The sequence below is a fragment of the Aliamphritea ceti genome (genome assembly GCF_024347215.1).
Taxonomy (GTDB): domain Bacteria; phylum Pseudomonadota; class Gammaproteobacteria; order Pseudomonadales; family Balneatricaceae; genus Amphritea; species Amphritea ceti.
Window position 1 is genome coordinate 2,937,944 of sequence record NZ_AP025282.1, and the last position, 57,671, is coordinate 2,995,614.

48 protein-coding genes and 1 riboswitch (2 of these 49 running past the window's edge) are annotated in these 57,671 nt (G+C 47.5%); of the genes, 12 read left to right on the forward strand and 36 right to left on the reverse strand.

Annotated features, from left to right (window positions below; translation table 11 throughout):
• Positions 1–223, reverse strand: partial view of a MiaE family protein gene (locus OCU49_RS13535; protein ID WP_261841095.1) — the start only. 386 nt of this gene lie to the left of the window's left edge; the window shows 223 of its 609 coding nt (coding positions 1–223); it begins with the start codon at positions 221–223; its stop codon lies beyond the left edge, outside the window.
• 101 nt (positions 224–324) lie between these two features.
• Complete coding sequence (locus OCU49_RS13540) at positions 325–816, reverse strand: YbaN family protein (RefSeq protein ID WP_261841096.1); 492 nt, start codon at positions 814–816, stop codon at positions 325–327.
• Between the two features lie 169 nt (positions 817–985).
• Here OCU49_RS13540 and OCU49_RS13545 point away from each other — a divergent pair, with 169 nt between their 5' ends.
• Positions 986–1,399, forward strand: a complete 414-nt coding sequence (locus OCU49_RS13545; RefSeq protein WP_261841097.1) for a DUF2185 domain-containing protein — start codon at positions 986–988, stop codon at positions 1,397–1,399.
• A gap of 93 nt (positions 1,400–1,492) precedes the next feature.
• Here the strand turns inward: OCU49_RS13545 and OCU49_RS13550 are convergent, their stop codons facing one another.
• The 14 genes from OCU49_RS13550 to OCU49_RS13615 form a co-directional block, all read right to left on the reverse strand.
• Positions 1,493–3,373, reverse strand: coding sequence for a methyl-accepting chemotaxis protein (locus OCU49_RS13550; RefSeq protein ID WP_261841098.1), 1,881 nt, complete (start codon positions 3,371–3,373; stop codon positions 1,493–1,495).
• Positions 3,374–3,665: 292 nt separating this feature from the next.
• Positions 3,666–4,625 carry a tRNA dihydrouridine synthase gene (locus tag OCU49_RS13555; protein ID WP_261841099.1) on the reverse strand — a complete coding sequence of 320 codons (960 nt, stop codon included), beginning with the start codon at positions 4,623–4,625 and terminating at the stop codon, positions 3,666–3,668.
• A gap of 151 nt (positions 4,626–4,776) precedes the next feature.
• Complete coding sequence (gene purF, locus OCU49_RS13560) at positions 4,777–6,291, reverse strand: amidophosphoribosyltransferase (protein ID WP_261841100.1); 1,515 nt, start codon at positions 6,289–6,291, stop codon at positions 4,777–4,779.
• A 33-nt stretch (positions 6,292–6,324) separates the two neighbouring features.
• Complete coding sequence (locus tag OCU49_RS13565; RefSeq protein WP_261841101.1) at positions 6,325–6,843, reverse strand: CvpA family protein; 519 nt, start codon at positions 6,841–6,843, stop codon at positions 6,325–6,327.
• A 106-nt stretch (positions 6,844–6,949) separates the two neighbouring features.
• On the reverse strand, positions 6,950–7,501 hold the full coding sequence (locus tag OCU49_RS13570; RefSeq protein WP_261841102.1) for an SPOR domain-containing protein: 552 nt from the start codon (positions 7,499–7,501) through the stop codon (positions 6,950–6,952).
• Between the two features lies 1 nt (position 7,502).
• Positions 7,503–8,795, reverse strand: coding sequence for a bifunctional tetrahydrofolate synthase/dihydrofolate synthase (folC, locus tag OCU49_RS13575; protein ID WP_261841103.1), 1,293 nt, complete (start codon positions 8,793–8,795; stop codon positions 7,503–7,505).
• Positions 8,796–8,909: 114 nt separating this feature from the next.
• Positions 8,910–9,773, reverse strand: a complete 864-nt coding sequence (accD, locus tag OCU49_RS13580; RefSeq protein ID WP_261841104.1) for an acetyl-CoA carboxylase, carboxyltransferase subunit beta — start codon at positions 9,771–9,773, stop codon at positions 8,910–8,912.
• Between the two features lie 33 nt (positions 9,774–9,806).
• Positions 9,807–10,610 carry a tryptophan synthase subunit alpha gene (trpA, locus tag OCU49_RS13585; protein ID WP_261841105.1) on the reverse strand — a complete coding sequence of 268 codons (804 nt, stop codon included), beginning with the start codon at positions 10,608–10,610 and terminating at the stop codon, positions 9,807–9,809.
• 38 nt (positions 10,611–10,648) lie between these two features.
• The gene (trpB, locus tag OCU49_RS13590) at positions 10,649–11,833 is read right to left on the reverse strand and encodes a tryptophan synthase subunit beta (protein ID WP_261845233.1); all 1,185 of its coding nucleotides are present in this window, start codon (positions 11,831–11,833) and stop codon (positions 10,649–10,651) included.
• A gap of 19 nt (positions 11,834–11,852) precedes the next feature.
• Positions 11,853–12,533: a phosphoribosylanthranilate isomerase gene (locus OCU49_RS13595; protein WP_261841106.1), complete on the reverse strand. Its 681-nt coding sequence runs from the start codon at positions 12,531–12,533 to the stop codon at positions 11,853–11,855.
• A gap of 225 nt (positions 12,534–12,758) precedes the next feature.
• Positions 12,759–13,601, reverse strand: a complete 843-nt coding sequence (truA, locus tag OCU49_RS13600; protein WP_261841107.1) for a tRNA pseudouridine(38-40) synthase TruA — start codon at positions 13,599–13,601, stop codon at positions 12,759–12,761.
• A gap of 79 nt (positions 13,602–13,680) precedes the next feature.
• The gene (locus OCU49_RS13605) at positions 13,681–16,449 is read right to left on the reverse strand and encodes a FimV/HubP family polar landmark protein (protein WP_261841108.1); all 2,769 of its coding nucleotides are present in this window, start codon (positions 16,447–16,449) and stop codon (positions 13,681–13,683) included.
• Between the two features lie 232 nt (positions 16,450–16,681).
• Positions 16,682–17,254: an HD domain-containing protein gene (locus tag OCU49_RS13610; RefSeq protein WP_261841109.1), complete on the reverse strand. Its 573-nt coding sequence runs from the start codon at positions 17,252–17,254 to the stop codon at positions 16,682–16,684.
• A gap of 60 nt (positions 17,255–17,314) precedes the next feature.
• Entirely contained in the window at positions 17,315–18,106 is a 792-nt protein-coding gene (locus OCU49_RS13615) for a helix-turn-helix domain-containing protein (protein WP_261841110.1), read from the reverse strand.
• A gap of 185 nt (positions 18,107–18,291) precedes the next feature.
• On the opposite strand from OCU49_RS13615, the gene OCU49_RS13620 reads away from it, so the two are divergent.
• From OCU49_RS13620 to OCU49_RS13635, 4 genes are all read left to right on the forward strand, one after another.
• A complete protein-coding gene (locus OCU49_RS13620; RefSeq protein ID WP_261841111.1) occupies positions 18,292–19,365 on the forward strand; it encodes a TauD/TfdA family dioxygenase in 1,074 nt (357 codons plus the stop codon).
• A 201-nt stretch (positions 19,366–19,566) separates the two neighbouring features.
• On the forward strand, positions 19,567–20,442 hold the full coding sequence (locus OCU49_RS13625; protein ID WP_261845234.1) for a putative selenate ABC transporter substrate-binding protein: 876 nt from the start codon (positions 19,567–19,569) through the stop codon (positions 20,440–20,442).
• Positions 20,442–21,098: a phosphonate ABC transporter ATP-binding protein gene (locus OCU49_RS13630; protein ID WP_261841112.1), complete on the forward strand. Its 657-nt coding sequence runs from the start codon at positions 20,442–20,444 to the stop codon at positions 21,096–21,098. Before OCU49_RS13625 ends, OCU49_RS13630 begins: the two co-directional genes overlap by 1 nt.
• Positions 21,099–21,119: 21 nt before the next feature.
• Positions 21,120–22,652, forward strand: coding sequence for a PhnE/PtxC family ABC transporter permease (locus OCU49_RS13635; protein WP_261841113.1), 1,533 nt, complete (start codon positions 21,120–21,122; stop codon positions 22,650–22,652).
• Between the two features lies 1 nt (position 22,653).
• Here OCU49_RS13635 and OCU49_RS13640 read toward each other — a convergent pair whose 3' ends face one another.
• The 14 genes from OCU49_RS13640 to OCU49_RS13705 all read right to left on the reverse strand — a co-directional run bounded on the left by OCU49_RS13640 (position 22,654) and on the right by OCU49_RS13705 (position 37,372).
• Positions 22,654–23,454 (reverse strand): substrate-binding periplasmic protein, encoded by an 801-nt coding sequence (locus OCU49_RS13640; protein WP_261841114.1) that lies wholly within the window; start codon positions 23,452–23,454, stop codon positions 22,654–22,656.
• A gap of 203 nt (positions 23,455–23,657) precedes the next feature.
• Positions 23,658–25,676 (reverse strand): methyl-accepting chemotaxis protein, encoded by a 2,019-nt coding sequence (locus OCU49_RS13645; protein ID WP_261841115.1) that lies wholly within the window; start codon positions 25,674–25,676, stop codon positions 23,658–23,660.
• 318 nt (positions 25,677–25,994) lie between these two features.
• On the reverse strand, positions 25,995–27,194 hold the full coding sequence (locus tag OCU49_RS13650; RefSeq protein WP_261841116.1) for a hypothetical protein: 1,200 nt from the start codon (positions 27,192–27,194) through the stop codon (positions 25,995–25,997).
• Between the two features lie 2 nt (positions 27,195–27,196).
• A complete protein-coding gene (locus OCU49_RS13655; protein ID WP_261841117.1) occupies positions 27,197–28,003 on the reverse strand; it encodes an outer membrane lipoprotein-sorting protein in 807 nt (268 codons plus the stop codon).
• Positions 27,990–30,362, reverse strand: coding sequence for an efflux RND transporter permease subunit (locus OCU49_RS13660; RefSeq protein WP_261841118.1), 2,373 nt, complete (start codon positions 30,360–30,362; stop codon positions 27,990–27,992). The genes OCU49_RS13655 and OCU49_RS13660 overlap by 14 nt, the downstream gene beginning before the upstream one ends.
• A gap of 96 nt (positions 30,363–30,458) precedes the next feature.
• The gene (locus OCU49_RS13665) at positions 30,459–31,202 is read right to left on the reverse strand and encodes a TetR/AcrR family transcriptional regulator (RefSeq protein WP_261841119.1); all 744 of its coding nucleotides are present in this window, start codon (positions 31,200–31,202) and stop codon (positions 30,459–30,461) included.
• Between the two features lie 178 nt (positions 31,203–31,380).
• Complete coding sequence (locus OCU49_RS13670) at positions 31,381–31,851, reverse strand: LabA-like NYN domain-containing protein (protein ID WP_261841120.1); 471 nt, start codon at positions 31,849–31,851, stop codon at positions 31,381–31,383.
• 31 nt (positions 31,852–31,882) lie between these two features.
• Positions 31,883–33,436: a DEAD/DEAH box helicase gene (locus OCU49_RS13675; RefSeq protein WP_261841121.1), complete on the reverse strand. Its 1,554-nt coding sequence runs from the start codon at positions 33,434–33,436 to the stop codon at positions 31,883–31,885.
• Between the two features lie 151 nt (positions 33,437–33,587).
• The gene (locus OCU49_RS13680) at positions 33,588–33,935 is read right to left on the reverse strand and encodes a DOPA 4,5-dioxygenase family protein (RefSeq protein ID WP_261841122.1); all 348 of its coding nucleotides are present in this window, start codon (positions 33,933–33,935) and stop codon (positions 33,588–33,590) included.
• A gap of 102 nt (positions 33,936–34,037) precedes the next feature.
• Positions 34,038–34,343, reverse strand: a complete 306-nt coding sequence (gene sodX / locus OCU49_RS13685) for a nickel-type superoxide dismutase maturation protease (protein WP_261841123.1) — start codon at positions 34,341–34,343, stop codon at positions 34,038–34,040.
• Between the two features lie 61 nt (positions 34,344–34,404).
• Complete coding sequence (gene sodN, locus OCU49_RS13690) at positions 34,405–34,905, reverse strand: superoxide dismutase, Ni (protein WP_261841124.1); 501 nt, start codon at positions 34,903–34,905, stop codon at positions 34,405–34,407.
• Positions 34,906–35,018: 113 nt separating this feature from the next.
• Complete coding sequence (locus OCU49_RS13695; RefSeq protein ID WP_261841125.1) at positions 35,019–35,447, reverse strand: DUF2753 family protein; 429 nt, start codon at positions 35,445–35,447, stop codon at positions 35,019–35,021.
• Between the two features lie 11 nt (positions 35,448–35,458).
• Complete coding sequence (locus OCU49_RS13700) at positions 35,459–36,835, reverse strand: class II fumarate hydratase (RefSeq protein WP_261841126.1); 1,377 nt, start codon at positions 36,833–36,835, stop codon at positions 35,459–35,461.
• 183 nt (positions 36,836–37,018) lie between these two features.
• The gene (locus tag OCU49_RS13705; RefSeq protein WP_261841127.1) at positions 37,019–37,372 is read right to left on the reverse strand and encodes a hypothetical protein; all 354 of its coding nucleotides are present in this window, start codon (positions 37,370–37,372) and stop codon (positions 37,019–37,021) included.
• A 335-nt stretch (positions 37,373–37,707) separates the two neighbouring features.
• A riboswitch (FMN riboswitch) is annotated at positions 37,708–37,949 on the forward strand.
• Between the two features lie 146 nt (positions 37,950–38,095).
• Between OCU49_RS13705 and ribB the strand changes: the two genes are divergently transcribed.
• Positions 38,096–38,761, forward strand: a complete 666-nt coding sequence (gene ribB / locus OCU49_RS13710; RefSeq protein ID WP_261841128.1) for a 3,4-dihydroxy-2-butanone-4-phosphate synthase — start codon at positions 38,096–38,098, stop codon at positions 38,759–38,761.
• A 95-nt stretch (positions 38,762–38,856) separates the two neighbouring features.
• On the opposite strand, the gene OCU49_RS13715 is transcribed toward ribB, so the two are convergent.
• The 5 genes from OCU49_RS13715 to speB all read right to left on the reverse strand — a co-directional run bounded on the left by OCU49_RS13715 (position 38,857) and on the right by speB (position 49,362).
• A complete protein-coding gene (locus OCU49_RS13715; RefSeq protein ID WP_261841129.1) occupies positions 38,857–42,312 on the reverse strand; it encodes an EAL domain-containing protein in 3,456 nt (1,151 codons plus the stop codon).
• A gap of 347 nt (positions 42,313–42,659) precedes the next feature.
• Positions 42,660–43,697: an extracellular solute-binding protein gene (locus tag OCU49_RS13720; protein WP_261841130.1), complete on the reverse strand. Its 1,038-nt coding sequence runs from the start codon at positions 43,695–43,697 to the stop codon at positions 42,660–42,662.
• Positions 43,698–43,719: 22 nt separating this feature from the next.
• A complete protein-coding gene (locus tag OCU49_RS13725) occupies positions 43,720–46,473 on the reverse strand; it encodes a bifunctional diguanylate cyclase/phosphodiesterase (RefSeq protein WP_261841131.1) in 2,754 nt (917 codons plus the stop codon).
• 650 nt (positions 46,474–47,123) lie between these two features.
• Positions 47,124–48,242, reverse strand: a complete 1,119-nt coding sequence (locus OCU49_RS13730; protein WP_261841132.1) for a polyamine ABC transporter substrate-binding protein — start codon at positions 48,240–48,242, stop codon at positions 47,124–47,126.
• Between the two features lie 184 nt (positions 48,243–48,426).
• On the reverse strand, positions 48,427–49,362 hold the full coding sequence (speB, locus tag OCU49_RS13735) for an agmatinase (RefSeq protein ID WP_261841133.1): 936 nt from the start codon (positions 49,360–49,362) through the stop codon (positions 48,427–48,429).
• Positions 49,363–49,502: 140 nt separating this feature from the next.
• On the opposite strand from speB, the gene OCU49_RS13740 reads away from it, so the two are divergent.
• The gene (locus OCU49_RS13740) at positions 49,503–50,420 is read left to right on the forward strand and encodes a LysR family transcriptional regulator (RefSeq protein ID WP_261841134.1); all 918 of its coding nucleotides are present in this window, start codon (positions 49,503–49,505) and stop codon (positions 50,418–50,420) included.
• 38 nt (positions 50,421–50,458) lie between these two features.
• Here OCU49_RS13740 and OCU49_RS13745 read toward each other — a convergent pair whose 3' ends face one another.
• Positions 50,459–51,511 carry a GlxA family transcriptional regulator gene (locus OCU49_RS13745; RefSeq protein WP_261841135.1) on the reverse strand — a complete coding sequence of 351 codons (1,053 nt, stop codon included), beginning with the start codon at positions 51,509–51,511 and terminating at the stop codon, positions 50,459–50,461.
• 286 nt (positions 51,512–51,797) lie between these two features.
• Between OCU49_RS13745 and OCU49_RS13750 the strand changes: the two genes are divergently transcribed.
• The 5 genes from OCU49_RS13750 to astD all read left to right on the forward strand — a co-directional run.
• On the forward strand, positions 51,798–53,027 hold the full coding sequence (locus OCU49_RS13750; protein ID WP_261841136.1) for an aspartate aminotransferase family protein: 1,230 nt from the start codon (positions 51,798–51,800) through the stop codon (positions 53,025–53,027).
• Between the two features lie 41 nt (positions 53,028–53,068).
• On the forward strand, positions 53,069–54,322 hold the full coding sequence (locus tag OCU49_RS13755; RefSeq protein WP_261841137.1) for a hydrolase: 1,254 nt from the start codon (positions 53,069–53,071) through the stop codon (positions 54,320–54,322).
• A complete protein-coding gene (gene astA, locus OCU49_RS13760) occupies positions 54,322–55,362 on the forward strand; it encodes an arginine N-succinyltransferase (protein WP_261841138.1) in 1,041 nt (346 codons plus the stop codon). The genes OCU49_RS13755 and astA (OCU49_RS13760) overlap by 1 nt, the downstream gene beginning before the upstream one ends.
• 70 nt (positions 55,363–55,432) lie before the next feature.
• Positions 55,433–56,461, forward strand: coding sequence for an arginine N-succinyltransferase (gene astA, locus OCU49_RS13765; RefSeq protein WP_261841139.1), 1,029 nt, complete (start codon positions 55,433–55,435; stop codon positions 56,459–56,461).
• A gap of 1 nt (position 56,462) precedes the next feature.
• Positions 56,463–57,671, forward strand: partial view of a succinylglutamate-semialdehyde dehydrogenase gene (gene astD, locus OCU49_RS13770; RefSeq protein WP_261841140.1) — the 5' portion only. It continues 261 nt past the right edge of the window; only the first 1,209 of its 1,470 coding nucleotides appear in the window; it begins with the start codon at positions 56,463–56,465; its stop codon lies beyond the right edge, outside the window.

The following is a 57,671-nucleotide window of genomic DNA, read 5'->3' on the forward strand; positions in this document are numbered from 1 at the left end:
GCTCAAAATGAATTAGCTCTTCACGCGCCAGGCGAGACATCTTATTCAACAGGTCACTATTATCAACATAACGGAACATCAGCGTCATTGCGGTTGAAGCAGCTTTCTTCTCACAGTGAGCGTGATCAATAAGCAGCAGGTCCTGCTGCTGTAGCGCAGCCTGAATCCAGCTATCTGGTGTTTCACAGGCAAGGAATTCTTTAATTTCGTCCAGAGCAGACATGTAATCATCCAACTGAAATTTTGCGAGCCGGAATTATACCCTTCACCCTGCCGGTTACAAACCTGCCAGCGTGATTCAGAACAAGTAATTTACTGATATTATCAGTCAGAAGGCCCATCGGCAGTTCGCCAGATAAACACCAGCAAACCACACATCATGCAAAGTAGCATGACTTTAAGAATTAAGAATTTCACGACAAAAATAGAAACGCTGAAACTCAACACAATTAGTACCGTTGCAAGGCGTTTAGTAGAAGGCACAATACAGTGATATTGCTGCCAGTCACGAATCGGCGGCCCCAACTTCGGATGATTCAGCAACCAGCTATGAAACCGGGGAGATGATTTGGCAAAGCAAGTTGCCGTTAACAGCAAAAATGGCGTCGTAGGTAATAACGGCAGAAAAATCCCAACAACACCCAACACCAAGGATATCCAACCAGCCAATAACACCAAAGGACGCCAAAAAGCAGATACAGTTTTATACTCAGAGCCCGTATCTGATACAAGCTCTGACTCAAGCCCTGCTCTAAGCTCAGGACTGACAGTAACGACTTCTGTACTGGTGACTGATGGATCTTTTATCTGGCTCATAACAAAACAGCATAATTGCACTACAGCCACAAACCAAGTTGTAAATACTCATTACGGCCATTTAAATCCATAATTAGCCTTTGCTATACCCTTAACTTATACGCAAACACTAAACTCACAACTGTCGACAGGCTATAATGTGCCTTTTTTAATTAACAGGATCTGCGCCATGGCTACCAGCGACATTCAAAATCCAGAAACCAACCAAACCAAAAATGGTTATCTGGTGCTTGCCTCGCGAATGATCTTTGATGAAAAACTACCGATACGCTTTATGTACAAAACTGTACCAGAGCACCTTAATGATACAGGCTGGCGCCTCTATTCCGGATACGAAACACCGGAATTCCTCGAAGACGAAGTTGCGAATATGGCGACGGTTCCAATGGATAAAATCACCAACTTAGATCCATCACTAAAAACGTTACTGGAATACAATGCAGGCACTGTCTGGGAACGCACTCCGGATTCACCGGAATGGCAGCGGGTTTATGATTTCAAAATACCATCCATAAGCCCTGGCGTTGAAATCACTAACGACATAGAACGCTTCAGCGTAAAAGAAGAAGACCTGGACATCTGATTCAATTTTCAAAGCCGAATACCCACTCTCATATAATTCAAAACATCTTTAACAAAAAAAGCGCCCTTAGGCGCTTTTTTTATGCAGCAACAACTACACCTTAAACTGATTAAGCCCTGCATCCTGCTTCTGAGTCAGCTCAACCATGCCGTGACATAATTGCGACTGCTCATTTGCACTGTCAGAAACCGTCTGACTAATATCGCGGATATTAGTGGTGTTACGGTTAATCTCTTCTGCAGTAGCACTCTGCTCTTCAGCAGCAGTTGCGATATGAATAGTCATTTCGCTGATACTGCGAATGCTATCGCGAATGTTTAGCAACGCACCATTTGCTTCGCTCGCCAATTCACTGGTCTCGCTCGCCATGTTACGGCCCTGACTAATCGTTTGCTCGGCATTTGTCACACCGCTCTGCAACTGATCAATCATCTCCTGAATTTCTTCAGTAGACTGTTGCGTCCGCGATGCCAGCGCACGCACTTCATCGGCAACCACCGCAAAACCACGCCCTGCCTCACCAGCCCGAGCAGCCTCAATAGCAGCGTTAAGTGCCAACAGGTTAGTTTGTTGAGAGATACCAGTAATAACCGTCAGGATAGACGCTATATTATTACTGAAATCAGCCAACTCATTAATGGTGTTAACTGCGTTATCCATATCGACAACCAACTTCTCAATCGAAGTCGTTGTCTGAGACACGATACCAGCACCTTGCTCTGCCGCCTGGTCAGCTTGATTAGCCGCATCAGCAGTATGCTGAGCGTGCTGAGCAACATCCTGTGCAGTGGCAGACATCTGATGCATAGCAGCCGCTAACTGATCCAGCTCGCTCAACTGCTGAGTTAACCGGGACACAGACTCATTGGCAGACCCTGCTGTCAGCTCGGTATTGGTCAGAATATCGGTAGAGGTTGTTTTAACATCTTTAATCAATGCCTGAAGATGAGAAACAAACTCGTTGAAATCAACAGATACCTGGCCGAACTCGTCTTTACTGTCAACAGACAAACGGTGTCTCAAGTCGCCTTCACCGGAGTTAATATCAAGCAGTGATTCACGCAGGCTCTGTAAAGGCGTTAACAGACGCACAGTGGTCATATACAGAACCACAGAACAAATCAGAACACTCAGCACAGTCACAATCAACGCCCGTAGTCCAAGGCTTGTCGCCTCAGCCATGACGATATCTTTTTCCAGAATAACGCCGATCAGCCAGTCACTGCCGTACAGACCATCCAGCTTGGTATATGAAGTCAGCACAGTCTCACCCTGGAAACTAACTTCCTGAAGCTGATTCGTTAGCTGAGGCACCTGATCAGTAAACAGATCGTTCAGCGTCTTACCATCAAACTCTCCACCCGGATAACTAATAATATTACCCGTGCTGTCCAGCAGAAATGCATGACCTGCACCGTTGAAATTCAGGGTGTTTACAGCATCTGAAATCGTCTGCAAGCTCAGATCACCACCGAAAGCACCTTTAAAGACACCATTATCTGTGAACTTGGTAACAGCAGACACTAACAACAATCCTGATGCAGCATCATTATAAGGCGCAGTCAAAACTGCACGGCTATGCTGTTGCGCATACGGATACCAGGGACGCTTACGCGCATCCCAACCAGCCGGGTTCCAGCTAGGATCGTTAGTAATACGCTTACCATCCGTCGCAAGACCACCGAAAATAAGCTCGAATTCCCGCTTCAGAATTGGCGTATTGAATGCCTGCTGAATAGCATCGCCGGTAAATTCAGAATCTATCACCTGAGCAGTCATATCAATCAGAGCCAACTTGCCATTCAACCAGTTAGTAATCTGGGATGACAATGCCTGGGTGGCTTCCTGAGTATTGCTTGCAGCAGTGCTATACAGGGAATCCCGCACTGACGCATACTGAAACCAGGAAAAAACGGTAAAAATAATTGCTACAACAGCAGACGCTATCACTGCAATTTTATGTGAGACTTTCATAGAACCTCTTTAAGCTACTCATGTCAGCGAAAAAAACACCCTTGCCGGAACTAATTCTTTTTGTCGTAATCAGACAAGTGGGTATTTAGCGAATACTACTTTTGTCTGGTGAATCGAACAATCCACACACATCACAGATTGGGTACTAGAAAGGCATTAGCTGTATAGTTTGTAGCCTTAAGGCAACAATAAACTGCATTGAGTATTTGCACTCAAAAAATAGTCATCAATTATAAAAAGTCATGAAAACGACTAATGAAGGCCACTGAGAATTCAGTGACCCGCGCTTCTGCTAAAGAGCTGCTTCTCTATACATCTGCAAAAAATTTCGTACCTCACTAACCTCTTTTAAAGTACGCATTTCCTGCAGCAACTGCTCAGCTTGCGGGTAACGGCGTTGCATCATTTTAAGCCACTGCTTTAACCGACCATGCACATATTTAGGCGCCATCTGCACCACAACCCTTTCAAGATAATCCTGCAATACCGCCAACATAGACGGCCAACTCATTAGTTCGAACTGCTGACCCGAGTTATAGCCATTAATCATCAAACCTAAATCAGGCGCAGCAATTAACCCCCTACCAATCATGACGTCTTCGCAACCACTGACTTCACGACACTTAAGATAGTCCTGGTAATCCCAGACCTCACCGTTAGCAGTAACAGGTATTTCGATAGCTTCCCGAATACGTGCAATCCACTCCCAGTGAGCAGGCGGCTTATAACCTTCTACTTTCGTTCTGGCATGCACCGCCAAACCATTAGCGCCAGCATCAGCAATCGCGTGGGCATTCTCCAGCGCCAGAGACTTATCAGCAAATCCGAGGCGCATTTTTGCGGTGACCGGAACATCCTCAGGTACTTCTTCGCGGACTTTTTTTACTATGCTATGAATTTCATCAGGAAATTGCAGCAACACTGCACCGCCGCGGTTCTTATTAACCGTCTTAGCCGGGCAGCCAAAATTAAGATCAATACCCGGCGCACCAAGCTTTGCAGCCCGACAGGCATTCATTGCCATCATTTCGGGATTATTACCAAGCAACTGCACTATCACCGGCACGCCACTAGCGGTCTTACCCTCATTAAGTAACTCCGGCGACAAACGATGAAATACTTTTCGCGGTAATAGCCGGTCAGAAATACGCACAAATTCTGTGACGCACTGATCAACGCCACCAATGTCTGTCAGCATATGCCGCATTGTTGCATCAACAACACCTTCCATCGGTGCTAAAACTATTTTCATAAATAGATACTTCAAATTCGTAATTACAGCATCAAAATGTTTTTCAATGCTCACTACTGAAAACAAAAAGGAGCGCCCAGCTTCCCGGACACTCCCTTTTAAAAATCAAACAAGCCCTTTGCTAAATAGTAAGAGCCGTAAACACACCTGATTAACTGATCGCTAGCAAATCCGTTGAATCACTATCATCTTTCTGATCTTCACCGGCTTTAGCTGCATCATTACGCTTCGCCTCAATCCGGTCCAGATATGCCTGATCGATATCACCAGTGATATATTCACCGTTGAATACCGAGCTATCAAAGTTATTAATTTCTTCGTTGCCGGTGCGTACGCACTCTTTCAGATCATCCAGGTCCTGGTACAACATCCAGTCACAACCAATCAGCTGACCCACTTCGTCATCAGTACGGTCATGTGCAATCAGCTCATCTACGGACGGCATATCAATACCATACACATTAGGGTAACGAACCGCAGGTGCTGCAGAAGCGAAATACACCTTCTTTGCTCCCATATCACGTGCCATTTCAACAATCTGACGGGAAGTCGTGCCACGTACAATAGAATCATCAACCAACATGACGACTTTATCTTTAAATTCCAACTCAATCGGATTCAGCTTACGACGCACTGACTTCTCACGCATTTCCTGACCCGGCATGATAAAGGTACGGCCGATATAGCGGTTTTTGATAAAACCTTCACGGAAGTTAACGTTCAGATGATGCGCCATTTCCAGAGCGGATGTACGACTGGTATCCGGAATAGGAATAACAACGTCAATATCATGCTCAGGCCGCTCACGCATAACCTTTTCTGCGAGCTTCTCACCCATACGCATACGTGATTTATAAACGTTCACCTCATCCATAATGGAATCAGGACGCGCCAGATACACGTATTCGAACAGACAAGGTGCAAAATCAGCTTTAGGTGCACACTGCAGCGTGCTCACGTCGCCTTCCTGAGAAATAAAGATAGCTTCACCCGGCGCAATATCGCGCACCAGCGTATAACCGGAAATATCCAGCGCAACCGACTCAGAAGCAACCATGAACTCAGTACCGTTAGATGTTTCACGCTTACCGTAAACCAAAGGACGAATACCGTTAGGATCACGAAAAGCCACAATGCCATAACCAGTAATAACAGCAACGACTGCGTATCCGCCAGTACAACGTTCATGCACAGCTTTAACGGCTGTGAAAATATCTTCAGCTGTCGGCACTAACTTGCCAATTTGCTGCAATTCATGCGCGAAGATATTTAACAGAATCTCTGAGTCAGATGTTGTGTTGATGTGACGCAGATTTTCATTACGCATCTGCTCAGCTAACTGCTCAGCATTGGTCAGATTACCATTGTGCGCAAGAGCAATACCGTAAGGAGAGTTAACATAAAAAGGCTGAGCTTCAGCAGCACTTGAGCTACCAGCTGTCGGGTAACGGACATGACCGATACCCAGATTACCTACCAGGCGCTTCATGTGCCGGGTACGGAAAACCTCATTGACTAAACCATTATCCTTACGCAGAAAAAAACGATCACCTTCACAGGTCACCATGCCTGCAGCATCCTGACCACGGTGCTGAAGCACTGTCAGGGCATCAAAGATCGTCTGGTTTACATAGGACTTGGCAACCACGCCAACTATACCGCACATTTAAGACACCTCAGCTAAGCAATTACAGCAAAGTTAATTATTATTGATCCCGTCGACACCTATATTCCAGATCAACGAGCCAATATCGGTGGCTGTGTCACGGGTCCAGGTTTCAAGCAACAGGAAGTGGGGAATTAACTGGGACTCATTCCACCACTGATCACTGACGACTGGTGAACGCACCAGTAATGCCGCCAGTACTACAACGATTAATCCACCACGCACCACTCCAAAGCCTACGCCCAGAACGCGGTCCGTGCCACTTAAACCGGTCGCTTGTACTAGCAAACCGATCAAATTATTAAGAATAGCGCCAACCATTAAGGTTGCGACAAACACGAGAATAAAAGCCCCACCGATACGTACTGAAGGCGTACTGATAAAATCATCAAGTAAGGTGCTCATAGAAGGAGCAAAAAGACGCGCGATAACAAAAGCTGCAACCCAGGTGACCAGCGACAGTGCTTCCTTTACGAAACCACCACGCAAGCTATAAAGACCCGACAAAACAACGATACCGATGATTGCCCAATCGGCCCAGTTCAGTGTCATAACAATCAGTTACCCAAGCCCTGATTCAGGGACTGTCATTAGGCTAAAATAGCCTGTTATCTGCAATGCCGCGGATTCTACCAGAGCCTACGGCATTACCCAATGCCTAACGCGTGGTAAAACGCACGATTATGCCATCAAGGCCAAACTGCTTTTTAATCCCGCCCTGCAATGACTCAAGCTTAGTTTTTTGCACGTCCGGACCCACAAAGACTTTTATCAGACTGCCATTCTTGCGGGTATAAACTTTGTAGCCTGCTTTAATCAACTGACGACGCAGCGCCTTAGCGTTATCTTCATCTTTAAAGCTGGCTAATTGCAAAGTCCAGGCAACAGTTACACCTTCAGCATCAAGCGTTGGCGTATCGATACTCAGATCAATTTCAGGCGCTACTTTATCCACCGCCTTTGCCAGTGCTGCCGGCTTTGCTTTGATTGTCACTGCTGGCTGAGGCTCAGCCGGCGTATCGGTATCCGGCAAACGCTGATTAACAGGTTCATTAATCACCACTTCAGCAAGCGCAGGCTCAGCAGGAATACGGGATTCCAGATGACGCTCCTTGTAACCGGCACCGTCAAATAAGACAGGCAGCAAAACCACTGCTGCCAAAATCACGATAACTGCACCTACCAAGCGTTGTTTGAACACGTCTGTCACACTAGCCTTCCAGTTCAAGTGCCGCCAGCGCACCACTGACGGTAAAGAATGATCCAGCGATCACAACCCGATCACCGGCGCTCAACTTAGTCGCAAGGCTTTCCAGCGCCTGCGCCACAGTATCATAAGTAGTTTGCATGTCATTGGCGACACCTTGCTGCTGCAGCATGCCTGCTAAAGCTGCGCTGGTTTGCCCACGCGGCACATCCAGAGTAACCAATAACCACTCATCAGCAAGGGTTTTAAGATAACCCAGCACTTCAGAAATATCTTTATCAGCCAGCATCCCCAACACCATCCAGGTTTTACCTGAACACACTTCAGCATTCAGACGCTTAGCAACGTATTCTGCCGCCTGGGGGTTATGCGCCACATCAAGAGTATACTGACAGCCATTTAGCTCAACCCGCTGCAATCTCCCAGTCAGTTGCGCCGCTGATAAACTGTTAGCCAGCGCCTGCTGATCTGGTGCAATGCCCAGCAAACTTAATACTTGGATCACAACAGCAGCATTTGGTTTCGGTAAATTTATATCCGGTAAACCAATGTAACTCACCTGATCGCCTTTTGCGGTTTTACCCTGCCAATCCCACTGACCATCAGCATGCTCAGTTAGTTCAAAATCCACACCCCGGGCACATAACTGAGCATCAATTTCAGAAGCGTAATCAAGCAGCATTTTCGGCGCATCAGGATCGCCACAAACAGCTGGTCGCTGAGCACGATAAATACCAGCTTTTTCATATCCAATTTTTTCACGATCATCGCCCAACCAGTCGATATGATCGACTGCCACAGTCGTCACGACCGAAATGTCTGCATCGACAATGTTAATCGCATCAAGACGACCACCCAGCCCTACTTCAAGCAGCATGACATCCGGTTGAGCATCAGCGAACACAATCAGAGCAGCCAGCGCATTGTATTCAAAGTATGTCAGCGAGGTCTCACCGCAAGCAGCATAAATTCGCTCAAATGCCGAAACTAACGCATCATCCTGCGCCTGATGGCCATTAAGCTTAATCCGCTCGTTATAACGCAAAAAATGCGGTGACGTAAAACAGCCAACAGTTTTACCTGCATCACGCAGCACCTGATCAAGCATCGCGACTGTAGAACCTTTACCGTTTGTACCACCGATAATAATCACTTTCGAAGCGGTAAGATCCAGATTAAGTCGCTGATACACTTCATTCAAACGCTCGAGCCCAAGCTCAATTTCACTTGGGTGAGACTGTTCAATCCAGCTCAACCATTGTGCCAGATCTTTTTTATTCGCTGTTTGCTCAGACATATTCACTGCCATACATCGCGACCGGATACAGGTCGGAAATTCTAAAAAACAATCAAAAACAAGAAAGCCGATTTGCTATGCAAAATCGGCTTTCAGAATATTACTCTATACAGCTTATGCTGCCGGCTTACCCTGCATCATCCGTAAAATGGATGACAAACGGTCGCGCATTTCGCCCCGATTAATGATCATATCAACCTGGCCATGCTCCAGCAGAAACTCGCTGCGCTGGAAACCTTCCGGCAGTTTCTCACGCACGGTCTGTTCAATAACCCGTGGGCCGGCAAAACCAACCAGAGCGCGAGGCTCACCAATATTCAGGTCACCCAGCATTGCCAGACTGGCAGAAACACCACCGTAAACAGGGTCTGTTAATACTGATATATATGGAATGCCTGCGCCTTTGAGTTTTTCCAATGCAGCACTGGTTTTCGCCATCTGCATCAGTGAAATAAGAGCTTCCTGCATCCGCGCCCCACCACTGGCCGCGAAACAAACCAAAGGGATACCTTCCTCAAGAGCCACGTTAGCAGCACGTACAAAACGCTCACCAACAACCGCACCCATTGAACCACCCATAAAGCGAAATTCAAAAGCAACCGCGACAACAGGTAAACCGTTCACTTCACCGCGCATAGCAATTAGCGCATCTTTTTCACCGGTATCTTTCTGCGCAGCCACTAAACGGTCTTTATATTTCTTGGAATCTTTAAACTTCAGACGATCAACCGGAGTCACTTCAGCTCCGATTTCCTGACGACCATCTTCATCCAGAAACATTTCCAAACGAGGGCGCGCACCAACACGCATATGATGATCACACTTCGGACAAACACTCAGGTTTTTCTCTAACTCTGGGCGGTACAGTACCGATTCGCACTTAACGCACTTCTTCCACAAACCTTCAGGAATGTTAGTACGCTTTTTCTCTGAAGTACGCGCCAGAGACGGAACAATTTTTTCCAGCCAGTTACTCATTATAACTCCACTAACCGCATTTCTTCAGCGGGCTTATTTATCCATAGCCTGACGCATGCTACCGGTAATCGCAGCCACTGCTTCAGGAATCTTATCTTGCTGATCAGCCAGTTCGGCGATCTTATTAACCAGTACGCTGCCGACGATTACACCGTCTGCAACCTCAGAAACTGCCCGGGCAGAGGCATCGTCACGGATACCAAAACCTACACCAACCGGCATATCTGTATGCTTACGGATGACATCCAGCTTACTTGCCACATCAGCAACGTCGAGACTGGCAGAGCCGGTCACACCTTTCACTGATACGTAGTAAACGTAGCCACTGCCAGCAGCACAAATTTTCTCTACACGTGATTCAACAGTTGTTGGCGCTAACAGATAAATAACATCAATATCTTTTGCCTTCATCAGTGCACCGAACTCAACTGCTTCTTCAGGCGGCAGGTCAACAGTCAGCACACCATCAACACCGGCTGCAGACGCTTCTTCTGCAAACACTTCATAGCCCATCACCTCGATTGGATTAAGGTAACCCATCAAGACAACTGGCGTAGTCTGGTCAGTCTTACGAAACTCAACTACAACTGCTAATACATCACGCAAACTGGTGTTATGGCTCAGCGCACGCTCACACGCCAGCTGAATAACCGGGCCATCTGCCATAGGGTCAGAAAACGGTACGCCTAATTCGATGATATCTGCGCCGGACTCTACCATTGCATGCATTAACGGCAGCGTAACACCCGGTGCCGGATCGCCAGCAGTTACGTAAGGAATTAACGCCTTACGACCTTCAACCTTCAATTTTTCAAAGCAGGAACTTATACGACTCATAGTATTCAGTACTCTTTCGCTGTCTGCGTAAACCGCTGTTAAACCTTAATACCATCAATCGCAGCAACGGTATGCATGTCTTTATCACCACGACCAGATAAATTAACCAGCAAAATCTGATCTTTACCCATGGTTGGTGCCATTTTCATTGCCTCGGCAATCGCATGGCTGGACTCCAGCGCAGGCATTATACCTTCAACCAGCGTCAGACGACGGAACGCATCAAGTGCTTCATCATCATTAATCGCGGTATATTCTGCCCGGCCAATATCTTTAAGGTAAGAATGCTCAGGACCAACACCCGGATAATCCAGACCCGCAGATACTGAGTGCGTGCCCAAAATCTGGCCAGCATCATCTTCCATCAGGTAAGTACGGTTGCCGTGTAAAACACCCGGACGACCAGCGGTCAGAGGCGCAGCGTGCTCACCTGTTTCCAAACCATTGCCGCCAGCTTCAACACCAATCATACGAACATCAGCATCTTCAATAAACGGATGGAATAAACCAATTGCATTAGAACCACCACCAACACAAGCGATCAGCGCATCCGGCAGTTTACCCGCCTGAGCCAGACACTGTGAACGGGCTTCACGGCCAATAATTGACTGAAAATCACGTACAAGCTTTGGATAAGGATGCGGGCCAGCGGCAGTACCAATGATATAAAAAGTATTATCAACATTAGTAACCCAGTCACGCATTGCTTCGTTCATGGCGTCTTTTAGAGTCTTTGTGCCGGAGCTTACAGAAATAACTTCAGCACCCAGCAGCTTCATACGGTAAACATTCATTACCTGACGGCGAATATCTTCTTCGCCCATATATACCTGACACTTAAGCCCTAAACGCGCAGCAACGGTTGCACTGGCAACACCATGCATACCGGCACCCGTCTCAGCAATGATACGAGGCTTACCAGTATGTTTAGCCAGTAACGCCTGGCCGATAGTGTTATTTACCTTATGCGCACCGGTGTGGTTAAGGTCTTCACGCTTCAGATAAATCTGCGCACCACCTAACTCACGGGACAAACGCTCAGCATGATACAAAGGCGAAGGACGCCCTACGTAATGAGCAAGATCGCGGTCAAATTCTTCCTGAAACTTTGGATCAGCCCACAGCGTTTCATAAGTATGTTCAAGATGCTGCAAAGCAGCCATCAGGGTTTCAGATACATAACGACCACCGAAATCACCGAAATGACCTCCCTGATCAGGCATCTGTTTTGCGATTGCAAGTTCAGCTGTAGTTGGCACGTGCCACCTCACTCATAAAGGTATTAATTTTTTCAGGAGACTTACGTCCCTTGATTCGCTCTACTCCACCACTAACATCAACCGCAAATGGGCTAACCTCAGTAATAGCGCGATAAATATTTGATTCATCCAAACCGCCAGCCAAAATTAATGGCTTAGACAGGTCGGACGGAATTCTCTGCCAGTCGAAACTTTCGCCGGTACCACCAGGTACACCTTTGCGATAAGCATCCAGCAAAATTGCCCGGGCCGAAGAATATTCAGCAGCAGTTGCACTGACATCAAGATCAGCTGACATACGCAGGGCTTTGAAATAGGGACGACTAAACTGCTCGCAGTAATCAGCGGTTTCTTTGCCATGGAACTGCAGCAGATCGATTTGGGTAAGAGTAATAACCGACTGTATTTCTGCAACAGGTGCATCAACAAATAAAGCGACGGTTGTCACAAATGGAGGCAGCTCCCGAATTATTTCCGCAGCCACGTCAGGACTGACATAACGGGGGCTGGGTGCATAAAAAACAAAACCCAGCGCATCAGCACCTGCATCTATTGCCAGCAACGCATCTTCCAGACAGGTGATACCACAGATTTTCACCCGGGCAACAACACCAGACGTCACTTTATTCTGCTCTGAATTGCCAGTAGCCGCTTCAACCGCCAACTGCAGTTCTCCTGCTTGCCTGTTATACAGCCTGCCAGACAGGCTTAAATAGGGATTTTCTCATTATTTGTACAGGCACTGATCAATGCCTGATGAAAAAATCTTATATACATTTTCGAAGCCGAACATACTACCAGATAGATCTGCCAAGCACAGCCCCAAGAGACTCCTAAGACATGAAAACCGACTCTTGTTCTGATGCCTTAACAGCCTGAAAACCCTGCATCAGCAGGATAAAAAATACGGCCCCAGCTCTGAAGCTGGCAATTCATACTCTTCCGGATACTTCACATCCACAAAATACAAACCAAACGGCGGCGCAGTCACCCCACCCTTTCGGCGATCTTTTGCCTCAAGCACTTCTTTAGCCCAAACAGGCTCCGCCTCGCCTGCACCAATTGTCATCAGCACCCCGGCAAAGTTACGAATCATATGGTGTAAAAATGCGTTCGCCCTGACATCCAGAACAATCAAATCACCTTCACGGTAAACATTAAATTCACGCACATCCCGCACAGGACTCTTTGCCTGGCAGCCTACCGCCCGGTAAGACGTAAAGTCGTGCTTACCAATAAGATACTGAACCGCCTCACGCATTGCCTCAACATCCAGTGATTTATGCGTCCAGGTAACACCTTTATTGAGTATCGCCGGCTTAACTTTAGCGCTATAAATCAAATACCGGTAGCGTCGCTCAAGCGCTGAAAACCTGGCATGAAAACTATCGTCTACCAGCTTCGCCCATTTAATGGCTATATCATCAGGCAACTGGGTATTAGTCCCCATAACCCAGCCACGAAGATCACGCTCTGCATAGGTTTCAAAATGAATAATCTGATAGGTACCACTAACACCGGCGTCAGTACGCCCGGCACAGATAACACTCACCGGCGCATTAGCAATTTTACTGAGTGCGGCTTCAACTTCAGCCTGAATAGTCGGAACATTATGTTCTGTCTGAATTTGCCAGCCTCGATAATTGCCGCCGGCATATTCAACACATAACGCAAAACGATAAGGGGCGACCGTAGTCGCCCCTTCTGAATGGGTATTATCCCTTTGTGACATAACTTGTTACTTAATATCAATAATGTTTAAAACACTGCACTCAAAAGCCAGCTATTATTCGGTACTTAAACAATAGCTATCAGACCAGAGACTCCAGCAAAGAACTAGCTTCCTGCTTCTGATTTTCACTGCCTTCCTGCATGATTTCAGTCAGAATATCCTTCGCACCATCAACGTCTTCCATATCGATATAAGCACGCGCTAAATCCAGTTTTGTTTCAACTTCGTCGGCTCCATCCAGCAAGTTAATACCATCAAGGCCGTCATCAGCAGCGCCGGCACCAGTATCATCTCCACTTAACAAAGCTTCCAGTTCTGAATCAAGATCAGCATCAAGATCCTGCGAGAATGTTGCTTCAAGCTCATCAGCGGATGAACCGCCCGTAAAAGCCTTTTCATCAAGCACGACATCATCATTTTCAGCGACAGCCTCTTCAAGCAAGCTCTCAACTTCAGGATGCGCCGCCACATACTCAGGCACAGCATCAGCAGCTGGAGTGTCTGATGACTCACCCAGCAACTCATCCAGAGAAACCATGTCGTCATCTTCAGCATCAGGTAACTCATCGGTGGACTGCAGATCCGCCATCAGATCATCGATATCTACCGCATCATCTTCAACTGCAACTTCAGCAGCAGGAACATTAGCAACTGGTACTTCAGGCTGATTTTCATTTAACAGTGAATCAAGATCTACCAGGTCGTCATCGTCATCATCTTCTGATGCAGACAAGTCAAATTCCAGCTCGTCGGCACTCTCTCCCTCAACAGCCGCTACAGTTTCCGGCTCGTCTTCGGGTAACGCCTGCGGCGTGAAATCAAGACTATCGCCGTCTTCAGCTTCTGCCAGCACATCATCCAAATCAGCAGTCAGATCATCATCAAGCTCTTCCTCAACGACTGGCGCTGCAGAAAATTCGAGATCATTATCATCAATCTCGGCTAACACATCATCAATAGATGCATCATCATCTTCTTCAAGAATTGCGTCCAACGCATCGTCAATTTCAAGATCAGCCATTTCTTCCGGCTCTGCTTCAGCGGCAGGCGCTTCGGCGGCAGCAAACGGCTCATCAATATCCATATCCAGATCAAGGTCGAAATCATCCTCAAGAGGATCAGCTGCTACAGTTGCTGGCTCAACCGCTTCTTCAACATCTGCAATATCAAGCTCAGCCAGATCGACATCAAGCTCTTCGCCATCATCTAACCCCAGATCAAACTCCTGATCATCGATCGTCTCGTCCAGCGGATCAGCATCAACTTCTTCCAGCGGGTTTTCAGCAAAGCTATCATCCAGATCCATTTCAAGATCCAGTTCTGTCAGGTCCTCAAGGTCATCCAGATCAACCTCATCCGCTACTGCAATCTCTTCAGCTTCTGACGCCATTTCTTCAGCATCAACATCTGCGCTGGCAACCTCATCATCCGCAGCCAGGGCAGCTTCACCAATATCAGCCTCAGCATCAACTACCGCCTGCTCCAGCTCAGCCCCTTCTTCTTCGTCCTTATCTTTACGACGCTTCAGGAAGAACACCAACAGACCAATTAACGCCAATAACGCAGCACCACCGGCAGCAATATAAAGACCGAAGTCTTTCAGCACACCCATGATAGTTGGCAAGATGCCACTTTCAGCTTCTTGCTGCGCAGCCAGCTCAGCATCTAACTGCTGTTTTTTAGCTGCATCTAATTCAGCCTGCAATGCAGCTAACTGCTGATCTTTAAGCTCAAGTAAACGTTGCAGACTTTCCATCTGCTGAGCAAGCGCATCCACTCGCCCTGATAATTCTTCATTTTCGCGCTGAATCTGATCAACAGTTTCAAGCGCTGCAGATAGATCTGATTCCAGCTGAGTATTTTTAGATGCCAGCTCTGACTCTGCCGCTTTCAACATCTCGCCAGACTGCTCATCAGCCATTGCGTTTTCTGCACTTTCAGCAGCAGAGGCTACAATTTTAAGCTGACCCGATTCAGCAACAGGCTCAGCCGGAGTCGCTTTTTTTACGCTGACATCACCTTTTTTTGAGCTATCCAACTGCTGCTTTTTTGAGGCTTTACCCGTGTTCTGCTTCCAAACCGCTGTCTGACGCCAGAACTCTTCTTTAGCTTGTTTTGGAGTCAGCTTCTGCGCCTCTTCAAGCGTTGGCATTTTCAGCACAACACCTGCTTTCAGCTGATTTACATTGCCGTTGGTAAACGCATCCGGATTTTTACGCTGAATCGCCAGCATCATCTGCGCTTCAGAAATATTTTTTGATGGCCGGTTCTGCTCTGCGATATGCCACAAAGTATCATTTACATCGACATATACTTCAGACTTACCATCAGCACGGCTTTGAATATTAGAAACAGGCTTTGATGGCACTACCGGTGCTGGCTGAGGGGCCGCAGCCATTGCTTCAGACCTGATTTTAGGTAACTGAGCAGCAACAGTTGCAGGTGTAGGATCATATACAGGCGGATCTAGCAGTACGGTATATTCACGTACCAAACGCCCACTTGGCCAATTAACTTCAACCAGGAAGTTCAAAAACGGCTCTTTGACAGGCACGGCGGAAGAAAGATAAATAACACCGTTGCCGTCAGGACGGATTTGTACATTAAACTGAACATCTGTCAGAAAACGCAGTTTCTCAATTCCCGCCAACGCGAACTCATCTATACCAGCCATTCTTGGCTGTACTTGCTGGGGGTTTAACTGCCGAGCCTGAATAAGTTGTATTTCAGCTCTTAGCGGCTCGTTTAACGCCGACTTAATTTGGATTTCACCCAGACCCAGTGCTTGGGCTGTAGTGCTACTCATTGCTCCGGCGATTGCCAGGCTAAGAGCCAATTTACGCAGCATATTTTGCTTCCTTATGTTCCGCCCTAAATACCTGAGCGAAAACCTTATATATTCAGAAAGTTACAAAGCAGACCATCTAGGCAGAGTATTCATTAAAACCAGTGTTTAATCAACAACTCAGAATCAACTGACACCATTATGGTCAGTAAAAATACTACATTTGTACTATCAAACTATCTGCGACACAAAAAAAGCCGCAAAGATGCGGCTTATAATCAATTTCAAATCAACTTTACTGCAGACGTAATGCCTCCAGCAGTGGCCGGTAATGTGCAACTTTATGGATGGTGCGGTCAGCGACTTTTCCGTCGTCATCATAATAACGCAGACGTACAGCATCCTTATGATGCGGATTAGCCTCAAACTCTGACACCTCAGTCGCAGACATTTTACCACCCTGCAGATTCAGCGAGTTTATCGATGCCGGAGATAAACGGTCATAATAGGTTTCATCGACAGTACACAGATAACGCTTAGCTGCCACGTGTAAACGCACTGGTTCACTTACCTCTGGTGGATAAAACATCTGGAGAATTGCGCCACCGGCATCTTCGTGAAGATTGTCAGTCCCGTTTTCTAAGGCATCCAGCGGAAAGTCACCAATAAAATGCCCGATATCATGCAGCAACGCCGCAATAACAAGAGAGTCAGGCGCATCATCTTCAACGGCACAGGCAGCAGACTGCTCCATATGATCCGCCATTGAAACAGGCTCCCCCAAATACGACTCAGGACCGCGCACTGCAAACACTTCCAGTAAATACTCAACTATATTATCCCGGGTTACTTCATTCTTACTGATCATCTTCCTCACCATATATAAATCTGCTCATATCATGAGCGATAATTTTTTTCAGAGCAAAACCTACTGGCTGCCCAAATCAAACTGCTTTGTCTTGCGATAATCACGCGGCGACAGTCCGGTGTACTTTTTAAAGATCCGCGAGAAATATAACGCGTCTTCATAACCACACTGCCTCGCCACCGCTTCAATATTCTGGCCACCAAACAATAGCAACCGGGTAGCAGACTCGACCCGTTTCTGAATCACATAACGTTTAGGCGAAACCCCCAACGCAGAACTGAACCAACGACTAAAATGGCCATCACTGAATCCCAATTGTTCTGACAAATCAGTCATATCTAAATCTGACAAATGCTGATCAATATAACTAAGCACTTTTTGCATTCTGACCTCATCCTGACCGGACTCCCCTCTGGTAGTAGAAGCTTCAAGCACTGGCGCCAGCAACCGCAATACAGCCCCCATCGCTAATAACGTACAACCAGCCTGAGAATCCGCATCAATGATATCGCTGAATAACTGTGCATCACTCACTGGAACCGGGTTATCTGGTACCCGGTACAAATCAAACACATCAACACCTGGTGACATTTGCAACGTAAATGCACAGGCACCTATCTCCATAGGTTCCGTACAGTGGTAATGACATTCACGGTTCAAAGGCACGACCACCATACTGCCCGGCAACAGCTTTAAACGCCGACTGCCCAACTCCACATAACCACGACCGCTTCGGGTATAAATCAGCCAGTTATAAGGACGCTGATAACTTGGATATGCCCAGTCTAGCTCTGCCTGCTGCCAGTATGAACGCACCAGAGACAAGCTTAAATTTGCATCAGTCAGCTGCATAGCCAAAACCACTAATTGTCATTAAATCTTCACACCCAAATCATAAAAGTCCATATTTGTATCTATAAAATCCATATCAATAGTCATAAAATCAACATACCATATCAATCAAAATTCAGCGCCGTCAAGCTACGCACTGAATGCAAATAGCGAACAGTCTGATAAACCTTTCGAGAGATTCAGTTATGCAAGACATGCTTACTTATAATAACCAGCGTTTTCACAGTCTGTGGCTGCGGGACAACTGCCCTTGTCCTGAGTGCCGTCATGCCAACGGCCAGCGACTGCATGAAACATGGCAGCTGCCAGCAGATATTCAAATTGCAGAAAGCCGTGAAACTGAAACTGGCCTTTGGGTACGCTTTGCAGAACCGCACGCTCACGAATCTGAATTCACAAAGGCCTATCTCACCAAACACGCCTATGACCAGCTTGCTATCTCGCCAGAGACTGCCACTTTATGGGGCAGCGAACTCGACTTAGAAAGCATCAGCTTTAGCTATGACGAAGTTATCAGCGATGACCGCACTAAACTGGCGTGGCTGGATGCACTCATTAGTCACGGCATTACTAAATTAAGCGGAGTACCGGCTCAGGCAGGTATGATTCTTAAAACTGTCGATCTGTTTGGCTTTGTCCGGCAAACCAACTACGGCACATTGTTTGAAGTTAAAACCGAAGAAAAGCCTCAGAATCTGGCGTATACACCAATGCCACTGAGCCTGCACACTGACAACCCATATCGAGATCCGGTGCCAACCCTACAGCTACTGCACTGCTTAGTTCAGGCTGAAGAAGGCGGTGTTACCGCCTTAACCGATGGCTTCGAAGCGGCGCGCATTTTACGTGAAGAACACCCAGAAAAATTTGCCTTGCTAACCAATCAACTGGTTCGCTTCCGCTTCGCCAGTGAGGATGCAGTACTCGAACACAAAGACACTATGATCACGACCAACAGCAAAGGCGAAATAGTCAAAGTACGGATTAACAATCGATCATCGGCGCCATTCCAGATTGATTTTGAGATCATGACAGCCTTTTACGATGCATATCAGACATTCATGCGCATCGTTCAGGGTGATCGCTGCAAACGCACACACAAACTGCAGTCTGGCGATCTGATTCTGTTTAACAACGAGCGGGTCTTGCACGGGCGTGAAGTACAGGCAATTGGTGCCCGTCATCTTCAGGGCTGTTATGCGGATATCGATAGCCTGCGCAGTACAGCTGAAGTACTACGCAGTCAACTCAACCTCTAAGTAAAAACACATCCCGGTAATCACGCGACCTGACTGCTAAAGCCTGATTACCGGAAGACCACTATTTTTCCTAAAAAAACCTTATAACTCTCGAGCTTATAAAGCAGATATGTAAGAATGCGCGCCGCTGAACAGTTAACCTATCTGTTAACTCAACAGCCAACCCTGCCGTCACTGATTCTGTTCTATAACGAGCTCGTAATGAAACTTAAAAACACTCTGATAGCCTGCCTGGCAGCTCTGTCCAGCAGCCTTATTCATGCCGCACCTACTTTTGTATTTACTGCTATTCCTGACCAGGATGAAACCCGTCTGAAAGAACGCTTTGCGAAGGTCTCCAGTTACCTGGAGGAACAGCTTGATACCGAGGTCCGCTTCGTACCGGTTAAGTCTTACGCAGCTGCAATCACTTCATTCCGTAACAACCAGGTACAGCTGGCATGGTTTGGCGGCCTGTCAGGTGTAAAAGCTCGTTTGCTGGTCCCTGGTGCTCAGGCAATCGCACAAGATGTTGAGGATCCTAACTTTAAATCTTACTTCATTGCCCATGAGAGCACCGGCCTCATCTCACAGCCGGATGCCAGTAGCAAAACACTACCTTCAGACGTGCAGGGAAAAACTTTTACTTTTGGCTCCAAAGGCTCAACATCTGGCCGACTGATGCCTGAGTTTTTCCTACGCAAGCAATTTGACCAGGCCCCGGATGATATTTTTAGCCGGGTCGGATTCAGCGGCAACCATTCCCGCACAATTGCTCTGGTTGAAACCGGCGCATATCAGCTGGGCGCGGTAAATTACAAAGTTTGGGACAGCGCAGTTGCTGCAGGCAAAGTAGACACCAGCAAAGTCAACGTTATTGGTGAGACACCAGGCTACCCTGACTACCAATGGACAGTCCGTGGCGATCTGGACAGCCAATTTGGTGAAGGCTTTACCGCTAAAGTAAAACAGGCTCTTTTGAATATGCAGGATGAAGAGTTGTTGGCAAGCTTTCCACGCAAAGGCTTCATTCCGGCAACCAACGCCGATTTTGACCCTATCCTTAAAGTTGGCAAACAAGTAGGCCTGATCGACTAATGCCTGCCATTGCCCTTGAAGATATCAGCGTTCAATATGGCCAGCAGCAGGTCCTGGGGCCTGTTTCACTGCACATTGACGCCGATCAATTCACAGTCTTCATCGGCAAAAGCGGTGGCGGCAAGTCATCGCTGCTCAACCGGGCATATGACCTGCTGTCATCACAACAGCAGGTCGCATTCATCCCCCAGGATCTGGGACTGGTTGATTCCCTGTCCGCTTACCAAAATGTATACATGGGCAGATTGCATCAACGCTCAACCCTGTACAACCTGACCAATTTACTGCGTCCCAGAAAAACTGACATTGTTGCTATATCCCACCAGCTGGACCGCCTGGATATGGCTGATAAATGCTGGCAAGCCACCGGTGAATTATCCGGCGGACAACAACAACGTGTCGCTATAGCCCGCGCACTTTACCAACAGGCAGACATACTCATTGCTGATGAGCCAATTTCGGCACTCGACGGACCCAGAGCAGGACAAGTCATGAGCCTGTTACGCGAACAGTACCCCAGCGCAATGATTGCCCTTCATGATCTGGATATGGCATTACACTTCGCAGAGCGCATTATCGGCATTGCCGATGGCCAGATAGCGCTGGACCAGCCAGCAGACAGACTGTCACGCCAAAGCTTGCTGGACTTTTACTAAAGTGTTCGATTCCTGACAATTATGGACAGCAGCCGACAACCAGGCTTAATTAGCCACTCCTCCCGCTTACGCATCAGCTTATACTTCTGTCTGGTAGCGATTCTTTGCATCTGCCTTGCTGATATATCAATCACCAGCATCAACCCCATGCTGGAAATGCAGCGCTTTTTCAGCGCCTGGCTAAAGCCAGATACCCACATCATCAGCATTGCCATTAGCGCATTAATTGTTACCATCGCATTCGCATTACTTGGCGTTGCCGTGGCTGCTTGCTGCGGCTTACTTCTAGCGACTCAGTTCCACCGCCGCTGGTTACGTACCCTTTGTGCCAGCCTGCGCTCAGTTCATGAACTGTTCTGGGCACTCATTTTTCTGCAATGCTTTGGCCTGCATCCTTTAACCGGATTATTAGCTATCGCTCTGCCTTACAGCGGTGTCTTCGCTAAAGTCTATGCAGAAATACTTGAAGAGACATCAAACACCCCTTCCCGGGTAATAGCTGCAAATCGCAGCCGCCTTACCAGCCTGCTCTATAGCCGTATCGCCCAGGCCTGGCCACATCTTGTCAGCTATACCCGTTATCGTTTTGAATGCGGCATCCGTTCCAGCGCCATACTCGGCTTTATCGGTCTGCCAACACTTGGCTATTATCTCGAAGCTTCATTTAGTCAGGGCTATTACTCTGAAGTAGCTAGCTTACTGCTATTATTCTTTGCTCTGATCGCCAGTATCAAATTCTGGTGCCACAAACGTCTGCTACCAGCCTGGCTAATCATCAGTCCATGGCTAATATTCTCGGAACACTTTAACCCCGCAGGCAATGCAAGCATTCAATGGCAAAACATCAAACGTTTTTTTACGTCTGACATTGTTCCTGCACCATTACGTAATGCCGAACAAATCTGGAGCACCGACACACTGTTTAATCTACTCCACTGGCTGGAGAAGATTTTCTCCGGCCAGATACTGCCCGGCCTATTTAACACTCTTATACTGACTCAGATTGCCCTGGTCCTGACTGGCGTTATTGCATTACTGATATTTCCGCTGGCATCCAGACTGTTCATAAACAGCTTTGGTCGCAGTAGCGGTAAATTACTGTTGATTATTGCCCGATCCACTCCTGAATACCTTCTCGCTTACATATTACTTCAGCTCTGGGGACCATCAATGCTGCCAGCGATAGTCGCACTGTCGCTGCATAACGGAGCACTAATCGCTCACCTGCTTGCCCAACGCAGCGAACAAATGCCACTCAGAAAAGATGCCTGCACGGGCTTCAACCGTTACAGCTATGAAGTGCTGCCACGTATATATAATCCATTTATGGCAATTCTGTTTTATCGCTGGGAAGTAATCATGCGGGAAACCGCAATTTTAGGGATACTCGGCATACACACGCTGGGATTTTTCGTCGACAGCGCAATTCAGGAAATTCGCTTTGATGTTGCCTTACTATTAATCATTAGCGCCGCATTACTGAATATACTTGTCGACCAACTGGCCAGAAAACTGCGCCACAAGCTACATTTGCAGCACATGAACAGATGTTGAGCTAGTCCACCGTCGCTATAGGTAACAACCGGCTGGTGAAGTTATCTGTAATCTCAAGAACTGTTCCTTCAGCCCACATCGTTTGCAGTGTGGTATTTACTGCATCGACCAGCAGTTTCTGATTTACAGCCGATTTTTTCGAAAAAATCATATACGCGGGACGCGGTTCATGCAGAGGCTTCTTCAATGGCACTACATCATTACTGATGCCCATCTCATGCAATGCATACAGCCCCACATGGCGCTCATTCACATAGGCATCTACACGGCCGCTCATAAGCATTTGGAAACCGCTGGCAACTGTATTCGTTTCATATGATACAAACTGGCCTGATTGCTTGGCAGCATCAAACTCCGAATTAATACTAAAACCCGCCGGTACACTTATCTTTTTGCCTGTCAGGTCAGCAACATTATTGAATACAAAGTCATCACCCTTGCGCACAAAAACACTGAACACCGTGAGATGAACCGGTACTTTCGGATAGGTCGCAAAGGTTTCACGTTCAGCGGTTTTATAGCCGGAAAGCAAAACATCAGCCTTACCGCTTCGAATATAAAATAACGCTCTTTTCCAGGGCACACATTCAATTTCGTAGTCTAATTCAAGACGCCCAAACAATTCGGCAACCAGCTCTATATCAATACCTTCTGCCTGATCCTGTTCGCACCAGATAAAAGGCTTAAAATCAGTTAAAGCGATAACCTTCAGAGGGGACTGATCACTTGCCCGGACAGCAAAAGAAAGTACTGATACAAAAACACAAAACCACAACAACAGATGCTTTGTCGAATAAGCCATTCAGCAATCCTTCCAATTATGTGACCAACACAGGCGCACCTGTAAACAACAAACAGCATATGCAATCCCTGCATACTCACTGCGTATCAACATAAGCTAAACCTAGCTGCTGATAAAACCTGGGTCAACTGAAAATGGGTACGACAATTTGTAGAGCAAAAACCGAAGACGCCACCAACCGGTGGCGCTTTATTGCATTGAATTCAGATTTTGAACTGACTTACCTGCCCTTGCAAAGCCTGAGCTGACAACTGCATAGCCTGACTTGCCTCTGAACTTGCATGTGCCCGTTCTGCAGCCAGACGGGATCTTTCCTGTAGCGACTGACTACTCTGGCTAATTTGCTCTGATGCACAACTCTGTTCTTCAGTAGCACTGGCAACATCCATCATGCGCTCGCGTACACGCTGTGTAGCCGCCTGAATCTGACTCAGCAAGCCCTCGGCAAGCTCAGCCCTTTCGACACTCTCAAACACCCGCGACTCACCGGCCCGCATACGTTCAGATGCCTGCTTGGCATTTAACTGTAATTTAGCCACTACTTGCTGAATCTCTTTTGTAGAATCCTGTACCCGACGCGCCAGTGTTCGAACTTCATCAGCTACCACCGCAAAGCCACGTCCCTGCTCTCCGGCACGGGCAGCTTCAATTGCGGCATTCAGCGCCAGCAAATTAGTTTGCTCAGCAACAGCGTTGATCACCTCGACCACACTGCCGATATCCGCGCTGTCCTGCTCTAATTTACTGATAGAACCAACTACCTCAGCAAACTCAGTATTTAACAGGTTAATCGTCTGCTCTACCTCTGCAACCGCTTGTTTACCATCCAGTGCCAGTTGCGATGTTGTATCCGCCTCAGCAGATACAGAACTCACATTTTCAGCCACATGATGAATAGAATCAGCAACTTGAGTAATCGCTGCCGAAACCTGCACAATTTCTTCACTACTCGCCTGTGCAGCTTCCTGCAACTGATCACTGCCGACATAAATCTCAGAGGAAACAGTTGCTACATCGTCACCAGATGCGCGCACCCGCGCGATCACTGTCGAAAACTCTTCCAACATACGCGCAACCCGTAACTGTAAGCGCGTCAGTTCATTTTCACTCTGAGCATCTGGACGGTTTTTGAAACCAGCCGTTAAATCCCCTTGCCCGGCTAATTCAAGTACCCTACCGACCTCTTTAAGCGGCCCCAGCGAGCGACGCAAAAACAAAGACAACAAAATAACCAGTACAGCAACAGCTGCTACAGCCATCACCACCAGCAACCAAAGCAACGGCTGAATCTGACGGCTATATTCTTCTTTAAAACTGATCGCGAACACTGTCCACGGACTACTACCAGCCTGACGATAACTAACCCGCACACCTTCTGAATGGTCTACGTCAGTGTATTCAAACGCACCACTGCCATTACCCACGACATCAGAAAAAAATGCATTACTATAAGCAACACTGAGAGCCTCACCCTGACTGCGCTGATCAGCGATCAACTTACCCGCGAGCTTACTCTGAGAATTGTAAACCAGGCCTGCATGACCGCTGTCACCAAACCGGGTCATTAACAAGTTGTTGCGCAACTGCTTCAACAGATCAGAAGTTGGGAAGCCAACGTATAAAATTGCTACAACATTTCCGCTGTTCATTACCGGTGTGTACTTAGTCATATAATCAGTACCAAACAACCGCGCCTCGCCCAGATAGACTTCACCGCGCATCAACTGCTGAAACCCTGGGTGCCCTTTACCCAGCAACGTACCGATAGCACGCTTACCCTGAAGATTTTTCAGTGATGTCGTTACACGCAAGAAATCATCCTTATAACGGATAAACACTGTTGCATTACCGCCGGTCATACGGGCAAATTTATCAACTTGTGTAAAATCAAGATTCACAACTTCACCATTATGCGTCACCAGCGGGCTGGCATAATCACCTACCTGAACAGTCTTCTGACGATCAAATACTAACGCATCCGGATACAGCCCTTTGAAGGTACTCGCGAGCCGCTCAGTATTATCGATAATAGTGCCGTATGCAGTATCCAACTGAGAGGCTAATACCTCCACTTGCCGGTCCTGAGATTGCTCTGCCTGAGCGATCAGTACAGCCCGGGATTCATACCCAACCACACCAATCAACACAGCCATTATTACACCCACCAGGACAAACACACCAAGACTCAACTGCCTGGTCAGAGGCCAACTATTGATAGACATTTAATTCCTCACTACTGCTTTATAAACGCCTCGAATCAGGAGTCGCCTTTACCGTGAAAGAGGCCAGGTACTGCCTCATAATATTTGCGGCAACTCTATATAAATGATATTCATTTGCAATTAAAAATTAATAACACTCTGTCATTTTGGGTAATCAAAAACAATTAACTCTTACTGTTAAAGTTTAGATACCTTGTATAAATTATTGTTTTAATTATATTACATAACCATTACACAATTTTATTTTAGCTCCTGGCAATTACTTCAGGCATAAAAAAACCGGAGCAAGCTCCGGTTTATATGTTTGAATATCAGGTTTTAGAAGTAACGTTCGACTGTCAGCTGGATACGGTCATCTTCCGCCAGTGCCACTGCTGGATCACTGGCCTTATCAGCGCTAAAGAAACGGCCATCAAGGCTTACTTTCCAGTCTTCCCCTACCCGCCGACTGGCTTCGATAAAGAAGCTCCGGCTGCCGTAATCAGCATCGATACCACCACCTAGCAATATCTCTGTACTGACTTCATCATTGAGCGTAAAGCGGGTACCTAAAAAGATATCATTCTGGGCTGCTGAAGTGGCATTTTTACCACGCTCATCCCAGCCGTATTCCAACAACAAACCTAAGTCTGTATTGGTTTCACTGATACCATAAAAGGTGTATTCCAAACCGCCCTGCAATGCCGCATAACGGTCATCTTTACTATCACGAACGATGGTTTCCAGCTTCCATAACCATGAATCAATTGTTGCCTGACCATCAAAACCGATCTGATCAATCTGCTGGTATACAGGTACAAGCTCTGTTTGACCACCAAAACTGCGTGCTTGCAGAATCGGCTCACGGTTCGTACCGCGGAACCAGTAAACGCCGACATCAAAAACATCGATGCTGTGGCTCCAGCGTAACGCCAGATCAACATGCTTTTCTTCGGCGGCAGACTCGTACTCAGCGGCATCGGTATTAACGACCAGACCAGAACGCAAGCGCCCATCCTGACCCGCAAAGGTACGCTCACGAAAGCCCGGAAGAATAAACGCATCAACGATACCCCAGTCATAAACCAACGATAGATTTAGCATTGGCTGACCAAGCTTCTCTTCACCGTCAAAACTGTCGACACCATCAGTCTGGTTTATAACATCTGCGAGGTGCTGGAACTCAGTCACTCCCCAGAAAACCTTACCAAGGCCTGCACGAAACTCCCAGCCATCTCCCACTCTGAGCCAATTCAGCTCACGGATATCGCCATGGGTTCGCTCACTGTCCTGCTCGTCATAACGGTAGAAAGGCTCGAACACGACTGAGTCTTCACCGTCATTCCATTCCCAGTAGAACTCAGGCTCTATGCTGAATGACAGATTAGTATCGTAATTTTGTCCGGAAAACTGACCGTCTTCAGTGAAGCCCTGTAGCTGTCCGGCAACTTTTCCTGATACTTCAAAAAACACATCTTCAGCACTGGCAGCTACTGGCGCGAACGCCAGAGCTGCTACTGCCATATGACTGAACGCCATGATTAACGCGCCCGCTTCAGAGTATTTTTATTAAAGTCCGAATCTTTCAGACCATTACGGAACGCATAACCCGACCACTTAAGATCCGTACCTTTACCGTTCTGGTGGTTAATCATTGTCTGTACGTCTGCACGCCAGTACTTATCCAGATACTGCTGATAACCTTCAAACGTCAGCGTTTTCAGAAGGCTGTCTTTACGGTCATAAAACTCAACTTTTTCAGTACGGTATTCTGTCTGATCAATCCAGACTAACCGACGGGTATAACCAGAGTTTTTATCTACCGGATACTGCTCAACCACGAAACACTGTCCCAGACCACAGGCCTCATCTCGCAAGTACTTATAAGTATATTTTTCGATCTCAAACGAACTCAGATCTTCAAACGCAAACTCAGAACCCATGAAAGGGCCTGACTTATTACGCGAAGCAATTCGCTTCACACGCTTCAGTGCAGGCAAATACAACCACTGATCATCCGCCCCTACAGGATGCGAGAAACTCAGAAAAGCCGTACCTTTAACATCACGGGGCTTATCAAAAACAGTCAGACTCTTATCACCGTCATTTTCCTGTTCAAGGTTTTTGATACGAATCTCACGGACACTTTCTTCACCCTGCTTGTTCCGCAACACCATCAGCATTTCTGCCTGCATATCTCCCCAACCCAGATCACGCTGTTTAGCTTCCTGAGATATTTCCAGACCGCGCTCTTCAGCTGTTTGTGCCAGCGTCAGCGAACTCATCAACATCCCAGACGCCAACAGGCCGGCTCCAAGCATAAGATTGAAAGATTTAGTTACTTGCATGTTGCTCTCCTGCAGTCATCGTTGCAGTTTCAGGTTTAATAACAGATTCTTTTTCGGCAGTATCTACCGGCTCTTCAACACGACCAGCATCCAGCTTCATCAGCAGAGGCGGCAGGAAGAAGAAATCAACAATCAGTGCAATCAAAATAGTTACAGCTGTCAGTAACCCCATATCAGCATTTAGCTTAAAGCTTGATAAGGACAGCACTAAGAAGCCTGCAACCAATACAAAGGTGGTAATCCATAAAGCCCGGCCAACGCTGCCAAATGCATAGCGAACAGCCGCTTCAGGGTCTGCCTGCTTATTACGGCGAGCATGCAGATACTTACTCAGGAAGTGCACTGTATCATCGACCACAATACCTAATGTCATACCGGCCACAACCGACAGACCTAAGCCTACCTGTCCGTCGATCAGGAACCAGACACCAAAGCCCATTGCCGCTGGAGCCAGGTTAGGAATCAGACTAATCAGACCGAACCGTACGGAGCGTAAAGCAAAGCCAAGCAATACTGAGATCAGCACCAATGCCATGGCAATACCGGACAACATACTCTGAATATTACGCTGACCAATATGTGCAAACATAAGGTTAGGCCCGGTAATCTCCATTTCAATATCCGGTGCATTCGCAACAAACCAGCCCTGAATACGTTTTTCAACCTGTATCAGCTCATTACTGGTCATATTCGTCATAGTGGCAATGATTCGTGTCGCTGATTTATCAACGTTAAGCTGATTATTCAGATCCAGCCCATAAGGCAATGACATCTCATATAACAACAAATACTGCGCTGACAATTCGCGGTCATCCGGCAAACGATAATAACTTTCATCATCCGCATGCATGTTCTTATTCAGACGCATCAGCGTATCAGACAAGGTATTAACATGGTCTGTTTCTGGCTGCTCACGCAACCATTCACTGAACTCACCCAAAACCTTCAAATAACCAGGATCATTAATACCACTGGACTCACCGCTGCCCAGAGAAATTTCAAGCTGCGTCATACCGGCCAGGTTGTCCTGCATAAAATCAGTTGCCTGACGGAATGGCACTGACTCGTCGAAATACTTAACAAAATCGTCATTCAGCTTATTCTGCGGCAAGAACATAATCAGGCTAGCCATGATCACAGTCATCACCGGTAACAGTACACGACGATTATTAGTCACGAAAGCAGCCAGGGAACGCATTGAATCACGCTCTTCTTCCTTACGCACTTTCACCCGCACTGGAAGAATCATCAACAACGCAGGGAACAGAGTAACGGAAAGAATAAATGCCAGCATTACACCAACAGCAACAATGTTACCCAGGTCACGGAACGGTGGAGAGTCTGAGAAGTTCATACTCAGGAAACCAATCGCTGTCGTCACACTCGTCAGCAAGATAGGTTGGAAGTTAACCCGCAGGCTATCCAGAATAGCTTCACGTTTTGCTACACCCAGACGCATCTCATATTTCATCGTACTCAAAATATGAATGCAATCGGCAACCGCCAGGGTCAATATCATAGTTGGCGCACTGGCTGAAGGCCCGGTAAGAAACAACCCAGCCCATCCTGCCAGCCCCATAGCTCCCGCAATACTGGTAGCAACAATAAGCACTGTAGAAAGCGTACCGGTAAAGCTGCGCAGCAATAGAATCATAGCGATAATAACAACAAGGAACATGCCTGGTACCAGAGTGGCATTATCCTCTAAGGAAGACTCAGCAAAGCTGTTATTCATCATCACAATGCCAGACAGCTGAATGCTAATATCAGGATTTGCCTGCATATACTTCTGCTGAATCTCACGAACCTTAGCCACAACCTCTGGCACTTCAGTTACCGGATCAATTCCTGGCAGACGTACGGTAACGTTCACTACAGCCACGTGACCAGTTGAGGAAATCTGGTTATTTAGCAGTAATGGCTCGTTAACAGCGACCTGACGCACCCGGTCAAGTGCAGCCTGATCCAAAACAGCCCCTTCCAGAACCAGATCTTCAACGATCATATCGTCTTCTTCGGCCCAGGTATGCTGGAAGTTAGTGATCGAATCAACCCGGGTTGAATACGGAATCTGCCAGGCATCTTCAGTAATCTGACGAATCGTTTCTAATCGTTCCGGGGTAAACACATCACCTTCAGCAGGTGCAATAACGAATGAAACATTATCACTCTTATTGTATATGTTCTGCATTGCCTCATATGCGAGTAATTGCGGGTTATCTTCGCTGAAAAACACCCGGTAGTCGCTCTTAAATACAAGATTTTTAGCACCATAAGCTGCACCCACTATCAACATAATTGATAGTAAAGCCACCCAGACAGGATGCTTAATCACCGTTGAGAAAAGTTTGTCTTTCATTTCTCCGCCTTTTTGACGAATCGTCATTATAAAGGTTTAAAAAAACGGCATTTCTGCCGCACCTATTTTTTCTTATAAAGCTTTTAAATCAGGCAGTTACCCGCCGCAACGAGCCATTAACAACTGTACTTCAGTTGCAAAATCTTCTCGCTTTAGACGCTCAACTGTCTGTTCAAAATTGTATTCCCGCAGTAAAGGTAACCACTGCAGGCCATCAAGATGTGTATGTACCGAAATCAGCACAACTTCCTGAGGACACAACTCTCCCCGCACCACACAATCCTCTGCCCCTTTAGCTAACAGAGTAATAGCGCCAAAAGAGCTGGCCCAACCGGTGTAAGCAATTTCTTCCAGCGAAAGGCCGTTGGGATTCAGACAATCACCATTATCAAGGGCATCCTGAATAATCCCACCAACACTGGCAAACAGAGCTTGCTCCAGCTCATGATGATCATCACGGCGTTTTTCGGAAGCTTTTTCAATAACTCCCGGCGCCTTAGCACTAATTACAAGCATGAAAAGCATCGGATAAATCTGCGAATAAATCAGGTACGCAAACATCAGTGCCAGCATGCGCTCGCGGGTACTGCCCTCAAAGAGATAAGCACGGCGAAAATAACCGCCTAGTAGCCCCATTCCCCGGTTACACAGCGCCAGTAACATATCTTCTTTACCGGTAAAGTGGCTGTAAACCGTGCCCTTTGAGAACGGGACTTCTTTAACCAGCTTATCCATCGTCAGACCTTCCACACCAATCTTCTCGATCAGTAACGCTGCCGCATCCAGCATTTGCTGTTCACGGTCATGGAGGGTACGTTCATCAACCTGGCGAGGACTCATTTAATGCTCTTTACTCTTGATGCTTTGCTTAACTTACATATTTCATGTGTCAGGCACATGAAGTTTTAGTGACGAATCGTCGATTATAAAGATTCAGACTTTGAAGACAACCATAAAAGTTCAATTTATTTATGACTGTTGAATAAAATTCAGGGAATGAGATCAGTAGATCGAAAGGTTAAAGCAATAGATCCGTATCAATAGGATAAAAGCTGTTCACACTATTTATCAGTGAGTTAGCAGTTAGATTCGGAACGCCGTAAGCGTCAGCAGTAACATTATGGTGCTGCTGAATATGCTGCATCAGTAAATCAAAGTCACCATCGCCGGAGAGCAATACAATGCGGTCCACCTGACTGGCGGCTTCCATAACGTCAATTGTAATACCGACGTCCCAGTCACCTTTTGCTGAGCCGTCACTGCGCTGGATATACGGTTTCAGCTTCACATCAAAGCCAATATGCCGCAACGCTTTCTGAAACCCCATCTGCTTATCATCGCCACGGTGAATAGCATACGCATTGGCCAGTACAATCTCCCCTTCCGCGCTAAGAGATTGCCACAGCTTACGATAATTGAACTGACGGTTATATGCTTGACGGGTGGTGTAATAGAGATTCTGCACATCAGCAAAAACAGCGATTTTCATCTCTATTACACTCCTTCAGTTATGGAATGAATCAGTTTGCCTGACCAGCACCCTGACGCTGCGAACTGGAACGGTTATTTTTACGAGGAGCATTCCTGGAAGCAGCATTACGCGAACCGTTATTACCTTGAGGCTTTTGTCCCTGCTCGGCGCGGTTACCATTTACATCCGCTTTTTGAGCCGGGCGACGACGACGGTTTCCTGGCTTGGCTGCATCCGATGCATCCTGCCCACCACGATTACCCGAAGCACGCTGTTCACCACTGCCATTACCCTTAGCTGACTGGCTATCACTGCGATGGCGTTTATTCTTACCAGCAGGCTTATGACCACGGGCATTGTCCGCAGAGCGCTGTCCATCTTTATGCTCACCGGACTGACGCTCACCTTGTGGCTTAGACTTCTTTGGCTTTTTCTTTTTCAGCGCTTTAAGCGGCTTAGAAGGTAAAGGCTCTGAAGGCTCGAAACCTTTCACCTCTATACGCTCAACCAACTTACCGATTAAGCTCTCAATGCCCACCAGCTGCTCCAGTTCTTCAGCACAAACCAAAGACACTGCTTCACCACTGGCTCCGGCACGTCCGGTACGACCAATACGGTGCACATAGTCTTCCGCCACATTTGGCAGATCATAGTTCACTACCTGAGGAAGCTGCTCAATATCCAGGCCGCGGGCCGCAATATCAGTAGCGACCAACGCGGTAACTTCACCAGCTTTAAAGTTTGCCAGTGCACGGGTACGCGCGCCCTGACTCTTATTACCATGGATAGCCGCAGCGGTAATATTTTTTGCTTCCAGCTGCTTCGCCAGACGATTCGCACCATGTTTGGTACGCGTGAATACAATTAACTGCTGCCAATCATTATCTTTAATCAGCTTAATCAGCAAAGCGGCTTTACGACTCTTATCAACCGGGCTCAGCCATTGCTTAACTGAAGTAGCGGCTGCGTTACGGGGAGTAACTGAAATTTCTACCGGGTCATTGACCAGCCCTTTTGCCAACTGACGAATTTCGTCAGAAAACGTCGCTGAAAACAGCAGGTTCTGACGACGAGGCGGCAATGCACGCAAGATCTTACGAATATCATGAATGAAGCCCATATCAAGCATACGGTCGGCTTCATCCAATACTAATACTTCCAGCTGATCGAATTTCACAGCATTCTGGTTATACAAATCCAATAAACGTCCAGGTGTCGCCACCAGAACGTCTGTACCTTTACAAAGTTTTTGCATCTGCGGATTAATCTTTACCCCGCCAAATACAACAGCAGAACGCAAGGTCAGGTATTTGCCGTAATCAACCACACTTTCACCGACCTGTGCTGCCAGCTCCCGTGTAGGTGTCAAAATCAGCGCCCGCACCTGATTAGGCTTCGCCCGGGGCCCATCCTTAAGACGCTCAAGAATAGGCAAGGTAAAGCCTGCCGTTTTACCGGTACCTGTCTGGGCTGCCGCCATCACATCCTTACCGTGGATAACTGCAGGAATTGCTTCGGCCTGAATAGCAGACGGCTCTGAATAGCCTTGTTCGCTAACAGCATCAAGCAATGGCGTCGATAAGCCTAAATCGGCAAAACTCATATAGAATCTATCTCTTGGTTGGCATCAAAGGCGAGCAGTTCGTAAACCAGTGAACGAGAAATATATCAGACTGATTCTGGCATTATGAACCGGCGCGAAGCTTACCGCAGGCTACTTCATAACACCAGTAAGAGCGGTGCTTAAACCCGGTTTAACGAAACATTTCCAGATTAAGCGTCTGCGCGTTGCCCAACCAGTATGCATAGTCCGTATGATCTTTCAGATTATCACCTGTCAGGCCATGTACTAAAACGTCCAGACCATTACGGCGAGCATCCAGCCAGGGCACTACCTGATCAAAATCTGCTGAGGTAAAGCTAAGTTGGCAACTCCAGCATGGGTGCGGCCCCACTGGACGCTCATGCACCCGCCCTACCTGAACATTTAATTGCTGGCCTGCCTGCTCACACAATGCTTGCGCAAACGCAAGCGTGCTGGCATCAAAATAGACATGGGCGTGATAAGCAGAATGAAGATTACGCGGATAAACATCAGACATCAGTTAACCAACTCAAAGTAAATCAAAATGAAATAACACTACTTGGCGACACTGATATGATAGCAAGACTGCCAACGGAAAGGATATCTTATATACCAACCCTCAGGCAGTTTCAGATACGGGCTTAGCGATATGCAAAACAACCCGCCCAATCAACGCTTGTCTGGCTAACCACCCCATTGTTTCACTTGATGTGCTTTGAGGATTATCACCTCGCAGCCACATCGCTGATTCGTCATTAAGCGTTTCGATACGCTTAATAATGCGACCAAACCGGGGATGCTGTACGACTACAACATCCCCTACCTTAAGCGGTAACAGTGACAGAGGCCTTAAACAGAGCACATAATCACCCTCTGAAAAGGTCGGTAACATACTTTGCCCCCGAACCCGGTGAATACTGATCATTACGTCTACCTGCTAACCACTGTTGCTACTGTTTAAACTGCTGAGCTTTAGCCTGAATAGCTTATCCTAATTTAGGATAAGTCACTTGCATTGCAGGCGGATAAGAGCATTCAGCAGCAAAGGTTTCAACACCTTTAGTCGCCCAAAAGCTGGCAGCAAACTCATTCACCAGCGTCAGCAGCTTTTCACCATTCTCGCGAGCGATATTTTGCTTACAGGCAGATCCCGTCAACATAATACTGTGTACCAATTCATTGGTATTCGGGAACTGGTCAAACTGAGGTTGTTTAAAATAATCTCCCCAGATCACCCGTACTTCTTCTTTAACTTTTGCGGCATGCGTCTCTTTTTCCTGCACCAGTCGTCCCAGCAGAGCCTGCTCCGCCAGTGACAGACTGTCCTTTTCTGCCAACTCCTGAATCAAATCTATAAAACGAATAACACTCAGCGCTGCAATTTGCGCAATTTGCGGATCATAGATTTTACAAGGAATGTCGCAGTGAGCATCCACCGCTGAGAACTGACAAATGGCGTCAAGCTGCTTAAAAATACCGTGAATCATTATGTACTCCTATCATAAATACGCGAGCAGAGACGCTGGTTCACCCAGTCAGGCCTCTGCATTCAGGGGGTTTTCCGTTACCGGAAACTTTTTTATTTCGTAAAATAACCAGATCAGCTCGCTAACAGCTCTGTTGCATGACGGGATTTCAGTGCATCCAGCTGTTCAGGCCGATGCTTTTGACAGAATTCCAGTAACGCCTGATAAGTGCGCCGGATGCCTGAAAGCAAAGCCTGATAACGTGCAGAGTCAGCTTCTTCTGAAATTTCTTTAAGCAAACTGCTATGCACCCTCTCCAGCTCATTACCCGCCATATCTAACTGCATACGGCGAAGATACAGATCAGCCAGGTTGTGATAACTGATAATTACCACCGCTACGGCTTCTGCCGGGTCTTCCCAATGGGTGAACAACTGCCACGCAAGCTGTTTAGCAGCCTGATAATGCGCCACTGCCGTAAACAGTTGGTGGGCATTGAAACACTCATTACCTGCCTGCACCTGCTTCTGCCAGCGCTGCATGTGAAGTATCTGATTGCTCATATAGCTGTCACCTATAATCCACCTTCGGTCAATTTTTGCGGGTCTAGCAGAACTTCCAGTTCTTCACGGGATAGCTCTGTACCTTCAACAGCAACATCTACAATTGGCCGGCCTTCACGATAAGCCTGTTTGGCAATTTCCGCCGCTCTGGCATAACCAATCACCGGGTTCAGTGCCGTCACCAGAATCGGATTACGATGCAACGCTTCGTTAAGCTTTGCTTCGTTAACACTGAAACCCGAGATCGCCTTATCCGCCAGTAAATGACTCACGTTAGTCAGCAACTCAATACTCTTTAACAGGTTGGCAGCAATCATTGGCAACATAACGTTGAGTTCAAAGTTGCCCGACTGTCCACCGACACTGATCGCCATGTCATTACCCATGACCTGAGCTGCCGCCATAGCTGCTGCTTCAGGAATAACCGGATTTACTTTACCCGGCATAATTGATGAACCTGGCTGCAACGCCTCCAGTGATATTTCACCCAGCCCTGCCAGCGGGCCGGAATTCATCCAGCGTAAATCGTTAGCAATTTTCAGGATGCTGACAGCGGTTGTTTTTAGCTGTCCGGACACAGCTACAGCCGTATCCTGAGAGCCAATTGCGGCAAAAGTATTTGCACAGGGTGCAAAGTTATAACCCGTCAGCGTGCTCAGCCGCACCGCAAATAAGGCCGCAAACTGAGGATGTGTATTCACCCCGGTTCCCACTGCCGTGCCGCCTTGAGCTAACTGCTGTAACGCTGGCAGCAAGGCTTCCAGATGCTCACGGTTCTGACGAATCTGACTGGCCCAGCCAAGTAACTGCTGATCCATACGCACCGGCATAGCATCCATAAGATGGGTACGACCGGTTTTACAGTAACCTGCCACTGCAACAGCCTTGGTTTCAATAGCCTTTTGCAAGTACTCCAGCGCCGGCAGCAACCGGCTTTGCAGCTGTAAAGCCGCACTGATATGAATTGCACTTGGCACCACATCATTACTGCTCTGTCCAAAGTTCACATGATCATTGGGATTTACCGCATCGCCCAGAGCACTGCTTGCTAATGAAGCAATAACCTCGTTCGCATTCATATTTGAACTGGTTGCCGAGCCTGTCTGAAATACATCTACCGGAAAATGGTTCATCAGCGCAGGATCCGTACTCAGTTGCTCGCAACTGTCGCTGATTGCTTTTGCAACAGGCGCTGTTATGCAGCCAAGTTCCTGATTTGCCTGAGCGGCAGCATGTTTAATAAGCAACAAGGCTTCAATAAATGCCCGTGGCATTGCCTCCCCGCTGATCGGAAAGTTGTTAATCGCCCGTTGAGTCTGTGCGCCGTACAAGGCATTTTCCGGCACTTCCAGGCTGCCCATACTGTCTTTTTCAATACGTGTTTTCATATTCACTCCGTCGGCCTGAAATTTATTAAGACCTTTACACAATCAACAATCTTGTTAGCTCGGCGTTAATGACAGACTTAAAATTCTCACTAGTAATGAGACACTCCGAATAAACACCTGATTTCACCTTGCCCGAGCTTCGCTATCTGTTTGTCGCAAAAATCCATGATTAAAGATCTCTGATTAAAGAAAATAATTACTCAGCACTGATACTTCCCGATAACAGCGCCTTACTGCCTGGCGTTGCCTGTCAGACCTTGCCAACCGGCCCAGCGCCAGTAACGGCCGGTAAATATGGTCCTTACAAAGTCGCCGCCAGTGCACCGGTACACAGCTGTCGCAAATCGTTTCCAGTAACAGCTGATAACACAGCATGTGAGCTTCACGTTGCACCGGACGCGGTAACTGACCGGCTAATCTGTCAGCATCATCAAGATAGGTTTTAACCAGCTCTGGCCGGTCAGGCTTTCGGCCTAAACGGATATCCTGACCATCCGGAAGATGTACGTGTAGCTGATCGATCATCTGATGACTCAAACGGGGCTCCTTAACAAATGCCTTCGGCATCTGGATTACTGCTGCTGAACATTTGTAATCACTGCTGCCTGTATGAGACCGGATAGTCTTAAGCACTACATAAACGCAACTACAAATAAGAATTGTTCGCATTATATTTTACAATAATACTTAGGTAAACCCGTTAGTCATTATATTCAGCAATATTAAGCCCATGGTTTTTCTGGAGTATTAGCGCGGCTCGCGCTAGATAACCTCCTCGCCTGGAACTACCTGCGCCATACCGCAAACACTAGCCTTAAAAAACTGGACTCCTGATTAAATTTAGTCGAATATCGCCTCACCCGGATAGTCCGGGTAATTCTCAGGGCGGGGTGAAACTCCCCACCGGCGGTGATAAAAGCAAAGTGAACGGGTAATTCAGTCACTAACTTTTTCAGCCCGCGAGCGCCCGGATATATGCCAATACGGTAATCAGTTACCGATGCGGCTTTCCGGGGTCAGCAGATCTGGTGATTTCACAGAAAGATTCCAGAGCCGACGGTAATGCCAGTGTTGTCAGTGACACACTGCTGAGTCCGGATGGAAGAGAATGAACAACACCCCCTGCTTCAGCCGAAAAAATTCCGCTGGATGCAGCTATGTGTGTCATGCTTGGTGGTAAACGCTGTTGCACGAGCAACAGATTATATACTGCCGTTCCGTACGCCCTGATTCTGGCAAGATTACTATTAAGGTATAACCATGAATCAGTCTGAAACATTTATAAATCCATTTACTGAAAGTACACCAACCCAACGGATCAGCACCGCGCTTGAAACACTTCGTCAAGGCCGGGGCGTTCTTGTGGTTGATGATGAAGACCGTGAAAACGAAGGTGATATCATTTTCGCCGCCGAGAGCCTTACTGTCCCGCAAATGGCCATGCTCATTCGTGAATGCAGCGGCATTGTCTGCCTGTGTCTGGATGAAGATCGCATTCGTCAGCTGGAGCTGCCAAGCATGGTAGAAGACAACACCAGCCAGTACGGCACAGCCTTCACCGTCAGCATTGAAGCCACTGAAGGTGTCACTACAGGGGTGTCTGCGACCGACAGAGTAACTACAGTTAAAGCTGCCATTGCAGAGAATGCCTGCCCGGCAGACCTTGCCCGCCCCGGACATGTATACCCATTACGCGCCCGTGAAGGCGGTGTTCTGACCCGACGCGGCCACACGGAAGCAACTATCGATCTGATGAAGCTTGCGGGACTGCAACCCTACGGCGTACTTTGTGAGCTGACAAACCCTGACGGCAGTATGGCTAAACTTCCTGAAATCGTGCATTTCGGTGCAATAAACAACATGCCAGTGCTGAGCGTCGAAGACATTGTTACTTACCGGATGGCAACAATGGCTGCAACAGCCTGAGCCCCCCCTCACTCCTGAAAGCAAAACGGGCCGCATAATGCGGCCCGTTTGTTTGCGATCTCAAGTGGTCAGTGCAACGCTAATACAACCTTAAATCAGGCTTGTATTACCCGACTGCATACCGGTTTATACTCTGCGACAAACGCTTCCAGCTGCTCAGCCGGCATGGGTCTGGCAAGATAAAAACCTTGTGTCAGATCGCAATTCAGCGATCCCAGAAAGTCCAGCTGCGCCTGGGTTTCAACACCTTCAGCAACAACTCTTAAACCCAGAACATCTGCCATTGAAATAATGGCACTGGTCAACTGTGCAGCTTCATCCCGCTCATCGACATCATTAATGAATGACCGGTCGATCTTCAGCGTATCAAACGGAAAGCGCCCCAGATAACTCAGCGAAGAATACCCCGTACCAAAGTCATCAATCGACAACCGTACACCCATCGCATCAATAACATTCAAAATACCGTGATTACGTTCAGTATTATCCAACAGCACAGTTTCTGTAATTTCCAGCTCCAGCGCCTGAGGAGGCAAATCAGTATCTTGCAGCACTTTGCTCACCAGCTCAGCAAACCGTCCCTGACGAAGTTGTTGAACCGACACATTCACGGCGACGTACTGCGGCATATTAGACTGCTGCCGCCAGGTTTTAATCTGACCAGCCGCCTGATATAACACCCATTCGCCCAGCTCAGTAATAATGCCAATACTCTCAGCCAAAGGAATAAAAACGTCCGGGGCTATACTGCCCAGGCTGTCGTTATGCCAGCGCAACAGCGCTTCAACTCCCATTATTTCGCCGGTCTGAGTGCAAATCAGCGGCTGATAATGCAGCACAAACTCTTCACGTGTCAGCGCCCGGCGCAATTCAAGTTCCATCTTAAGCAATGCCTGAGCGTGACGGTTCATTTCTTCCGTATAAAAATGAAAATGATTACGCCCATCGGACTTACATTTGTACATTGCTGTATCAGCATTCTTTAACAGCGTTTCCTGATCTTCACCGTCATTTGGAAACACTGTTATACCAATACTGGCACTGACTGAGACTTCATGACCGTTCAGAAAAACCGGCTCACAGCTGGCTTTGATAATTTTCTCAGCGATAAGCTCAGCTTCCATAGCATCATGCAGCTCAGGCAAGATAAGCGTGAACTCGTCACCACCAAGACGCGCAACTGTATCACCTTCCCGAACACAGCCAGAGAGCCGCTCTGAAATCTGTTTCAGCAGCAGGTCTCCGGCGTTATGCCCCAGATTATCGTTAACTGTTTTGAAGTGATCCAGATCCAGCATCATCAGTGCAATTTTACTGCCCTGCCGACGCGCCCGTGCCATCGCATCCTGCAACCGGTCAAATGCAAGCCCACGATTAGGCAAACCGGTTAATGCATCATAATTTGCCTGCTCAAACAGTTTATTCTCATGGCTTTTACGCTCAGAAAGATCGATAACACTAGTAATAATTGCTTCACGGTTACCATACATAGCAACCTGGGATGACATAGAAACCCAGAGCGCATCAGCTGTACCGCACTTATCAATCAACAATTCAAAATTGTCGAGATGCCGCTGTTCTTCTATCTGCAAGCAAAAACGGCTGTAATCTTCTGCAAAGGTAAAATAACTTTCCAGAAAACTGGCCTGTAATTTATCGACATCACAGTTAAACAGTTTCTCTGCCTGAGCATTGCCATACACTATTTCTCCGCTCTGAGGGCAGCTGATAATAATTGCCATTGGAGATGACTGAGCGATCGCCTGAAAATGCCGCTGGCTTTCACGCAACACTTCACCGGCCCGCCAGTGCTGTTTACTTTCCCGGTACTGCATCCACAAACTAATACCAATACCTGTGGCCAGTAATAACAACAACACAAACAACAAACGATTACTTTCTTCTGATCGATTGTCATATGCACTCAGGCGCAGCCAAACTGATTCATGCAGCTGGCTAATCGGCAAGGTTCGACTCAGATGAGAAGGCGTATTCTGTTCAGCCTCACCAAAAATGATCCGTCCGTTGCGATCGATAAAATCAACCCGGTATTTTTCCAGCACTTCATCCGGTACCAGACCATCCAGCAAGTATTCAATTTTATAGACAGCCCCCAACGTACCGATAAAACGTGCGCCGGAGAAAACCGGCACATACAGTTCAAAGGCTGGATGCCCCTGAATAACCACAAATGGATCGGTATACACAGACTGGCGGCTGACAAATGCCTCATAAGAAGCCCGCTTTGGCTCAGGAAGCAAAAGCTTAAGACCAACTACATGCTTGTTCTCTTCATACGGTGCTGTATCACGAATAACGAAGTTTTCATCTGCCCAGGTAACGTTCACCAAACCAGGATGATCAAATACATAACGGGATACCCGCTCCTGATATGACTGCTTGGAGAGCTGACCTTTACTGATCTGATCCGCCAGCAGTTCGAAATATTCTTTATGCGCATCAAGACGACGGCGAATATCATGCTCCAGAGTTGAAGCACTATTATTAAGTGCCAGCTGCTGGCTGGCTGTATCGTTACGCTGAACAAACCAATACAGCGATACTGTTGCCATAAACAATGCACAAAAGGTCAGTAATGGCGCCGCCCAGGTTGGCGGCCCCGGCAATCGCATCTGCTCCTGACTTTTCACATCAACAGCTGATACTGAATTTAGCGAATATTGACGCCTTTGCTGGCTTATAACACCAACCACCATCAGAAAAAATGCTGCCAGAACACTTTGAAAAATTAACACGTACTGACGAACATCACTGTCTACCCCACCAAAAGGAACCGCAACCAGCTCCCACTGCCCGTCTATTAAATCTATCGGATGCACCAGACGCTCATTGCCAAATACACCGGGCTCACCATAAAACACTTCACCCCTACTGTCCCGGATAGCAATTTGTAATCCCAGATCAGGATTCAGCAAACCCGCTTCCCGCAACAATGGCGCCATATCTAACGCCATCGATACTAAACCCCAGAAATGACCGTCAACACTAACAGCCTGACGAGCAACTATCCCATCGCCTCCCTGCACTAACTGCATTGGTGAAGTCAGCGCAATGCCCGGCTCCCGCATCGCCTGCAAAGTGGCATGCTGACTAGCTTTACGTGTGTCGTTAAGGAGATTATGACCCAGCGCAGTTTCATTACCCTGCAACGGCGAGATTTTGCGGATGATGCCATCAGGAGCGATAGCAAAATTACGAATACCTTTAGAGGAAGACAATAAACCATTGAGAAAAGTATCTATGCGCTCGTCAGAGCTCTGCAAGCCCCTGGCAGAAGACACCAGGTCAGTTTCAACAAAGGACGTCAGCCCCTGCAAAAGAGCAAAACGCTTATTAAGAATATTCGCCAGATTTTGTGCGTAACCATCCACCTGCTGATCGAACTTATGAGACTGTTCTTCAAGCAAGTAGGATTCATACCAGTAACTGGCCTGCCACCAGATAACCGACAAACACATTAGTAAAACAACAAATGCCAGACTAAAACGTCGCTTTAATTTTTCAGCCAATATAGCCGGGCTCAAACTCATCAGGGACCACCATTAAATCGCGACTCCGTCCCTGGCACGCAAACAAACTTACAACAGAATTACTACGCGACGAAATTGACCAGCTCAGATAATGCTTTAAAACAACTCTGCACTAATGCGTTTGATATTCATTTCCAACAAATAAATATTTAACAATAAATATCAATAACTTGAGTAAGTATAGTTACAAATAACATAACATAGATAACGTTTAGATAACGCGCCTTAATTTCGTCTGCCACATTGTATCTACGAATCTGAAGTCTGCAATGTTTTTTCCTTATCCGGCAATGATTCCTCTGACTGATCTTTACCCGTCATAATTCCATTTCAATAAACATGAGCTGTTAATCGTCAAAGCCTACCTTTTCAATCAACTCCAGCGCCTGCTTACGTTTTGCTGCAATCCGACCCAGAGGCAAATCATCTTCCTTAAAACTACGCATATAGGTTTCAATAATTTCAGCCCTGGGAGTATTAGCCCTTACCGGAAATTCAAAATTCCCCTGGGCATACATAAACTGCGCCTGCTCTCCACTAAGATATTCCATTAACTTAACGGCTTCCTCCCGATGAGGCGCGTAACGGCTCAACGCAATCCCGCTGATATTCATATGTGCACCACGATCAGACTGATTTGGAAACACCAGCCGTACCGCGTTAGCCCAGGCCTGCTGCTCTGGCTTACGTTCATTCGTCAGCATTTTGCCAAAGTAATAAGAATTCACCAGCGCAACGTCACACACACCTTCACTGATTGCTTTAACCTGAGCACGATCATTACCTTTAGGGCGCCTGGCAAGATTTGCCTTAACATCCCTGAGCCACTGCTCAGTTGCCGTTTCACCATTCGCCAGAATTAAACTACTCACCAGTGACAACATATATTTATGCTTACCACTGCGGCTGCATAGCTTGCCCTTCCAGCGGCTATCCGCCAGATCCTCATACCGGGTTATTGCATCAGCACTCAACCGACTTTTAGAGGTATAGATAATCCTCGAACGGGAGGTCAGACCGAACCATTGCGAATCTGAATCACGATATTTAGCCGGAATATTTTCACGTAAAACAGAACTCTTGACCGGCTGAGTCAGGCGCGCCTGTTTCAGTGCATATAAAGGTCCGATATCAGCGGTCAGAACCAAATCGACTATTGACTGAGCCCCCTCCACTTCCAGACGCTTCACTAAACCTTTTCTGACATATACAACATTCACCCTTATGCCCGACTGTGCCTCAAACGCTTCGAGAATAGGCTTAATCAGAAAAGGCTGACGATAAGAATAAATATTAATTTCCGACGCCATAGCCGAAGAACTACCAAACAAAAGACAACCCAGGCCAAACACCCACTTTATACGTCCAGATACAACCCTTGCCATCAGCTTTACAACCTTACATCGGTTAAACAGGAAACGGATGCGCCAAACCGGGCGCCTCCTCATCAGTAGAATCACCACCCAGTGCCCGGGCGTATCTGGCCAATTCCATAGGCTTATAAAACAGAAAGCCCTGACCATACTGACAATCCAGGTCAGCAAAGAATTGCTGCTGCTGTAAGGTTTCAATGCCTTCAGCAGCAATGGTTAGCCCCAACAACTCAGCCATTTTTACAGTAGCCCGCAGAATGATGGCCTGGGTATTACCCGGCGCCAGCTTGCTGACAAAAGAACGGTCAATTTTCAAACCACTCAGGGGATAAGTAACCAGCCGCTCCAGCGAACTGTGGCCTGTACCAAAATCATCAATATATATCCCAACACCCATATCATGCAGCGACTGCAATTGCTTAATAGCCAGATCCTCATGACTATACAAAGCACTCTCAGTTACCTCTAAACGCAGATTATGGGGTTGTAACTGATAGTTAATCAGCAATTGATTAACCCGTATCAGAATAGAGTCGCTTAGCAGCTGCTTAGGTGAGACATTCACATTTACAAACAGACGCTGGTTGCCAGTACGCCTTATTAATTCGGCTAAATCAGCAACTGCCTGCTGTAGAACCCAGTCACCAATTGCCTGCACCATGTTTAGTTCTTCCGCCAACGGAATAAACTCCACCGGAGACACATCTCCCAGCAATGGACTAGACCAACGCAACAAAGCTTCACTACCCTCTATCTGAGAATCTTTCAGCGCGACGACAGGCTGGTGAAATAACACCAGCTCCTTATTGTCGATAGCAGCACGTAAACAAACTTCAAGACGAATCCGGCGCTGCGCCCGGGCATTCAGCCGATCATCATAAAGTACCTGACTATCCCGGCCGTTACGTTTCACTTCATACATAGCCAGATCGGCCTGACGTAAGCCGTCTTCAGCGCTACGGCACTCCTGATCAAGCAAACTCAAGCCTAAACTCGCAGTCGTCTGAAACCGGTTACCATCACTGAATACAAACGGCTGCTGCATCGTTTCCAGCACCCGTGCTGCCAACAACTGCAAACGAGCACTGTTAGCAACATCTGTCACAAAGACAGCAAACTCGTCACCGCCGAACCGGGCTACCAAATCAGATTCACGAAAACACTGTGTAAGGCGTACTGCAAATTGCTGCAACAGCTCATCACCGATAGCATGCCCATAGGTATCATTCACAGCTTTAAAACGGTCCAGATCGATAAAGAACAAACCGGTTCCCGGCGCGCCTAGCGTACTCAGATGCCTGTCTATCTGTGCAACAAATGCCGGACGGTTATACAGTCCGGTAAGTGCATCTCGCTCAGCCTGATGCTGCAATTCCAGCTGTGCCAGTTTGCGCTCAGTTATCACGCTGATCGAACCTTCGTAATAACTATCGCCCTGGCCATCATCAACCATATAAGCATTCTCAACCAGCCAAACCGGTTGCCCATCTGAACCAACTCCCTGCCATTCAAAATTCACCACCCGACCGTAGGTTTGCAACTCATGCACCAATGCAGCGAACACCTGCGGATTATGATGCAACTGATCGACCACACTTTTAACTTGCTGATGTAGTGCGTCCTGCGAACTGAAACCAAATGCTGTTGCAAATGCCGGGTTAGCTTTAAGTAACTTGCCCTTCAGTGAAGCACGGTAAATACCATCGACAGATAACATAAATAGTTGGCTGTACTCATGCTTTACCGCACGAAGCCGCAAGGTTCGGTTAGTAAATAGACGCTCTATTTTTAATGCATAGCGGCGAGACATATAGATGTACAGCAGCACAATCATGCTCACCACCAGCAATGCCAGACCAATCAGATTAGACAGAGCAAACCAGCGTAAATGGCTAGGTTTAGTCTGATCATAAAAAGTAAAACGTAACTGACGTCCACCGAGGGTATATGCCATCGAGCGAACACCTTCTGCAGCTATATCGTAACGACAGCTATCACCCGATAGATTATTACTCTGGAATAACAGCCGTGCACTTGCTGCTGTTATATCCGTAACCTGAACACATAACCCGGCCTGAACTGCCCGCTGCCCCAGCAACACCTCAAGAGCATCACCTATATTTATCGCAGCAGACACATAACCATAAAGCGATGCGTACTGAGGAATCTCGGCACCTGGTTCAAACACACCAAAAATAAGCCGGGAAAAGTATTCACTTTCAGTGTGCTTATCAGCAATCGCAATTTGCAAACCGGCACTTTCAGCAGCAGCCGTAAATGAAGCCTTATACTCTGGTAAAGCAACTAAATTTGTACCCAGCGGAATACCGTCTATTTCGGAAGATGAGCGGTATAAAAGAGGAAATAAATCAGACTGTAACGCAGGAACCGTAGTGCCTGCTGCCCTGAGAGAAAAATCAAACAACCCTTCAGCACGTGCCTGACGGGTAAGATTATCAACCTCATTCAGTGCGACCTTTGGCAACCATTCAAATGAGGCAATCCCATAATCGGAAATATTTTGTGACACAATAAAATAATCAAACTCCCAACGCTGCACATCACCATTTATCTCAATGAAACTCCGCAGAGAAGATAAGACGCCCACCAGCTCATTCAGCGCAGCACCCACAACACTGAATTGACCAGCAGCCCTTTCTTCAAGTGTACGTACATATTCTCGCTGCTCGAGGTTAGCAGTAACACGATAGGCTGCCCAACTGCTGGGCAGTAAAATACAGGCGGCTAAAAACACCATTACAAGCGGGGAAACAGGACGCTTTTTCACGCAATCATTATCTCTCAGATCTCACCGGCAAAGCCGGTACTACTGGCTGAAAATTAGTACGCATCAATACCTTACATAAAAACAGGATACGCACAAAACATAATGATAATGATTTTTATTTAGATAACAAAATACAATTACTCATTTTGTCATTTTTATTGTACTTAAGCGTCACCCCTGCGGTTTACTGTCGACTATTGGTTGTAACCCGCCTTATAGACTAAACACCAGATTCACTTGCAGATAACCGATATTATCTGCTCAGAAAATTACTAACACACTTTAGAATTGAAGCAATCTCTTCCTATGAATCTGTGACAACTAAAGCACTATGCAATGTTTGTAACGACTGCAGCACAGCTACGTATGAGTTCAAACAGTTAACGATAGAAAGCATACTGCGAATTTCATTGCTATCACTCAAATCAGCTTTCAACTGGCCAATGTCCGAGTAAAATACCGACACTACCAACTGCTCCGGATAATCGAATTCAATACTCGCAATAAGAGAAGATAACGCACTCTGAAGAGCACATTTAAGAAGCCTTGACAGGTAAAAAACACATAGCAGCGTTCATGCTTTAAAAATCCCCTATCCAATTGGCTTTCCGCTTCAAGAAACCAACGGGATAAGGGAGAAACCTATACCGCTATCGATTAGTTTTAATCGTTGTCCAGGCGCGGGTTAGCAAACGGTCGTACTTCGCAGTATGTGTATTTTGCGTAAACAAACTGGCCTTAACCGCTTCATCAGGATAAATCCCCTGATCATTTTTCACTTCATCCAGTAGAAAAGGCTCAACCTTATTATTCGCCACTGCAAAGAATGCATAATTAGACACTGACGCGCCGTTTTCAGGGCGAAGAATGTAATCAATAAACACATGCGCAGCTTCTTTATTAGGCGCGTCAGCCGGAATAGCCATCAGATCAAACCACACTAATGTACCTTCCTTAGGAATACGGTATTCAATCTCGATACCCTGACCGGCTTCAATTGCCCGACCCTGCGCTTGCAGCACATCACCGTTATAACCCATCGCCAGACATAGCTCACCGTTCGCTAAGTCAGACGTAAACTGCGAAGAGGTAAACTTAGTGTAATAAGGCCGTACAGATTTCAACAGTGCAGTAGCTTTTTTCAGATCAGACTTCTTTTCAGAATTGGGATCAAGCCCCAGGTAATGCAATGCCATAGAAATAACTTCAGCCGGTGAGTCCAGCACACTGACACCGCAATCCTGTAGCTTACTCACTACTTCAGGCTTAAACAGGAGATCCAGACTATCGAATGGAACATCTCCAAGACGCTTTTTCAGCTCAGCAACATTATATCCCAGGCCAATCGTGCCCCATGTATAAGGCACACCGTACTTATTACCCGGATCATGCCGTGCAACCTTCGACAGCATATCCTGATCGAGATTAGCAGCATTACTCAGCAAGCTTTCATCAATAGGCGCGTAAACACCTACCTTTGCCTGTCGCTCCAGAAACGCACCGGTTGGCACCACCACATCATAACCACTGGCGCCGGTCATCAACTTAGTTTCCAGTACTTCATTCGAATCATAAACATCATAATTCAGCTTAATTCCAGTCTCTTTCTGGAAGTTCTCTAGCACCATCGGATCTATGTAATCAGACCAGTTATAAACGTTAAGCACCTGCTGTTCAGCTATAACTGCCGTGCTACAACCAACAGCAAGTACACTTGCAGACAAATGGCTCAGAAAGGTTTTGGATTTAAGATTATTGATCAAACGCATCGTATATCTCCTGGATTATTTTTATTCTCAGTACAGATGACTCAGCCAAGATTCAGTCACAACTCACCCTGTGCGATTAAGCACATAGCTGAAACCAGATAAATCAGACTTTTTTCAGAAAACCTGCTTGCTGCTGGAGGGCCGTCCGACAGGACTGAACAGCAAGCAGGTTTTTATTCAGCGCTTAAACAGCTCCGCCGTTAGCAGCCAAAACGTAAAGATACTCCAGCGCAAGCGTTGCACCGGCCAGTGAAGTAATTTCCGCATGGTCATATGCAGGCGCGACTTCAACCACATCCATGCCAACCAGATTAAGCCCCTGCAAACCCCGTATAACCTTCAGAGCACAGTCAATGCTGATGCCAGCCGCCACTGGCGTACCAGTTCCTGGCGCGAATGCAGGATCAAGACCATCAATATCAAAGCTGACATAAACCTTCTTATCGCCAACTCTTTCATGGATTCGCTCCAGTGTCGCCTTCGGACCGTTATCACCCACCCAGGCAGCATCAAGCACTTCAAACGGATGGCGCTTACGGTTATAGGCAGTACGGATACCAATCTGCAAAGAATGCTCAGTATCAACTAAGCCTTCAACGACTGCATGATGAAATAAAGTACCGTGATCATATTTACTGCCGCCGTCATAAGTATCGGTATGGGCATCAAAATGAATCAGCGCCACCGGACCATGCTTCTTTGCATACGCCCGCAACACAGGCAAAGTAATGAAGTGATCGCCACCGAAGGTCAGCGCACTTTTATTGCCTTCGAGTATCTGGCTGATATGTGCTTCAAGATTCTCAACCATGGTTTGTGGTTCGCCATGCTTGAAAGATACGTTACCTGAGTCTTCAACCTTAAGGTGGTTATCAAGTGCAAAAGACCATGGCCAGCGCGCGCCCTCCCATACCAACTGAGCAGATGCCTGGCGCACACCAGTAGGTCCAAAACGGGCGCCGGGACGACCGGAAGTTGCCATATCAAAAGGCACACCGGTTACGACCACATCCGCATTGCTCTGCTGTAAATTAGCAACCTGGGGAAACTCCATAAAGGTCATTCCCAGACCGCCATAAATAGGCATATCCGCATCGGCAATATTCATAGAACCTGACATTACTCACCTCGTTACTGGTAGCGCTTGCTACCCGGTTTATTGTTATTGCTTTCTAAGGTAACTTCGGGCTTATAATTAGTGAAACGCATAGTTTAAATACAACTATGCACCGTATTCATAACAAGAGAATCAGACATCACATGCAGGCATTACGACAGTTCGACCTGAATTTGCTGATCATCTTTGAAGCACTGATAAGTGAATGCCATGTAAGCCGGGCGGCAGAAAAAGTATTTCTCAGCCAGTCAGCAATGAGTCATGCACTTAATCGCTTACGGGAATACTGCGATGATCCTCTGCTGGTACGCACTGCCAATGGCTTACAGGCCACACCACGGGCACTGGAAATGCTGCCTGAAGTCCGCCGTGCTCTGCAACTGATCGACCGGACTCTGGCCAAACCAAATGCTTTCGACGCTACTCGTAGTAACCGGGCATTTACCATTGCCTGTACGGATTATTTTGAAGCAGTTATTTTCCCCGACCTGTTTGCTCAACTTCAGCAAACCGCACCAGGTGTCAGAATAAATGTTGAAATGATCACTGACGCCAGTAGTCGGGAGAAACTGGAAAATCGCAGTGTCGATTTAGTCGTCGGTATTGATGCCAGTCATAGCTCGCCCAAGCACTTGCTTACTGAAGACTGGATCAGCGAACATCTGGTCTGCCTGGCAGGTAAGCAGAACACCCGCATAGGCGAACAACTCAGCCTGCAGGAATATCTGGACATCAATCATGTAGTGTTTTTCGATCAGGTTGGCGATACCGCTAACCCGGTAGATACCTGGCTACAAAACCAGCAACTGAGTCGCCATCACAGTGTACGTACCACCAACTATATGGCTGCCGCTCGGATTGTTGCTCAGACCGGCGCGATTGCTACCTTGCCATACCAGATGGCACGTTTATTCAGTGCAATGCTTCCGGTGCGTATAGTCACACCGCCGGCGACTATGCCAACAATCGACATGCAGATACTGCATCATCCACTGTTCGACAATGATCCGGGGTTAACCTGGTTACGGGAGACTATTCAAAACTATGAAATTAAGAACTGAGAACTGAGAACTGAACACTAAAAGTTACGCTGCAGTAATCAGAAAGTGCTTCTTGACCGACCAAGACCGCTGGGCATGATTCCTTCAGTTACTTCTAACCGGTTACGCTCTTCCCGGGGTGACACGCCATAATGATTCCGGTATGCGGTACTAAAATAAGAAGCACTTGAAAAACCACATGCCGTGCCAATTTCTGCCGCAGGCTTATCGCTCTGGCGCAATAACTGCCGGGCACGTTCAAGACGCAGTTCCAGATAATGCTTAGAAGGAACCGTTTGCAGATGTTGCTTAAATAGCCGCTCAAGATGGCGCCGTGAAATTCCTACCAACTCTGCCAGATCTTCACTGCTTAACGGCTCTTCAAGGTTGGCTTCCATCAAGCTAACTGCTTCAATCAGTTTAGGCTGGCTGGCACCGATGCGGTTTTTCAGTGGAATCCGTTGCTGGTCATCGCCTGCCCGCATACGCTCACAGATAAACTGTTCAGATATAGCGCTCGCCAGTGACATATCGAAATGCTGCCCGATAAGGAACAGCATCATATCCATTGAGGCCGTACCACCGCTGCAGGTATATCGCTTACCGTCAATTTCAAATAGCGTATTCATCACCTGCGTCTGAGGGAATTCAGATTTCAGGCTCGCCATGTCCCACCAGTGAATCGTTGCCCGGTGATCATTCAAAAGTCCGGCACAGGCCAGAATGTAAGAACCGGTACCAATACCACCAATCGAAAGTGACGTATTCGCCTGCCGGCGCAACCATGCAATGATAGCTTCATTACCCGTCCGGGCGATCGGACTAGCCCCGCAAACAAACACTGCATCTAAGGTTGGCATAGTCGCCAAACTGCAATCTACTAATGTCTGCACACCAAAGCTGCTGGCCACGGCATCCCCGTCATGACTGATAAGAACAGTTTCGTAGCAATCTTCTCCGGTCACCCAGTTAGCCATTCGCAATGGTTCAATCGCGGCAGAAAAGGCAATCAGAGAAAAGTTAGGCAGCAGCAAAAAACCAAAACGGTAAGGCCGCTCAGGCTTGTTTGCCAGAGGTACTATTTGTTGAGGCGCTATCTGTTGAACTGCCATCTATAAAACCGCTTACCTATGAATGAGAGCCATATTTCGCAAGTGACAAAAATCTAAAGTCTTTACGAAAACTTGTATTAATCATACGCAGCCACTTGCACTCTGTCGTCAGGATTGACTCTAATCAGCCTCAAAATGGCAACAAACTAAAAGTTTATGTCGCACGACATAAACTTACGATCTTATCTCTGCGAATGGTTTTGTTAGTATTTTAATAAGACAACACGACCTGCAGACACATCAGACTCCGCAGGCATTTATAAAAACACTGATTAGGAAGATAACGATGACCAGCACACAGGTTACCCGGGCAGATTTTGATGAGGTAATGGTACCTAACTACAACCCACAACAATTTATCCCTGTACGCGGCGCCGGTTCACGAGTCTGGGATCAGAACGATAATGAATACATCGACTTTGCCGGTGGCATCGCAGTAAACGCATTAGGTCACGCACACCCTAAGCTTGTCGAAACCCTGAAAGAACAGGCTGATAAGCTGTGGCACCTGAGCAACACCTGCACCAACGAGCCTGCGCTTCGCTTGGCACAAAAGCTGACTGCAGCAACATTTGCCGACAAAGTATTCTTTGCCAACTCCGGCGGCGAAGCCAACGAAGCAGCATTTAAGCTGGCCCGTAAATACGGATTCGACAACTTTGGTCCGGAAAAAAATGAAATCATCGCATTCCACCAGGGTTTCCACGGCCGTACTCTGTTTACCGTATCTGTCGGTGGCCAGGAAAAATACCGTATCGGCTTTGAACCGGTACCAGGCGGTATCTCGCACGTACCTTTCAATGATTTGGAAGCCCTGAAAGAAGCTATCTCCGACCGTACCTGCGCAGTTGTAATGGAACCTATCCAGGGTGAAGGCGGCGTACTGTCACCAAGCGCTGATTTCATGCGCGGTGTGCGTGAACTGTGTGATCAGCACAATGCCCTGCTGGTCCTGGATGAAGTTCAGACCGGCGTTGGCCGTACCGGTAAGCTTTATGCCTACATGCATTCAGACGTTAAGCCAGACATCCTGACCACTGCGAAAGCACTGGGCGGCGGTTTCCCAATCGGTGCAATGCTGTGTACAGATAAAGTAGCGCCTAGCCTGAACTTCGGTACTCACGGCAGCACTTACGGTGGTAACCCATTAGGTTGTGCAGTTGCTGAAGCAGCACTGGACATTATCAATACTCCTGAAGTACTGGAACAGGTCAACACTAAACGTGCGCTGTTCGAAGCAGAACTGGAAAAGCTGAATGCTAAACATGGCATCTTTAAAGATGTACGTGGTGGTGGCCTGCTAATCGGTGCTGAGCTGACAGAAGAATGGCACGGTAAAGCAGCCAAATTCCTGGCTGGCGCCCGCGATGCTGGCGTAATGATACTGGTAGCAGGGCCAAACGTACTGCGTTTCACCCCTTCCCTGATCATTCCTGATGCAGACATTATCGAAGGTATGGCGCGTCTGGACAAAGCACTGGAAGTAGTCATTAAAGCTGAACAAGCTGCGGCATAACCCAGACCATACGGAACAGACAGGCGGAATAAGGGCACCCTATGAATCACGATCTTAATCAATGGCTGACATGGCTGGACGCAGAATATCCGGACATGCTGGCCAGAACCATCGAGCTTGCTAACATTAACTCCGGCAGCCTTAATGTTGCCGGAGTTAACAAAGTTGGCGACAAGCTGAAGGAATATGCAGCAGTGCTCGGTGGCAAGATCGAAACGCTACCGGTCAGCCCTTATCAGTTACTGGATGCAAACGGCGAATTACAACAACTGCCTCTGGGTGATGCTGTACGTATCAGTAAACGCCCGGATGCACCGTTACAGGTGTTCTTCTGTGCACATATGGACACAGTGTTTGCTATCGACAGTAACTTTCAGACTGTTACATGGCTGGATGACGAAACCATTAACGGGCCGGGTGTCAGTGATCTGAAAGGTGGCATTGTTGTGATGCTTAAAGCAATCGAGACACTGGAACGCAGCCCTTTTGCCGACAACATTGGCTGGCAGATTCTGTTTAACCCGGATGAAGAAATTGGTTCACCCGGTTCAGCAGCACTGATTCAGGATGCCGCGAAAACAGCACATCTTGGCATGATCTATGAGCCTAGCTTTCCTGACGGTAACTTAGCCGGTGCCCGCAAAGGCAGCGGTAACTTTAGCGTTAAGGCAACAGGCAAAGCAGCACATGCTGGTCGGGAACATCATCTGGGCCGTAATGCTATCCGCGCGATGTGCGATTTCATCAGTCAATTAGATGACCTTAACGGCCAACGCGAGGGCGTGACGATTAACCCAGGTTTCATTGAAGGCGGTGGTGCAGTCAACATAGTGCCAGACCTGTGCGTATTCCGCTTTAATATCCGCCTGGAACAACCAGAAGACGAAGCCTGGTGTCTGGATCATGTCCAACGCCTGCTGGCAGATATTAATTCGCGGGATGGCCTCGAGCTGGAACTCTTTGGCGGCTTTGGCCGTAAACCTAAAGTGTTGTCCCCTGCTAACACCCGTTTATTTGAACTCGCCCAGGAATGCGGCAGTAATCTGGGCATGACCATTGAGTGGTTACCAACCGGTGGCTGCTGTGACGGCAACAACCTGGCAGCAGCCGGCGTACCTAATATAGATACCCTTGGCGTACAGGGTGGCAAAATTCACTCCAGCGATGAATACATGAAAGTTCACAGTCTGGTAGAACGTGCCAAGCTCAGCGGACTTATGCTGCTGAAACTGGCCAGCAGTGATGACACCCGCTGGCTGACAGATGCCAAAGTCAGCTGCAAAGGAGAACACTGATGCTGATCGTACGCCCGGTTACTTTTGCGGATCTTGCCGGCCTGGAAAGATTGGCTGTTATCTCCGGCGGCAGCATGACAACGCTACCCGCCAACCGTGATCATATCGGCGAACTGATTAATCGCACCCAGCAATCCCTGCGTAAAACAGTGGAGATGCCAGGCGAAGAAAGCTATCACTTTGTTCTGGTAGATAGCGAAAACGGCGAAATTCTCGGCGTCAGTGGCATTGATGCGACTGTCGGCATAACCACTCCTTTTTATTCATACCGTATTGATGAAGTAGTTCACGCATCCAGTGACCTGCAGATTCATAACCGGGTGCCAGCGCTTCACCTTTGTCAGGACTACACCGGTGCTGCACGACTCTGCACCCTGTTTCTCGACCAGCAAGCGCGTAACACCGAAAACCTGCAACTCGTTTCACGTGCCCGGATGATGTTTATTGCTCAGCAACCAAAACGCTTTGCCAGCCGGATTATTTCTGAACTGCAAGGCATCGCTGATGAAAATCATCAGTCGCCGTTCTGGGAAAGCCTTGGCCGACATTTTTTCAGCATGGATTTCAACAAGGCTAACTACCTTACGGGCATCAACTCAAAAGGCTTTATTGCCGATCTGATGCCACATTATCCGGTTTATGTACCTATGCTCAGCAAAGCGGCTAAAGAAGCTCTGGGCAAAACCAGACCGGATCAGCAACCGGTTCTGGACCTGCTGGAAAATGAAGGCTTCCGCTTCCGTAATTACGTCGACATTTTCGACGCTGGCCCAACACTGGAAAGTCGCACTGACGATATACGCTCTGTTCGCGCCAGCAACTGCAAACCTATTAGAGTTACTGAACAGCCTTCAGAGACTGACAGCAATAGTCCTAACGGGACTCTTAATAAGACAAGCATGCTCATCAGTAATCTGCACCTTAATGAGTTTCGTTGCTTGCTGGCTGAAGTTGATCCGGACCATCCGGAACTTAGCCCGGCACAGGCACAGCAGCTACAACTTAGCGATGGCGATGAAGCTCAACTGCTACTCCTTTAAAGCATAAAAAACAGCTAACAAATAAATTTAATAAGCAATCTTAACCAATTGAATATAGAGGCTTTTTAATATGATGATTGTGCGCCCTATACGGGCTGAAGATCACCAGGCCCTGCGCGAACTGGCACGCAAAACCGGTCCGGGATTCACCTCCCTGCAAGATAACGACGCCCAGGTAAAAGCCAAACTGGAAGACGCCCTGCGCGCCTACGACAAAAATACTCCGCCGCAGGACGCCCTTTATTTGTTCGTCATGGAAGACACAGAATCCAACGAAGTAGTAGGCATCTGCGGTATCGAAGCCGCCGTCGGTTTAACCGATCCCTGGTACAACTACCGGGTCGGCACCCTGATTCATGCATCACGGGAACTGAAGGTTTATAACACCATCAACACCCTGACCATTACCAATGATCACACCGGCTACTCTGAGCTCTGCACTTTGTTCCTGGCACCTGAAGCCCGTCACAGCCGTCAGGGTTCACTGCTGTCTAAATCCCGCTTCATGTTCATGGCTGAATTTCCCCATCTGTTTAACAGCCATGTCATTGCAGAAATGCGCGGCTACTCAGATGAAAACGGTGTATCACCTTTCTGGGAAGGTCTGGGGCGTCACTTCTTCTCCCTGGACTTTTCTGAAGCTGACCAGCTGTCCTCAATGGACAAAGTATTCATCGCTGAGTTGATGCCAAAAAACACCATCTACACCAAGCTATTACCGGAAGCGGCACAGGAAGCAATTGGCCAGACACACGAAGCCACGACACCAGCCCGTAAGCTGCTTGAAAAAGAAGGCATGCGCTACACCGGTTATGTCGACATCTTCGACGGTGGTCCGACGCTGGAAGCACAAACAAACGATATTCGCGCCATTCAGGAAAGCCAGTACGTCAAAGTACAGGTTTCGAATCGTGCACCGGAAGGCGAACTTTACTTAGTCAGCACCACTGATTTTTCAGATTTCCGCTGTTGCATGACTGCTCTCACACCCGTTGGTAAACATGTCGCCGCCCTGTCACAGGAAGTTGCCGACGCCCTACAGATTAATGACGGAAGTACAGTACGGGTTGTACCGCTGTCATCCGCACGGAGATTTTAAAATGACTGCATCTTTATACATCAACGGCCAGTGGCTCAACGGCGAAGGCCCGGCTTTTTCATCTTTGAATCCGTTCTCCGGTGAAGCAATCTGGCAAGCAAACGCAGCCAGCCCTGCGCAGGTTAACAACGCAGTTGAAGCAGCCCGTGATGCCGCTCAGAGTTGGGCTGAACTGAGCTTCGCAGAGCGCTGCACTATTACCCGTCAATACGGCGAACAGTTAGTTGCGAATAAGCAGCTGATTGCCGAGACGATTGCCGCAGAAACAGGTAAGCCACTCTGGGAAACCCTCACAGAAGCGGCAGCAATGGCTGGAAAAATTGAAATTTCTATCCGCGCTTATGAAGAACGCACCGGCGAAAAAAGCAGCGACATGGCAGGCGCACAGGCAGTATTACGCCACAAACCACATGGAGTAGTTGCTGTATTCGGACCTTATAACTTCCCAGGTCACTTACCAAACGGCCACATAGTACCGGCACTATTAGCGGGTAACACCGTTATTCTTAAGCCAAGTGAACTGACTCCTAAAGTTGCTGAGCTGATGATACAACTGTGGGATAAAACCGACCTGCCTGCTGGCGTCTTAAACCTCACTCAGGGTGAAAAAGACACCGGTATCGCACTGGCATCACACACTGGGCTGGACGGTCTTTTCTTCACTGGCAGCTCTCGCACCGGACACCTGTTACACGAACAGTTTGCCGGTCATCCGGGTAAGATTCTGGCGCTGGAAATGGGCGGCAACAACCCTCTCATCGTCGGCGAAATCAGCGATGTTAAAGCGGCGGTTCACGAAACACTTCAGTCCGCGTACATCACTTCAGGCCAGCGCTGTACCTGTGCTCGCCGTCTGTATGTACCTAACGGCAGCACTGGCGATCAGTTTGTTGCTGAACTGAGCAAAGCAGTCAGCCAGATTAAAGTTGGCGGTCAGTTTGAAGAACCGGCACCATTCATGGGCAGCCTGATTTCTGAAACAGCTGCTGATGGCATTATTGCAGCGCAGACAAACCTGCTATCCCTTGGCGCATCTGCGCTGGTACAGGCGAACAAACTGCAAGCCGGTACCGGCTTAGTCAGCCCGGGCCTGCTAGATGTAACTGCCATTGCAGAATTGCCGGACGAAGAGTACTTCGGTCCGCTGTTGCAGGTAATCCGTTACGAAGAATTCGATGCGGCAATTCAGTCTGCCAACAACACTCAGTAC

Excerpts from the sequence above, each read along its gene's own strand:
- OCU49_RS13540 (WP_261841096.1), bottom strand. The coding sequence starts at position 816 with ATGAGCCAGATAAAAGATCCATCAGTCACCAGTACAGAAGTCGTTACT.
- OCU49_RS13545 (WP_261841097.1), top strand. The coding sequence starts at position 986 with ATGGCTACCAGCGACATTCAAAATCCAGAAACCAACCAAACCAAAAAT.
- OCU49_RS13550 (WP_261841098.1), bottom strand. The coding sequence starts at position 3,373 with ATGAAAGTCTCACATAAAATTGCAGTGATAGCGTCTGCTGTTGTAGCA.
- OCU49_RS13555 (WP_261841099.1), bottom strand. The coding sequence starts at position 4,625 with ATGAAAATAGTTTTAGCACCGATGGAAGGTGTTGTTGATGCAACAATG.
- purF (WP_261841100.1), bottom strand. The coding sequence starts at position 6,291 with ATGTGCGGTATAGTTGGCGTGGTTGCCAAGTCCTATGTAAACCAGACG.
- OCU49_RS13565 (WP_261841101.1), bottom strand. The coding sequence starts at position 6,843 with ATGACACTGAACTGGGCCGATTGGGCAATCATCGGTATCGTTGTTTTG.
- folC (WP_261841103.1), bottom strand. The coding sequence starts at position 8,795 with ATGTCTGAGCAAACAGCGAATAAAAAAGATCTGGCACAATGGTTGAGC.
- accD (WP_261841104.1), bottom strand. The coding sequence starts at position 9,773 with ATGAGTAACTGGCTGGAAAAAATTGTTCCGTCTCTGGCGCGTACTTCA.
- trpA (WP_261841105.1), bottom strand. The coding sequence starts at position 10,610 with ATGAGTCGTATAAGTTCCTGCTTTGAAAAATTGAAGGTTGAAGGTCGT.
- trpB (WP_261845233.1), bottom strand. The coding sequence starts at position 11,833 with ATGCCTGATCAGGGAGGTCATTTCGGTGATTTCGGTGGTCGTTATGTA.
- truA (WP_261841107.1), bottom strand. The coding sequence starts at position 13,601 with ATGTCACAAAGGGATAATACCCATTCAGAAGGGGCGACTACGGTCGCC.
- OCU49_RS13605 (WP_261841108.1), bottom strand. The coding sequence starts at position 16,449 with ATGCTGCGTAAATTGGCTCTTAGCCTGGCAATCGCCGGAGCAATGAGT.
- OCU49_RS13610 (WP_261841109.1), bottom strand. The coding sequence starts at position 17,254 with ATGATCAGTAAGAATGAAGTAACCCGGGATAATATAGTTGAGTATTTA.
- OCU49_RS13615 (WP_261841110.1), bottom strand. The coding sequence starts at position 18,106 with ATGCAGCTGACTGATGCAAATTTAAGCTTGTCTCTGGTGCGTTCATAC.
- OCU49_RS13620 (WP_261841111.1), top strand. The coding sequence starts at position 18,292 with ATGCAAGACATGCTTACTTATAATAACCAGCGTTTTCACAGTCTGTGG.
- OCU49_RS13625 (WP_261845234.1), top strand. The coding sequence starts at position 19,567 with ATGAAACTTAAAAACACTCTGATAGCCTGCCTGGCAGCTCTGTCCAGC.
- OCU49_RS13630 (WP_261841112.1), top strand. The coding sequence starts at position 20,442 with ATGCCTGCCATTGCCCTTGAAGATATCAGCGTTCAATATGGCCAGCAG.
- OCU49_RS13635 (WP_261841113.1), top strand. The coding sequence starts at position 21,120 with ATGGACAGCAGCCGACAACCAGGCTTAATTAGCCACTCCTCCCGCTTA.
- OCU49_RS13640 (WP_261841114.1), bottom strand. The coding sequence starts at position 23,454 with ATGGCTTATTCGACAAAGCATCTGTTGTTGTGGTTTTGTGTTTTTGTA.
- OCU49_RS13645 (WP_261841115.1), bottom strand. The coding sequence starts at position 25,676 with ATGTCTATCAATAGTTGGCCTCTGACCAGGCAGTTGAGTCTTGGTGTG.
- OCU49_RS13650 (WP_261841116.1), bottom strand. The coding sequence starts at position 27,194 with ATGGCGTTCAGTCATATGGCAGTAGCAGCTCTGGCGTTCGCGCCAGTA.
- OCU49_RS13655 (WP_261841117.1), bottom strand. The coding sequence starts at position 28,003 with ATGCAAGTAACTAAATCTTTCAATCTTATGCTTGGAGCCGGCCTGTTG.
- OCU49_RS13660 (WP_261841118.1), bottom strand. The coding sequence starts at position 30,362 with ATGAAAGACAAACTTTTCTCAACGGTGATTAAGCATCCTGTCTGGGTG.
- OCU49_RS13665 (WP_261841119.1), bottom strand. The coding sequence starts at position 31,202 with ATGAGTCCTCGCCAGGTTGATGAACGTACCCTCCATGACCGTGAACAG.
- OCU49_RS13670 (WP_261841120.1), bottom strand. The coding sequence starts at position 31,851 with ATGAAAATCGCTGTTTTTGCTGATGTGCAGAATCTCTATTACACCACC.
- OCU49_RS13675 (WP_261841121.1), bottom strand. The coding sequence starts at position 33,436 with ATGAGTTTTGCCGATTTAGGCTTATCGACGCCATTGCTTGATGCTGTT.
- OCU49_RS13680 (WP_261841122.1), bottom strand. The coding sequence starts at position 33,935 with ATGTCTGATGTTTATCCGCGTAATCTTCATTCTGCTTATCACGCCCAT.
- sodX (WP_261841123.1), bottom strand. The coding sequence starts at position 34,343 with ATGATCAGTATTCACCGGGTTCGGGGGCAAAGTATGTTACCGACCTTT.
- sodN (WP_261841124.1), bottom strand. The coding sequence starts at position 34,905 with ATGATTCACGGTATTTTTAAGCAGCTTGACGCCATTTGTCAGTTCTCA.
- OCU49_RS13695 (WP_261841125.1), bottom strand. The coding sequence starts at position 35,447 with ATGAGCAATCAGATACTTCACATGCAGCGCTGGCAGAAGCAGGTGCAG.
- OCU49_RS13700 (WP_261841126.1), bottom strand. The coding sequence starts at position 36,835 with ATGAAAACACGTATTGAAAAAGACAGTATGGGCAGCCTGGAAGTGCCG.
- ribB (WP_261841128.1), top strand. The coding sequence starts at position 38,096 with ATGAATCAGTCTGAAACATTTATAAATCCATTTACTGAAAGTACACCA.
- OCU49_RS13715 (WP_261841129.1), bottom strand. The coding sequence starts at position 42,312 with ATGAGTTTGAGCCCGGCTATATTGGCTGAAAAATTAAAGCGACGTTTT.
- OCU49_RS13720 (WP_261841130.1), bottom strand. The coding sequence starts at position 43,697 with ATGGCAAGGGTTGTATCTGGACGTATAAAGTGGGTGTTTGGCCTGGGT.
- OCU49_RS13730 (WP_261841132.1), bottom strand. The coding sequence starts at position 48,242 with ATGCGTTTGATCAATAATCTTAAATCCAAAACCTTTCTGAGCCATTTG.
- speB (WP_261841133.1), bottom strand. The coding sequence starts at position 49,362 with ATGTCAGGTTCTATGAATATTGCCGATGCGGATATGCCTATTTATGGC.
- OCU49_RS13740 (WP_261841134.1), top strand. The coding sequence starts at position 49,503 with ATGCAGGCATTACGACAGTTCGACCTGAATTTGCTGATCATCTTTGAA.
- OCU49_RS13745 (WP_261841135.1), bottom strand. The coding sequence starts at position 51,511 with ATGGCAGTTCAACAGATAGCGCCTCAACAAATAGTACCTCTGGCAAAC.
- OCU49_RS13750 (WP_261841136.1), top strand. The coding sequence starts at position 51,798 with ATGACCAGCACACAGGTTACCCGGGCAGATTTTGATGAGGTAATGGTA.
- OCU49_RS13755 (WP_261841137.1), top strand. The coding sequence starts at position 53,069 with ATGAATCACGATCTTAATCAATGGCTGACATGGCTGGACGCAGAATAT.
- astA (WP_261841138.1), top strand. The coding sequence starts at position 54,322 with ATGCTGATCGTACGCCCGGTTACTTTTGCGGATCTTGCCGGCCTGGAA.
- astA (WP_261841139.1), top strand. The coding sequence starts at position 55,433 with ATGATGATTGTGCGCCCTATACGGGCTGAAGATCACCAGGCCCTGCGC.